Origin of the sequence: Bacillus sp. FSL R5-0397 (genome assembly GCF_038593395.1) — a bacterium.
Lineage (GTDB): Bacteria > Bacillota > Bacilli > Bacillales > Bacillaceae > Bacillus > Bacillus altitudinis.
Window position 1 is genome coordinate 1,718,774 of the sequence record NZ_CP151992.1, and the last position, 55,683, is coordinate 1,774,456.

Annotated in this window: 66 protein-coding genes (1 of these 66 running past the window's edge); 39 read left to right on the forward strand and 27 right to left on the reverse strand. The window is 39.5% G+C overall.

Translation table 11 applies throughout. The annotated features are described in order from the left end of the window. The first annotated feature begins 20 nt into the window (after positions 1-20). The 4 genes from NSQ70_RS08660 (at position 21) to NSQ70_RS08675 (ending at position 3,943) form a co-directional block, all read left to right on the forward strand. On the forward strand, positions 21-737 hold the full coding sequence (locus NSQ70_RS08660) for a (Fe-S)-binding protein (protein WP_041092692.1): 717 nt from the start codon (positions 21-23) through the stop codon (positions 735-737). Positions 738-758: 21 nt separating this feature from the next. Then, a complete protein-coding gene (locus tag NSQ70_RS08665; RefSeq protein ID WP_342502557.1) occupies positions 759-2,183 on the forward strand; it encodes a LutB/LldF family L-lactate oxidation iron-sulfur protein in 1,425 nt (474 codons plus the stop codon). Further along, the gene (locus NSQ70_RS08670) at positions 2,180-2,902 is read left to right on the forward strand and encodes a lactate utilization protein C (RefSeq protein ID WP_268363534.1); all 723 of its coding nucleotides are present in this window, start codon (positions 2,180-2,182) and stop codon (positions 2,900-2,902) included. The genes NSQ70_RS08665 and NSQ70_RS08670 overlap by 4 nt, the downstream gene beginning before the upstream one ends. Positions 2,903-3,034: 132 nt before the next feature. After that, positions 3,035-3,943: a DMT family transporter gene (locus NSQ70_RS08675; protein WP_342502558.1), complete on the forward strand. Its 909-nt coding sequence runs from the start codon at positions 3,035-3,037 to the stop codon at positions 3,941-3,943. A gap of 11 nt (positions 3,944-3,954) precedes the next feature. On the opposite strand, the gene NSQ70_RS08680 is transcribed toward NSQ70_RS08675, so the two are convergent. Next, positions 3,955-4,146, reverse strand: coding sequence for a hypothetical protein (locus NSQ70_RS08680; RefSeq protein WP_035391946.1), 192 nt, complete (start codon positions 4,144-4,146; stop codon positions 3,955-3,957). A gap of 107 nt (positions 4,147-4,253) precedes the next feature. Between NSQ70_RS08680 and NSQ70_RS08685 the strand changes: the two genes are divergently transcribed. The 8 genes from NSQ70_RS08685 to NSQ70_RS08720 all read left to right on the forward strand — a co-directional run bounded on the left by NSQ70_RS08685 (position 4,254) and on the right by NSQ70_RS08720 (position 16,114). Next, complete coding sequence (locus tag NSQ70_RS08685) at positions 4,254-6,470, forward strand: RNA ligase (protein WP_342502559.1); 2,217 nt, start codon at positions 4,254-4,256, stop codon at positions 6,468-6,470. 64 nt (positions 6,471-6,534) lie between these two features. Then, positions 6,535-7,245 carry a DUF421 domain-containing protein gene (locus tag NSQ70_RS08690; protein WP_058337585.1) on the forward strand — a complete coding sequence of 237 codons (711 nt, stop codon included), beginning with the start codon at positions 6,535-6,537 and terminating at the stop codon, positions 7,243-7,245. A 228-nt stretch (positions 7,246-7,473) separates the two neighbouring features. Further along, the gene (locus NSQ70_RS08695; RefSeq protein ID WP_007499369.1) at positions 7,474-8,055 is read left to right on the forward strand and encodes a TetR/AcrR family transcriptional regulator; all 582 of its coding nucleotides are present in this window, start codon (positions 7,474-7,476) and stop codon (positions 8,053-8,055) included. Positions 8,056-8,076: 21 nt separating this feature from the next. Further along, positions 8,077-11,220 (forward strand): bifunctional cytochrome P450/NADPH--P450 reductase, encoded by a 3,144-nt coding sequence (locus tag NSQ70_RS08700; protein ID WP_342502560.1) that lies wholly within the window; start codon positions 8,077-8,079, stop codon positions 11,218-11,220. Positions 11,221-11,464: 244 nt separating this feature from the next. Further along, positions 11,465-12,373: a trypsin-like serine protease gene (locus NSQ70_RS08705; RefSeq protein WP_008343827.1), complete on the forward strand. Its 909-nt coding sequence runs from the start codon at positions 11,465-11,467 to the stop codon at positions 12,371-12,373. A gap of 146 nt (positions 12,374-12,519) precedes the next feature. After that, on the forward strand, positions 12,520-14,514 hold the full coding sequence (locus NSQ70_RS08710) for a glycosyltransferase family 39 protein (protein ID WP_335364304.1): 1,995 nt from the start codon (positions 12,520-12,522) through the stop codon (positions 14,512-14,514). Positions 14,515-14,741: 227 nt separating this feature from the next. Beyond that, positions 14,742-15,122 (forward strand): NucA/NucB deoxyribonuclease domain-containing protein, encoded by a 381-nt coding sequence (locus NSQ70_RS08715; protein ID WP_224564554.1) that lies wholly within the window; start codon positions 14,742-14,744, stop codon positions 15,120-15,122. Positions 15,123-15,265: 143 nt separating this feature from the next. After that, complete coding sequence (locus tag NSQ70_RS08720; RefSeq protein WP_017359585.1) at positions 15,266-16,114, forward strand: STAS domain-containing protein; 849 nt, start codon at positions 15,266-15,268, stop codon at positions 16,112-16,114. A gap of 32 nt (positions 16,115-16,146) precedes the next feature. Here NSQ70_RS08720 and NSQ70_RS08725 read toward each other — a convergent pair whose 3' ends face one another. Next, entirely contained in the window at positions 16,147-16,689 is a 543-nt protein-coding gene (locus NSQ70_RS08725; RefSeq protein WP_017359584.1) for an IseA DL-endopeptidase inhibitor family protein, read from the reverse strand. Positions 16,690-16,985: 296 nt separating this feature from the next. Here NSQ70_RS08725 and NSQ70_RS08730 point away from each other — a divergent pair, with 296 nt between their 5' ends. Further along, the gene (locus tag NSQ70_RS08730; protein ID WP_057079489.1) at positions 16,986-17,423 is read left to right on the forward strand and encodes a hypothetical protein; all 438 of its coding nucleotides are present in this window, start codon (positions 16,986-16,988) and stop codon (positions 17,421-17,423) included. Positions 17,424-17,470: 47 nt separating this feature from the next. Here NSQ70_RS08730 and lexA read toward each other — a convergent pair whose 3' ends face one another. Then, positions 17,471-18,091: a transcriptional repressor LexA gene (gene lexA, locus NSQ70_RS08735; protein ID WP_007499350.1), complete on the reverse strand. Its 621-nt coding sequence runs from the start codon at positions 18,089-18,091 to the stop codon at positions 17,471-17,473. 159 nt (positions 18,092-18,250) lie between these two features. On the opposite strand from lexA, the gene yneA reads away from it, so the two are divergent. The 6 genes from yneA to NSQ70_RS08765 all read left to right on the forward strand — a co-directional run bounded on the left by yneA (position 18,251) and on the right by NSQ70_RS08765 (position 22,667). After that, the gene (yneA, locus tag NSQ70_RS08740; protein WP_007499348.1) at positions 18,251-18,562 is read left to right on the forward strand and encodes a cell division suppressor protein YneA; all 312 of its coding nucleotides are present in this window, start codon (positions 18,251-18,253) and stop codon (positions 18,560-18,562) included. 17 nt (positions 18,563-18,579) lie between these two features. After that, on the forward strand, positions 18,580-19,227 hold the full coding sequence (locus NSQ70_RS08745) for a recombinase family protein (protein ID WP_144665494.1): 648 nt from the start codon (positions 18,580-18,582) through the stop codon (positions 19,225-19,227). Positions 19,228-19,296: 69 nt separating this feature from the next. Continuing rightward, positions 19,297-19,527, forward strand: coding sequence for a DUF896 domain-containing protein (locus NSQ70_RS08750; protein WP_039167715.1), 231 nt, complete (start codon positions 19,297-19,299; stop codon positions 19,525-19,527). A 188-nt stretch (positions 19,528-19,715) separates the two neighbouring features. Beyond that, positions 19,716-21,719, forward strand: coding sequence for a transketolase (tkt, locus tag NSQ70_RS08755; RefSeq protein ID WP_041092713.1), 2,004 nt, complete (start codon positions 19,716-19,718; stop codon positions 21,717-21,719). Between the two features lie 198 nt (positions 21,720-21,917). Continuing rightward, positions 21,918-22,364, forward strand: a complete 447-nt coding sequence (gene sirA, locus NSQ70_RS08760; RefSeq protein ID WP_007499339.1) for a sporulation inhibitor of replication protein SirA — start codon at positions 21,918-21,920, stop codon at positions 22,362-22,364. 84 nt (positions 22,365-22,448) lie between these two features. Beyond that, complete coding sequence (locus NSQ70_RS08765) at positions 22,449-22,667, forward strand: YneF family protein (RefSeq protein WP_003212379.1); 219 nt, start codon at positions 22,449-22,451, stop codon at positions 22,665-22,667. 269 nt (positions 22,668-22,936) lie between these two features. Here the strand turns inward: NSQ70_RS08765 and NSQ70_RS08770 are convergent, their stop codons facing one another. Continuing rightward, positions 22,937-23,104, reverse strand: a complete 168-nt coding sequence (locus NSQ70_RS08770; protein WP_008343814.1) for an aspartyl-phosphate phosphatase Spo0E family protein — start codon at positions 23,102-23,104, stop codon at positions 22,937-22,939. A 214-nt stretch (positions 23,105-23,318) separates the two neighbouring features. Between NSQ70_RS08770 and NSQ70_RS08775 the strand changes: the two genes are divergently transcribed. Continuing rightward, positions 23,319-24,026 carry a cytochrome c biogenesis protein CcdA gene (locus tag NSQ70_RS08775; protein ID WP_024719085.1) on the forward strand — a complete coding sequence of 236 codons (708 nt, stop codon included), beginning with the start codon at positions 23,319-23,321 and terminating at the stop codon, positions 24,024-24,026. A 94-nt stretch (positions 24,027-24,120) separates the two neighbouring features. Then, on the forward strand, positions 24,121-24,603 hold the full coding sequence (locus NSQ70_RS08780; RefSeq protein WP_039167726.1) for a cytochrome c biogenesis protein CcdC: 483 nt from the start codon (positions 24,121-24,123) through the stop codon (positions 24,601-24,603). Between the two features lie 21 nt (positions 24,604-24,624). Here the strand turns inward: NSQ70_RS08780 and NSQ70_RS08785 are convergent, their stop codons facing one another. From NSQ70_RS08785 to sspO, 4 genes are all read right to left on the reverse strand, one after another. Then, on the reverse strand, positions 24,625-25,053 hold the full coding sequence (locus NSQ70_RS08785) for a DUF2621 domain-containing protein (RefSeq protein ID WP_007499335.1): 429 nt from the start codon (positions 25,051-25,053) through the stop codon (positions 24,625-24,627). 261 nt (positions 25,054-25,314) lie between these two features. Further along, entirely contained in the window at positions 25,315-25,704 is a 390-nt protein-coding gene (locus NSQ70_RS08790) for an Hsp20/alpha crystallin family protein (protein WP_025207398.1), read from the reverse strand. 102 nt (positions 25,705-25,806) lie between these two features. Then, entirely contained in the window at positions 25,807-25,953 is a 147-nt protein-coding gene (locus NSQ70_RS08795; RefSeq protein ID WP_003211331.1) for a small acid-soluble spore protein P, read from the reverse strand. 17 nt (positions 25,954-25,970) lie between these two features. Next, positions 25,971-26,117, reverse strand: coding sequence for a small acid-soluble spore protein O (gene sspO, locus NSQ70_RS08800; RefSeq protein ID WP_017359581.1), 147 nt, complete (start codon positions 26,115-26,117; stop codon positions 25,971-25,973). Positions 26,118-26,337: 220 nt separating this feature from the next. Between sspO and acnA the strand changes: the two genes are divergently transcribed. The 7 genes from acnA (at position 26,338) to NSQ70_RS08835 (ending at position 31,129) form a co-directional block, all read left to right on the forward strand. Next, positions 26,338-29,067 carry an aconitate hydratase AcnA gene (acnA, locus tag NSQ70_RS08805; protein ID WP_024719082.1) on the forward strand — a complete coding sequence of 910 codons (2,730 nt, stop codon included), beginning with the start codon at positions 26,338-26,340 and terminating at the stop codon, positions 29,065-29,067. A gap of 66 nt (positions 29,068-29,133) precedes the next feature. Continuing rightward, complete coding sequence (locus tag NSQ70_RS08810; RefSeq protein ID WP_008343807.1) at positions 29,134-29,637, forward strand: TlpA disulfide reductase family protein; 504 nt, start codon at positions 29,134-29,136, stop codon at positions 29,635-29,637. 75 nt (positions 29,638-29,712) lie between these two features. Then, a complete protein-coding gene (locus tag NSQ70_RS08815) occupies positions 29,713-29,838 on the forward strand; it encodes an FbpB family small basic protein (protein WP_003211002.1) in 126 nt (41 codons plus the stop codon). A 51-nt stretch (positions 29,839-29,889) separates the two neighbouring features. Continuing rightward, the gene (locus tag NSQ70_RS08820) at positions 29,890-30,033 is read left to right on the forward strand and encodes an acid-soluble spore protein N (RefSeq protein WP_008357830.1); all 144 of its coding nucleotides are present in this window, start codon (positions 29,890-29,892) and stop codon (positions 30,031-30,033) included. Between the two features lie 15 nt (positions 30,034-30,048). Beyond that, positions 30,049-30,291: a small acid-soluble spore protein Tlp gene (gene tlp, locus NSQ70_RS08825; RefSeq protein WP_138278564.1), complete on the forward strand. Its 243-nt coding sequence runs from the start codon at positions 30,049-30,051 to the stop codon at positions 30,289-30,291. Positions 30,292-30,394: 103 nt separating this feature from the next. After that, a complete protein-coding gene (locus NSQ70_RS08830) occupies positions 30,395-30,817 on the forward strand; it encodes a thioesterase family protein (RefSeq protein WP_008343800.1) in 423 nt (140 codons plus the stop codon). A gap of 3 nt (positions 30,818-30,820) precedes the next feature. Further along, positions 30,821-31,129 (forward strand): hypothetical protein, encoded by a 309-nt coding sequence (locus tag NSQ70_RS08835; protein WP_144678734.1) that lies wholly within the window; start codon positions 30,821-30,823, stop codon positions 31,127-31,129. 41 nt (positions 31,130-31,170) lie between these two features. Here the strand turns inward: NSQ70_RS08835 and NSQ70_RS08840 are convergent, their stop codons facing one another. After that, a complete protein-coding gene (locus tag NSQ70_RS08840) occupies positions 31,171-31,458 on the reverse strand; it encodes a HesB/YadR/YfhF family protein (protein ID WP_008343795.1) in 288 nt (95 codons plus the stop codon). 95 nt (positions 31,459-31,553) lie between these two features. After that, positions 31,554-32,135 carry a glycerol-3-phosphate 1-O-acyltransferase PlsY gene (plsY, locus tag NSQ70_RS08845; RefSeq protein WP_008343794.1) on the reverse strand — a complete coding sequence of 194 codons (582 nt, stop codon included), beginning with the start codon at positions 32,133-32,135 and terminating at the stop codon, positions 31,554-31,556. A gap of 154 nt (positions 32,136-32,289) precedes the next feature. Here plsY and NSQ70_RS08850 point away from each other — a divergent pair, with 154 nt between their 5' ends. The 3 genes from NSQ70_RS08850 (at position 32,290) to parC (ending at position 37,530) form a co-directional block, all read left to right on the forward strand. Next, positions 32,290-32,703 carry a CoA-binding protein gene (locus NSQ70_RS08850; RefSeq protein WP_007499324.1) on the forward strand — a complete coding sequence of 138 codons (414 nt, stop codon included), beginning with the start codon at positions 32,290-32,292 and terminating at the stop codon, positions 32,701-32,703. 415 nt (positions 32,704-33,118) lie between these two features. Then, positions 33,119-35,086, forward strand: coding sequence for a DNA topoisomerase IV subunit B (gene parE / locus NSQ70_RS08855; RefSeq protein WP_007499323.1), 1,968 nt, complete (start codon positions 33,119-33,121; stop codon positions 35,084-35,086). A 2-nt stretch (positions 35,087-35,088) separates the two neighbouring features. Continuing rightward, positions 35,089-37,530, forward strand: a complete 2,442-nt coding sequence (gene parC, locus NSQ70_RS08860; protein ID WP_342502561.1) for a DNA topoisomerase IV subunit A — start codon at positions 35,089-35,091, stop codon at positions 37,528-37,530. Between the two features lie 53 nt (positions 37,531-37,583). Here parC and NSQ70_RS08865 read toward each other — a convergent pair whose 3' ends face one another. The 3 genes from NSQ70_RS08865 to NSQ70_RS08875 form a co-directional block, all read right to left on the reverse strand. Continuing rightward, a complete protein-coding gene (locus NSQ70_RS08865) occupies positions 37,584-37,709 on the reverse strand; it encodes a hypothetical protein (protein WP_008343787.1) in 126 nt (41 codons plus the stop codon). Positions 37,710-37,738: 29 nt separating this feature from the next. Next, positions 37,739-38,086 (reverse strand): hypothetical protein, encoded by a 348-nt coding sequence (locus NSQ70_RS08870; RefSeq protein WP_008343786.1) that lies wholly within the window; start codon positions 38,084-38,086, stop codon positions 37,739-37,741. A gap of 195 nt (positions 38,087-38,281) precedes the next feature. Beyond that, positions 38,282-39,454 (reverse strand): MFS transporter, encoded by a 1,173-nt coding sequence (locus tag NSQ70_RS08875; protein ID WP_342502562.1) that lies wholly within the window; start codon positions 39,452-39,454, stop codon positions 38,282-38,284. A 77-nt stretch (positions 39,455-39,531) separates the two neighbouring features. Here NSQ70_RS08875 and NSQ70_RS08880 point away from each other — a divergent pair, with 77 nt between their 5' ends. Together NSQ70_RS08880 and NSQ70_RS08885 are read left to right on the forward strand one after the other, a co-directional pair. Next, positions 39,532-40,695, forward strand: a complete 1,164-nt coding sequence (locus tag NSQ70_RS08880) for an isocitrate/isopropylmalate dehydrogenase family protein (RefSeq protein WP_342502563.1) — start codon at positions 39,532-39,534, stop codon at positions 40,693-40,695. 2 nt (positions 40,696-40,697) lie between these two features. After that, positions 40,698-41,252: a sugar O-acetyltransferase gene (locus tag NSQ70_RS08885; RefSeq protein ID WP_326378384.1), complete on the forward strand. Its 555-nt coding sequence runs from the start codon at positions 40,698-40,700 to the stop codon at positions 41,250-41,252. Between the two features lie 237 nt (positions 41,253-41,489). Here NSQ70_RS08885 and NSQ70_RS08890 read toward each other — a convergent pair whose 3' ends face one another. The 4 genes from NSQ70_RS08890 to NSQ70_RS08905 form a co-directional block, all read right to left on the reverse strand. Next, a complete protein-coding gene (locus NSQ70_RS08890; protein WP_342502564.1) occupies positions 41,490-41,783 on the reverse strand; it encodes a VOC family protein in 294 nt (97 codons plus the stop codon). Between the two features lie 150 nt (positions 41,784-41,933). Continuing rightward, positions 41,934-42,689 carry a DsbA family oxidoreductase gene (locus NSQ70_RS08895; RefSeq protein WP_342502565.1) on the reverse strand — a complete coding sequence of 252 codons (756 nt, stop codon included), beginning with the start codon at positions 42,687-42,689 and terminating at the stop codon, positions 41,934-41,936. A gap of 125 nt (positions 42,690-42,814) precedes the next feature. After that, positions 42,815-43,435, reverse strand: a complete 621-nt coding sequence (locus NSQ70_RS08900) for an NAD(P)H-dependent oxidoreductase (protein ID WP_326241983.1) — start codon at positions 43,433-43,435, stop codon at positions 42,815-42,817. 127 nt (positions 43,436-43,562) lie between these two features. Continuing rightward, positions 43,563-44,207: an NAD(P)H-binding protein gene (locus tag NSQ70_RS08905; protein WP_113747409.1), complete on the reverse strand. Its 645-nt coding sequence runs from the start codon at positions 44,205-44,207 to the stop codon at positions 43,563-43,565. A 226-nt stretch (positions 44,208-44,433) separates the two neighbouring features. Here NSQ70_RS08905 and NSQ70_RS08910 point away from each other — a divergent pair, with 226 nt between their 5' ends. Beyond that, positions 44,434-45,021 carry a TetR/AcrR family transcriptional regulator gene (locus NSQ70_RS08910; protein WP_243173138.1) on the forward strand — a complete coding sequence of 196 codons (588 nt, stop codon included), beginning with the start codon at positions 44,434-44,436 and terminating at the stop codon, positions 45,019-45,021. A gap of 383 nt (positions 45,022-45,404) precedes the next feature. On the opposite strand, the gene NSQ70_RS08915 is transcribed toward NSQ70_RS08910, so the two are convergent. Then, the gene (locus tag NSQ70_RS08915; RefSeq protein ID WP_249855751.1) at positions 45,405-45,986 is read right to left on the reverse strand and encodes an NAD(P)H-dependent oxidoreductase; all 582 of its coding nucleotides are present in this window, start codon (positions 45,984-45,986) and stop codon (positions 45,405-45,407) included. 123 nt (positions 45,987-46,109) lie between these two features. Here NSQ70_RS08915 and NSQ70_RS08920 point away from each other — a divergent pair, with 123 nt between their 5' ends. Beyond that, on the forward strand, positions 46,110-46,454 hold the full coding sequence (locus tag NSQ70_RS08920; protein ID WP_017359567.1) for a helix-turn-helix domain-containing protein: 345 nt from the start codon (positions 46,110-46,112) through the stop codon (positions 46,452-46,454). Positions 46,455-46,679: 225 nt separating this feature from the next. Here the strand turns inward: NSQ70_RS08920 and NSQ70_RS08925 are convergent, their stop codons facing one another. From NSQ70_RS08925 to NSQ70_RS08945, 5 genes are all read right to left on the reverse strand, one after another. Continuing rightward, entirely contained in the window at positions 46,680-47,783 is a 1,104-nt protein-coding gene (locus NSQ70_RS08925; RefSeq protein ID WP_249855750.1) for a threonine synthase, read from the reverse strand. Positions 47,784-47,855: 72 nt separating this feature from the next. Next, the gene (locus NSQ70_RS08930; protein WP_017367342.1) at positions 47,856-48,230 is read right to left on the reverse strand and encodes a RidA family protein; all 375 of its coding nucleotides are present in this window, start codon (positions 48,228-48,230) and stop codon (positions 47,856-47,858) included. A gap of 11 nt (positions 48,231-48,241) precedes the next feature. Beyond that, entirely contained in the window at positions 48,242-48,892 is a 651-nt protein-coding gene (locus tag NSQ70_RS08935; RefSeq protein WP_255835922.1) for a PAS domain-containing protein, read from the reverse strand. 162 nt (positions 48,893-49,054) lie between these two features. Next, entirely contained in the window at positions 49,055-49,714 is a 660-nt protein-coding gene (locus tag NSQ70_RS08940; protein WP_047946261.1) for a TetR/AcrR family transcriptional regulator, read from the reverse strand. A 63-nt stretch (positions 49,715-49,777) separates the two neighbouring features. Continuing rightward, positions 49,778-50,947 carry an NAD(P)/FAD-dependent oxidoreductase gene (locus tag NSQ70_RS08945; RefSeq protein WP_342502566.1) on the reverse strand — a complete coding sequence of 390 codons (1,170 nt, stop codon included), beginning with the start codon at positions 50,945-50,947 and terminating at the stop codon, positions 49,778-49,780. 256 nt (positions 50,948-51,203) lie between these two features. On the opposite strand from NSQ70_RS08945, the gene NSQ70_RS08950 reads away from it, so the two are divergent. The 3 genes from NSQ70_RS08950 to NSQ70_RS08960 all read left to right on the forward strand — a co-directional run bounded on the left by NSQ70_RS08950 (position 51,204) and on the right by NSQ70_RS08960 (position 52,529). After that, positions 51,204-51,392, forward strand: coding sequence for a hypothetical protein (locus NSQ70_RS08950; RefSeq protein ID WP_041507201.1), 189 nt, complete (start codon positions 51,204-51,206; stop codon positions 51,390-51,392). Between the two features lie 108 nt (positions 51,393-51,500). After that, positions 51,501-51,668: a YdhR family protein gene (locus NSQ70_RS08955; RefSeq protein ID WP_135009131.1), complete on the forward strand. Its 168-nt coding sequence runs from the start codon at positions 51,501-51,503 to the stop codon at positions 51,666-51,668. Between the two features lie 93 nt (positions 51,669-51,761). After that, positions 51,762-52,529 (forward strand): pentapeptide repeat-containing protein, encoded by a 768-nt coding sequence (locus tag NSQ70_RS08960; RefSeq protein ID WP_342502567.1) that lies wholly within the window; start codon positions 51,762-51,764, stop codon positions 52,527-52,529. A gap of 43 nt (positions 52,530-52,572) precedes the next feature. On the opposite strand, the gene NSQ70_RS08965 is transcribed toward NSQ70_RS08960, so the two are convergent. From NSQ70_RS08965 to NSQ70_RS08975, 3 genes are all read right to left on the reverse strand, one after another. Continuing rightward, positions 52,573-52,995: a cytidine deaminase gene (locus NSQ70_RS08965; RefSeq protein ID WP_342502568.1), complete on the reverse strand. Its 423-nt coding sequence runs from the start codon at positions 52,993-52,995 to the stop codon at positions 52,573-52,575. A 224-nt stretch (positions 52,996-53,219) separates the two neighbouring features. After that, complete coding sequence (locus NSQ70_RS08970) at positions 53,220-54,146, reverse strand: alpha/beta hydrolase (RefSeq protein ID WP_178896721.1); 927 nt, start codon at positions 54,144-54,146, stop codon at positions 53,220-53,222. Positions 54,147-54,172: 26 nt separating this feature from the next. After that, a complete protein-coding gene (locus tag NSQ70_RS08975; protein ID WP_048002667.1) occupies positions 54,173-54,574 on the reverse strand; it encodes a MerR family transcriptional regulator in 402 nt (133 codons plus the stop codon). A 384-nt stretch (positions 54,575-54,958) separates the two neighbouring features. On the opposite strand from NSQ70_RS08975, the gene NSQ70_RS08980 reads away from it, so the two are divergent. Beyond that, a complete protein-coding gene (locus NSQ70_RS08980; protein ID WP_007499277.1) occupies positions 54,959-55,267 on the forward strand; it encodes a DUF4870 domain-containing protein in 309 nt (102 codons plus the stop codon). Between the two features lie 54 nt (positions 55,268-55,321). On the opposite strand, the gene NSQ70_RS08985 is transcribed toward NSQ70_RS08980, so the two are convergent. Continuing rightward, positions 55,322-55,683 carry the end of a HAMP domain-containing sensor histidine kinase gene (locus NSQ70_RS08985; protein ID WP_251210688.1) on the reverse strand. The gene runs 1,042 nt beyond the window's last position, so the window shows 362 of its 1,404 coding nt (coding positions 1,043-1,404); its start codon lies off the right edge, out of view; its stop codon occupies positions 55,322-55,324.

Consider the following 55,683-nt stretch of genomic DNA (forward strand, 5'->3'; position numbering starts at 1 on the left):
AAAAGAAAGGAAGTTCGCCGATGAGAGTCAGTTTATTTGTCACCTGTATCATTGACACGATGCAGCCACATGTAGGAAAGGCGACTGTCGAGGTGTTAGAGCGGCTCGGTGTTGAAGTAGAATTCCCTGAAGCACAAGTGTGCTGCGGGCAGCCCGCCTTTAACAGCGGCTATACAAAAGAAACAATCAAAGCGGCCAAAAATATGATGAAAGCCTTTGAATCAGCTGAATATGTCGTCACACCATCAGGTTCTTGTAAGGCCATGTTTTTAGAATATCCGCACCTTTTTAAAGAAGACCGAGCGTGGTTCGCCCGTGCTCAGGCACTTGCTGCGAAAACATATGAATTAACGGAATTTATTGTTGATATATTACATGTAACAGATGTAGGAGCGAGTTTGAAAGGAAAAGCCACCTATCATACCTCCTGCCATATGACGAGACTGCTTAGAATTAAGGAAGCGCCTTTCACACTGTTGTCAAATGTCAAAGATTTGGTGATGGAACCATTGCCTCGCGCTGAAAATTGCTGCGGATTTGGAGGAACTTTTTCAATCAAAATGACACCCATTTCTGAGCAGATGGTTGATGAAAAAGTACAAAGCATAGAGGAGGCAGGCGCTGAATATATCATCGGTGCTGACTGTGGATGTCTGCTCAATATCGGAGGAAGGCTGAATCGTCTTCATAAGCCAGTTAAAGTGATGCATATCGCAGAAGTGTTGAATAGCCGCTGAAGCTAAGAGGGGGAACGGCACATGAGTATGAAAATTGGAGAGAAGGCTTTTAAAGAGCGGATCGGCGAAGGATTAGAAGACGCTGTGATGAGAGGAGCTGTTTCCTCAGCACAGGAGCGTCTGTATAAAAGGCGGATGACCGCAAGTGAAGAGCTTGGAAACTGGGAAAAGTGGCGGGAACTTGGAGAGGACATCAGGCAGCATACACTTGCCCATCTTGATGACTACTTATATCAATTAAGTGAGAGCGTGAGTAGACGTGGAGGTCTTGTGTTTTTTGCAAAAACAAAGGAAGAGGCATCGGCGTACATTCAAGATGTAGCACAAAAAAAAGCAGCAAAAAAAATCGTGAAATCAAAATCAATGGTCACAGAAGAAATTGAAATGAATGAAGCGCTAGAAGAGATTGGCTGCGAGGTAGTTGAAAGCGATCTTGGAGAATATATTCTTCAAGTTGATGACCATGAACCACCTTCACATATCGTGGCACCAGCCCTTCATATGACGAAAGAACAAATACGGGAAGTTTTTCACGAAAAGCTTGGATATGATATGTCAGAGACTCCTGAAGAAATGACCAAATTTGTAAGAGCTTTGTTACGAGAAAAATTTCTTGAAGCAGATATTGGTGTGACGGGCTGTAACTTTGCTGTGGCTGACACAGGATCGATTTGTCTTGTGACGAATGAAGGGAATGCGGATCTTGTCACGTCCATTCCAAAGACACATATCGCAGTCATGGGGATGGAGCGGCTTGTACCAACGATGGAGGAGCTCGATGTCCTTGTCGGTCTATTGTGCAGAAGCGCAGTCGGTCAAAAGTTAACAAGCTATATCTCTGTCGTGGGACCAAAAGGAGAAGGAGAGGTAGATGGACCAGAAGAGTTTCATTTGGTCATTGTGGATAACGGACGGTCAAATATATTAGGGACGGAATTTCAGCCAGTTTTGCAATGTATTCGGTGTGCAGCCTGTATCAATGTGTGCCCCGTTTACCGGCATGTTGGCGGTCATTCGTACGGTTCAATTTACCCGGGTCCGATTGGCGCTGTTCTTTCGCCGCTACTTGGAGGATATGACGACTACCAAGAGCTTCCTTTCGCCTCAAGTTTATGCGCAGCCTGTACAGATGCTTGTCCAGTGAAAATTCCACTTCACGAATTATTAATCAAACATCGACAAGTCATCGTTGAAAAAGAGGGGAGAGCGCCTAAAGCGGAAATGATGGCAATGAAAATGTTCGGAATGGGCGCATCTACTCCTAGAATGTATCGATTTGGCACAAAAGCAGCCCCTGTGCTCTTGAAACGTATGGCTTCAAACGGACAGATTTCAAAAGGTGCGGGTCCTTTAAAGAATTGGACAGAAATTCGTGACCTCCCAGCGCCAAGCAAAGAAAGGTTTCGGGATTGGTTTAAAAAGAAACAAAAGGAGGAGCGGCAATGAAAGGTACCATTTCTCATCGAGATCCATTTTTAGCACATATCCAGCAACAATTAGGCAAAAGCTCCTCCAAGCCTGCATCTAATCGGCGTCCGGTTTGGAAGCATCGAGTCAATTGGGAAACAAATGAAGGTCTGTCGAAAGAAGAATTGATAGAGCAATTGAAGGTGCAATGTCAGCAAATTCATACGAGAGTGGTAGAAACAACGCCAAAAGAAGCACCCTCAACGTTACGATTATTGATGAAAGAGTATGGAGAAGGTCCTGTGATGACTTCGAGCGATAGACGTTTTGCACAATATGAATGTCATCCTATGTTTCAAGCCTTGCGGAAAGAAGGAATCTCAGTCACTAGCTGGAATGCAGATACATCAAGAGAAGAAAATATAAGGCAGGCAGAACAAGCGAAATATGCAGTGGTATTCAGCGATTACACACTTGCAGAATCCGGAACCGTTGTTCTTTCCTCCCATCAAGGTCAAGGGAGAGCACTTCATTTTTTACCGATGATGTATATCGTATGTATTGAAAAAAGCACAATTGTCCCGCGGATGATTCATGCTGTTTCAGCTCTTCATCGCCTAGTAGAAGAAGGAGAGCAGACGAAAGGTGCCATTCATTTTATATCAGGTCCAAGTAATTCTGCCGATATTGAAATGAATTTAGTGGTTGGTGTTCATGGGCCGGTGCGGGCTGTTTATGTATTAATAGATGATGAATGAGGCTTTCGTGAAGAAAGCCTTTTTTATGTAAACATTCTTAAAATTCATCTTGCCTCTAGGCGAATAGTCATAGTAAGATGACGTCATACAAGATGAGAAGCTCATCTACTGCTGATGTAAAGGAAGCTGCTAATGGAAATGAAGACAAATGCTCCAAAGAAGTCGATTGCGGTGGCGCTTGTGATCTCAATCATTGCGATTTCGTTTTCGGCCATTATTGTGAAGTGGTCAAGTGCGCCTGCTGCTATTTTAAGTATGTATCGAATGATATTTGCGGCGGTTTTGATGCTTCCGTTTATTCTGCCGCGTCAAAAAGAGTTTGTCTCGTTAAAGCGGAGAGACTGGTTTTTCTTATGTATGTCAGGTTTCTTTTTAGGGCTCCATTTTGTTTTGTGGTTCGGCTCATTGAAGCTCACCACAGTGGCGAGCTCTACAATCATCATTGCACTTCAGCCGATGGTGTCATTATTAGGCGGATTTCTCATTTTTCGTGAACGAACAACGAAGTCAGCCATTTTCACAATGTGTGCGGCGATTGTTGGTGCGCTAATGATCGGATGGGGGGATGTCGGCCATAGCCAAGACGCCATTATAGGAGACATTTTATCCTTTTTCAGTGTAATCGCTGTTGTTTGTTATTTATTAATCGGTCAACAAGCTGTGAGAAAGATATCTCATTGGATTTATAGTTTTTGTGTATTTGGTTTTGCCGGCCTTTTTTTAATTTTATTTAACCTTATACAGCAAACGCCTTTTGTAGGCTATTCGGGTAAAGAATGGGGGATTTTCTTACTGCTCGCCATTATCCCTACCATGTCCCATGTCATTAACAACTGGCTGTTAACCTATGTGAATGCGACAACTATTTCAATGAGTATTCTAGGCGAACCTGTTGGGGCAACGATACTCGCTGTTTTACTGCTTGGAGAGAAAGTCACGCTGCTACAAATGTTCGGTGGTCTACTTGTCCTTTTAGGTGTCTTTTTCTTTTTGATGCAGCAGCGACAAGGAATCGTGATGAAAACAAAAAAATCCGGTTAACTCCCGGATTTTTACTCTTTTAAATGATTTTTTTCAATTACTTTATTTAATCTAGCCTCGACTTTCTTCAATTCCACTTGTTTTCTTCTTATCATTCGAATCGCGATGACAACGATGGTCACGATCAATGCAATGAATAGAAGAGAAAATACTTGGAATACGATATCCCCAATGTTGAATGCAGTATTCGCTTCATTAGGCATGTGTAACCCTCCTTATATCTATATATTACCATAATCAATAAAAGATTGAGATTTATCCATAATTTATCTATAATAGGTAAAATATCACTCATTAAAGGAGAACCATTATGAGAACTTTAGTCCTTTTACGAGGTCTCCCAGGTGCAGGTAAATCAACTTGGATCAAAGAACAAGGCTTAGAACCATATACATTATCAGCGGATCAAATCCGTCTGTTAACCCAGCCTCCGCAGTTATCAGTCAATGGGAAACCGGAAATTTCAAGCAAACATGATCATAAAGTCTGGTCTTTATTATTTGAACTCCTCACAGCCCGAATGGAACGAGGAGACTTTACTGTCATTGATGCAACACATGTCACAAGTAAGTCCATTTCGCAGTATAAATCATTAGCTACTTCATACCGCTATAGAGTGTATGTCGTCGATTTTACGCAAGTGCCTCTTGAAACAGCCCTGCTGCAAAATCGCGGTCGAGAGCCGCACAAAGTAGTGAAGGAATCTGTGTTATATCAAATGAATGAACGGTTAAAGACAGAGAAGGTGCCTTCATGGGTAACCGTTTTGACGCCTGAGGAATATCCAGTCATTATGACGTATCAGCCCAGGTCTTTTGATCAGTATGAAGCCATTCACGTCTTCGGTGATATTCACGGCTGTTACACAGCTCTAAATACTTATTTGCAAGGAGACTTGAAAGAAAACGAGCTTTATATCTTTGCAGGTGACTTGCTTGATAGAGGAATAGAAAACAAGGAAGTTTTAGAATGGATGCTGGCACATAGAGAATGCCGCAATGTGATCGTCATTGAAGGAAATCATGATCAGCATCTTTACAAATATGCACATGAAGAAAAAGTGAGAAGTAATATGTTTAACCGTCATACTGCGCCTGAAATTGCGGAAGCAGGTTTTGACCTAAAAGAGTTAAGGAAGTTTGTCAGAACTTTTCATCAGCTCACCTATTTTACGTATCATGGTCAGACATTTCTTGTCACCCATGGTGGGCTTGCCCATTTGCCAGAAGAGCTTCTGCATGTCTCAGCGCAGCAGCTTATTCACGGAGTAGGTGAATATTCAGATGACATTGACCACTTATTTGTCCAAAACACTTCTGGATTAGATATCATTCAAATTCATGGTCATCGCAATTTATATAGACTGCCTATCCAAGCGGCGGAAAGATCTTATAATCTCGAAGGTCAGGTTGAATTTGGCGGACAGCTGCGTGTGTTAAAAATCACAGCAGGCGGGATTGAGACACATGAAATTGACAATCCTGTCTACAGAGCTTCTGAAAACAAGCAACCGGTCTTTGTGCAGCCCAATGTGACGCTGGATGATTTTTTAGCCCATTTAGATCAGCATGAATATGTACAGGAATTAAAGCTGCCACACGATATTTCATCTTTTAATTTCACGAAAAAAGCATTTAGTGAAAGACAATGGGATGAAATAAATGTCAAAGCAAGAGGGTTGTTTATCAATATGACTTCAAAGCAGATTGTGTCTAGAAGTTATAATAAGTTCTTTAATATTGATGAACGTCCTGAAACAAGAATGCAGCATCTAGTGAATCATCTTCAATTTCCTGTGACGGTCTATGATAAAGCAAATGGATACTTAGGTACGGTTGGGTTTAACGACATAAAAGATGAACTGGTGTTTACGTCCAAATCGTATACGTCACATGTGAAGCAAAATCAGCATGCTGCTTGGGTCGAAGAGCTATTTTATGCGACCTTTGACGATGTGCAGGTCGATTACATCAAATCATATGTACGCGACAACCATGTATCCCTTGTATTTGAAGTCATTTTGTCAGAGAAAGACCCGCATATTATCACATATGATCATGATCAACTCATTTTACTTGATATCGTGAAGCGTCAGCTGAGCTATGAAAAAGAACCATTTGCTGAAGTGAAAAGGCTCAGTGAACAGCTTGGCATGCGGTGCAAACAGCAAGTGGCAGTGTTTCATGATTGGACCTCTTTCTATAAATGGTATCAATCTGTATCACATGATGACACAATCAAAGAAGAAGGCTATGTCATTGAGGATAACAGCGGCTTTATGACCAAGTTAAAGCTTCCTTATTATCAATTTTGGAAGCAAATGCGATCCATTAAACAGCGTGTTGCAGATAAGCGCTCCACCCAAAAATATATGCAGGCTTTGCAAACAGCAGAGCAAGCAAGATTTTATACATGGCTGCTCGAGCAAGATCCAGTAAACGTGAGAAACTGCTCAATCATTGAGCTGCGTTCACAATTTGAGCAAACGGAAGCGGGCCATTTGAATAATGACGGAATAAATGCATAGTCTAACAAAGAGTCTTTTCTAAAGAAAAGGCTTTTTTTCATGAAATCGAAAGGTGGAAGCTGAAATGCCAGATCATATTGAAGTCATTCTTCGAACCATATTTGCTTTTGCTATTTTATTCGGCGGTGCCCGTCTTCTTGGAAAGCAAACCATTGCGCAAATGAATATTTTTGATTTCATTGCAGCGATCAGTCTAGGTTCAATTGCGGCGAACCTGGCTTTTAATACTACGCTTCCGCTTCATCACACAACCATATCTTTTGTGTCACTTGTGATCATCATTTATGTCATTTCTTTGCTTGCTTTAAGAAGCCGGAAGATGAGAGGATTTATGGCCGGTAAACCAACGCTTGTGATTCAAAATGGCAAAATCCTTGAAGAGAATATGAAAGGAATGAGGTATACACTTGATTATTTAAATCAACAGCTCAGAGAAAAGAATGTGTTTGACATTAGTGAAGTTGAATTTGCAATGATTGAAACAGATGGGCATATGTCAGTGAAAAAATACCCTTCATTTGATTATGTCACGCGAAAAGATCTTAACCTGTGGGTGCAGGCAGAGCGTTACATGCCCATTGAAGTCATTATGGACGGAAAGCTCATTTTGAAAAACCTTCATGAAAACCAATTAACGGAGCAGTGGATCTATGAAGAACTTCAAAAAAGGCAACTGTCTTTAAAAGACATTGTTTATGCGGTTCGTTCAAGTAATGGCAGTTTATATATTGATACATATGACGATCACATCCATTCTCCAATTGACCAAGAATGAATATGTAGTACGGACGACACCCGCGCGTCACAGAACTGCCAATATTTATAAGTCGTTTGGATGTCATCTATCTAGGTATCATTTCTCAATTATTATTATTTTCAGAAAATGTAGTGACGGAGAAAAATAAGTATGTTTAAGTATAAATAGAAGAATTTAAAATATCAATATAATATACATCAAGCGGAATGAACATTCATTCCTATTAAAACGAAAGGAGAGGATGAAATGCCCGCAGCAACTACTGATAAACAGGAGCAGATTATGAAGGCTTCTCTGGACTTATTTATTGAACGGGGTTTTGACGGTACAACGATGCCGATGATTTCGAAAAGAGCCAATGTTGGAGCAGGAACCATTTATCGTTATTTTGATAGTAAAGAGGCTCTTGTAAACATTTTATACCAGCGAAGCCTGACTGCATTTATCGACAAGGTGAATACAAACAGTCCAGACCCTAAAGCAAGTATCAGGGCTTATTTCAAACATGTCTTTTATTGCTTAGTGCTCTTTACAAAAGAGAATCCAAGTGGTCTGTACTTCTTAGAAATTGACAAACGCTCACACTATTTAGATGAGACAAGTAAAGAGAAGATGCAGCAGCTATTAAATGAGCTATTTCATATTTTTGAAGAAGGCAAAAAGGATGGAATTCATCCAAATCTTTCAGGGAGAACGATTTTATCCATTGTATTTGGAGCGTTCGTTCAGCTTCATAAACAGATTTTAGCAGAGGAAATTGAGCCAACGATTGAATTTTTAGAAGATATCGAGCAATGCTTATGGCGTGCCATTAGCGTTGCATCATAAAGAAATAAAGGGAGTGGGCACATGCAACAAACATCAATCATTCCAAAACCAAAAACATACGGACCTTTAAAAAATATTCCTCATATCAAAAAAGGAGAGCTTTCTCAAACCTTTTGGCGGCTGGCAGATGAATTAGGGCCGATCTTTCAGTTTGAATTTTCAAAAGCAACAAGTATTTTTGTTTCCAGCCATGAACTTGCCAAAGAAGTATTTGATGAGAGGCGTTTTGATAAATTCATTGGAAGCAGTCTCAATAAAGTGAGAACATTTTCAGGGGATGGGTTATTCACAAGTTGGACAGAAGAGCCGAATTGGAGAAAGGCTCATCACATCTTGATGCCGGCGTTTAGCCAGCAGGCCATGAAGGGCTATCATGAGATGATGCTCGATATTGCCACACAGCTTGTACAAAAATGGCAAAGAACGGGCCGTGATGAAGAAATTGAAGTAGCAGAGGATATGACAAAGCTCACTTTAGATACGATCGGGCTATGCGGTTTTGATTTTCGATTTAACAGCTTTTACAAAGAAAATCAACATCCATTTATTGAAAGCATGCTAAATGGCTTAAATGAAGCGATGGATCAAGCAAGTAGATTGCCGGTCGCAGATAAATTAATGATCAAAAGAAGAAAAGAATTTGAACAAGATGTTGATTTTATGAAGCAATTAGTAGATGACATTATTCAAGAACGGAAAAAACAAGATAAAACGGGCAATGATTTACTTTCTCTCATGCTACATGCAAAGGATCCTGAAACAGGTGAACGCCTGTCAGATGAAAATATCCGTTATCAAATCATTACCTTCTTAATAGCAGGTCATGAAACAACAAGTGGATTGTTGTCATTTGCGATATATTTTTTACTAAAAAATCCAGACAAATTAAAAAAAGCCGTACAAGAAGCAGACGACGTGCTACAAGGCGGACTGCCGACATTTAAGCAGGTTCAAAAACTAAGTTATACGCGTATGGTCTTAAATGAAGCACTTCGCCTCTGGCCGACGGCGCCTACGTTCTCTCTTTATGCGAAAGAGGATACAGTCATTGGAGGGAAATATCCGATCAAAAAAAACCAAAGTGTCAGTGTGCTACTTCCTAAAATACATCGGGATCAAGCGGTTTGGGGGGAGGATGCAGAAGAATTCAAGCCTGAACGTTTTATGCATCCTGAAAAGATTCCACAGCATGCCTATAAACCGTTCGGAAATGGCCAACGTGCATGTATTGGGATGCAATTTGCCCTTCATGAAGCCACGATGGTTCTGGCGATGGTTCTGCACAACCTTGAACTGATTGACCATACGTCGTATGAACTGGATTTAAAAGAATCCCTGACGATTAAGCCGAATGATTTTAAAATCAAAGTGCGGCCAAGAAAGCAGCAATTCTTTATGGCGCCTCCGAAAGAAGAACCAACAAAAAGCACGGCATCTGCTGAAGTGAAAATAGCGAGTCATGGAACACCGCTATTGGTCTTGTACGGATCAAATCTGGGCACAGCAAAGCAGATGGCAAACGAATTTGCTGAAGACGGAAAAGCAAAAGGGTTTGACGTGACAACGGCACCGCTTGATGATTATACTCGAAAGTTACCAGAGTCAGGCGCAATTTTAATTGTAACGGCTTCATACAACGGTCATCCGCCTGATCATGCGAAACAGTTTGTGGATTGGGTGACGCAGGATGAGGAGCAGGATCTATCAAATGTGACATTTGCAGTCTTTGGGTGTGGGGATCGAAATTGGGCGAGCACGTATCAGCGTATTCCTCGTCTGATTGATGAAGCACTTGAAAGAAAAGGGGCGAAGCGTGTAACGGATATTGGTGAAGGCGATGCGGGCGGTGATATGGATGAAGATAAAGAAACATTCCAGAAGACAGTCTTCAATGAGCTTGCAAAAGAATTCAAATTAACCTTGCAGGAGAAACGCCAAGAAAAGCCAAACCTATCCATTGCATATACGAATGAGCTAGTGGAACGTCCTGTTGCTAAAACATACGGTGCCTTTTCAGCTGTTGTATTGAAAAATCAAGAATTACAATCTGAAAAAAGTACCCGCCAAACAAGGCATATCGAACTTCAATTACCTGAAGGCAAGCACTATAAAGAAGGAGATCATATCGGAATCGTGCCAAAAAATAGTGCAACACTCGTTCAGCGAGTGACCGATCGTTTTAAGCTGGATCCAGAGCAGCACATGATACTCTCTTCGGAAAAAGAAGCAAGTCATTTACCATTAAATCAGCCGATTCAAGTCGGAGAATTGTTGGCGTCACATGTAGAGCTACAAGAGCCTGTGACACGTACTCAGCTAAGAGATCTTGCAAAATATACGGTATGCCCACCTCATCGTATTGAACTTGAACAAATGGCGGGAGACATTTATCAAGAAGCTGTATTAAAGAAGCGTGTGACCATGCTGGATTTACTAGAACAATACGAAGCATGTGAACTGCCATTTGATCATTTTTTAGCCCTTTTACCAGGATTGAAGCCTCGTTATTACTCGATCTCCAGTTCGCCAAAGGTAGATGAAAAGAGGCTTAGTATCACAGTAGCTGTTGTGAAAGGAAAATCATGGAGCGGACGCGGTGAATACGCAGGCGTCGCATCAAACTATTTATGCGGACTGCAAGAAGGAGATGAGGTGGCCTGCTTCCTTCATGAAGCTCAAGCAGGATTCGAATTGCCGCCTTCTCCTGAAATACCAATGATCATGATTGGACCAGGAACAGGTATCGCCCCGTTTAGAGGGTTCATTCAGGCAAGGGAAGCATGGCAAAATGAAGGGAAGTCGTTAGGTGAAGCCCATCTTTATTTTGGCTGCCGCCACCCGCATGAAGATGATCTGTATTATGACGAACTGCAGCTTGCACAAGAAAAAGGAGTCGTCACCATCCACCGTGCTTACTCTCGCTACGAGGAGCAAAAAGTGTATGTCCAGCACTTCATTAAAAATGATGGAGCCAAGCTCATTGAATTGCTCGACAAAGGCGCCTACCTGTATATTTGCGGGGATGGAAAGGTCATGGCACCAGATGTCGAGGCAACACTTATTGAACTGTATCAGACTGAGAAACAGTGTGCGAAAGAAACAGCTGAACAATGGCTGACATCTCTAGCCAATGACAACAGATATGTAAAAGATGTATGGAGCTGATCATGTTGAAAAGAAGACAAAGGGCTAAAATAAATCACATTTTAGCCCTTCGTCAACAATCTTGAAACCGCCAAAATGGCGGTTTTTCTTTTTTCATAGAGAGATCGCTAGAATAAATATTTGGAAGATACGAAACACCTAATTTACAAATGAAATATTTTGTAAAAAATAAGAATATTCTCTCATTTACTCCAATATGAAACAATCGTATCATTTTTGATATAGGACATAAAGGAGGAATATGATGAAAAAGGTGAAAAAATTAATCCCTTCTCTACTCGTTTTTGGTGCTTTAAGTGTGCCTAGTTTTGCCCATGCAGCATCTGATTCAGTACTTACGTCTGATTATGACATGGTGACTTCTGACGGAAAGGTGATTTCTTCAGCTGACTTCCACAACGATATGAAAACCCCCTCATCCTTTGACAAAGTGGATGATCTCTCTTCTACTATTGGCGAAAAAGTAAAACCACTCACAAAATATTTAAAAGACTTTCAAACAAAAGTAGTCATTGGAGACGATGGTAGAACAAAAGTGACGAATACAAGAGTAGCACCCTATAATTCTATTGCTTATATTACATTTGGTGGATCTAGCTGCACTGGAACACTCATTGCTCCAAACAAAATATTGACAAACGGACACTGCGTCTACAATACAGCCACAAGAAGCTATAGTGCAAAAGGGTCTGTCTACCCAGGCATGAATGACAGCACGGCCGTGAACGGCTCAGCAAACATGACCGAATTCTATGTACCAAGCGGATATATCAACACGGGGGCGAGTCAATATGATTTTGCCGTCATTAAAACAGATACGAACATTGGAAATACGGTCGGCTACCGCTCTATTCGTCAAGTGACAAATCTAACAGGTACAACGATTAAAATTTCTGGATATCCAGGTGATAAAATGAGATCGACTGGCAAAGTGTCACAATGGGAAATGTCAGGTCCAGTCACGAGAGAAGATACGAATCTCGCATACTATACGATCGATACATTTAGCGGAAACTCTGGCTCTGCGATGCTAGATCAGAACCAACAAATCGTCGGGGTCCATAATGCGGGTTATTCAAATGGAACGATCAACGGTGGACCAAAAGCGACTGCTGCCTTTGTTGAATTTATCAACTATGCGAAGGCGCAATAAAAAATAGAACAATCAGCTTGTTTCCTTTACAGGGGACAGGCTTTTTTTATCGTCAAATGCAGAAAAGTTTCTTTTTTTGTTCATCACTATTTCATATTTACAAGCTATGCTGAATGAAATAAATGAAAAAGAAAGAAGAGATATGAGTGAAAAATAAAAAAATAGATATGATATTGTTGTTGATTTTACTGATTGCAGCTTTTCTCTACACTTATCAAATTTGGCAGAATGACAGTGCCAATCAATATTATTTAGCTGCAGTCAAAAGTATGTCCAAAAGCTTCCATCACTTTTTTTATGCCTCGTTTGATGCAGCTGGATTCGTATCAATTGATAAACCACCCGTCGTTTTATGGATTCAAACCATCAGTGCACTTATTTTTGGCTTTCATACATGGAGTGTGATATTGCCTCAGGCACTTGCTGGAGTGGGGTCTGTTCTTCTTCTTTATCTCATGATAAAACCGGCTTTCGGTCAAGGTGCTGCAAGGGTGTCAGCGGCCGTTATGGCTCTCACGCCAATTGCCGCAGCTGTGAGCAGAACAAACAATATCGACAGTATGCTTGTCTTCACATTACTTGCGGGTACGTATTTCTTGATGCGTGCTGTAAAAAGCGGAAAGATGCGCTGGCTTCTTATGGCCTTCGCTTTGGTAGCGGTAGGATTTAATATGAAGATGCTGCAAGCGTTTATGGTCGTTCCAGCATTTATTTTCTACTATTTCATTGCTGCTCGCGTACCGTTAAAAAAGAAAATTTTCTCTCTTTTATGCTCAATCGTCGTATTAGTCTGCTTATCTCTATCGTGGGCAGTTGCTGTAGATATGACAGCTGAAAGTGAGCGTCCTTATGTGGGAAGCAGCCAAACAAATTCAGTGTTAGAACTTGCCTTTGGGTATAACGGCACGGAACGGCTGCTTGGTCAGACGACAGGGAAATCCTTTGGTGACATGAACCAGCAAGCAGGTATGATGATGCCAGACAATTCTGGATTAGGAAATTCGTCAGAGGATCAGTCAAACAGAAATCAGCCGCCTCCATCCCAAAATCAAATGATGCCACCTCAACATGGTTCAGGTAGTGGTTCTCCGCCTGGAAGTGCTGTAGGTCAACAAAGTATGAATATGTATGGCACTGGGAATCCCGGTATATTTCGTTTATTTCAATCTGCATTGTCAGGTCAAATCAGCTGGATGCTGCCGTTTGCTTTGTTTGGGCTTTTAGGGATGATCATCAGCTGGTGGAAGGAGAGAAAAGCTCAATTAAATGAATGGAAACAAATGATGTTTTGGACAGCATGGTTGATTCCTGCTGCCGGATTCTTTAGTATTGCGGGTTTCTTTCACCATTACTATCTCATTATGCTTGCCCCGCCTATTGCAGCACTATGCGGCATAGGAGCTAAGAAGATGGGAGAGTTATTTAAGGCAAACAAAGGAGTATCTGCGTATTTGCTTCCAGCAGCAATCGCTGTTACAGCCATCTTCCAAGGGTATATTTTGAGTAACTATACGACTCAAATCAGCAGTATTTGGATGTATGCCATTGCGATTGCGGGAACAAGTATCGCTATCCTCTTGCTGATGTACAGAGAAAAACAATTGATCATGAAACGACTGCTCATCACTGCTTTGACAACGCTGTTACTGTTTCCAGGTTTTTGGTCCGCCACCCCAATCATATATGGTGGAAATGCTGTTCTTCCAGAGGCAGGTGTACAGCTGGCTAGTTCACGAGGTGGGAACATGTTTACATCTAGTGTCGATCAAGGCTTACTCACTTATTTAAAGGCTCATCAAACAGGTGAAACGTATTTATTTGCAACGCTTACGACTGTTACCGCAGCGCCATATATCATTGATGAAGATGAGAATGTCATGGCTTTAGGCGGTTTTAATGGGACAGATCCTATTTTGACTGTCAACAAATTAAAAGCACTTATTCAACAAGGAAAGGTGAAATACTTTTTATTACCAGACAATCAGTCATCAGCTAACAGCAAATTGGTTAGCTGGATTAAATCACATGGTACAGTCATCTCATCTGAAGAATATAAACGATCCACATCAGCTGAAGAGGGGATGCCATCCGAGATGTCTTCACAAAACGAAACATTATATAGAGTAGATGAAATATCTTAAGTAGAACAAGGCGAATGATGAAGAGATCATTCGTTTTTTCTTATGGATCAGTATCCAGGAAGATTCAGCTCATGTTTTTCACATGTCATCACTCAGCCACTCATACATTAAAAATGACTCATTCCCTTCAAGTCAACATCATTTCATCAAAAGTATGAGGAGGTCACGAGCTTTTGAAGATGAGAAAAGGCTGGATCGCTGCTGTCGTTCTTTGTTTTGTCATTTGGATGGGTGCGTTATTAGGTGGTTTTGGAGAGGATCGTTCCGCAAAAGGAGCAGATCGTTATGATCATGTGATTCAATTTCCTAAGGAACGGTATCCTGAAACAGGCAGTCATATTCAAGAAGCTATTCGAAAAGGGCACTCAGACGTGTGTACCATTGACCGAAATGGGGCAGATGCCCGCAGGCAAGAATCATTAAAAGGAATTCCCACAAAACCTGGTTTTGACCGGGATGAATGGCCGATGGCGGTGTGTCTTGAAGGAGGAAAGGGGGCAAGCGTTCAATATGTCAGTCCATCAGATAATAGAGGCGCTGGTTCATGGGTCGGGCATCAAATCAGCGAGTATCCTGACGGGAAACGAATTTTATTTATTGTTAAATAAACATAGACAAGAGGCTCCTTGAGAGGGGCTCTTTTTGTTCAACAGGAGCGTATTCGAGCTAGCAGGTACAAAAGATTCAGTGGTACAATCAATCCATCAGGTACAAAGACTGACAAGTAGAAAATGTGAAAGGACATATGCTTATGGAAAAGAACCGTGCATTATACGATTTTTTCATGCAACATGCAGAGAAACTGACTGAAACGTGGTATGAATCAATTGAGGATGATGATCCAGAATCCATTTATCGTTCAACAGATTCCAGCATCATAGCAGAGCTAAAACGGCAAAATCAAGATTATTATCAGCATTTTATCCGCGCACTTATTGAAGACAAGACGTATTTACATACGAAATTTAAAAAATGGTCTGAAGACTTAGCAAGTGATCCGAAGCACTTGAACACGCCATTAGATTACGTCGTGAGAGAATATATGTCCAATCAAAGAGTGGTTCTTCATTACTTAAAAGAGTTTATAAAACAGCATCAAGGTGATATTGACATTGATCGAATATTTTATTGGTATGATTTGATATCTGAGGCATTTAACATTTCAATTCATGTCTTTATTCAGCAATATGTGAAAAATACCACCAAAAAACTCGTTGCACAAAGAGACATGATTTATGAGCTGAGTTCCCCAGTCATTGTGTTAAAAAGTCATGTTGCCTTATTGCCTTTAGTTGGAGATATTGACACTGCGCGAGCAAAGATTATCTTAGAAAATACATTAAAACAGTGTTCGCAAAAAGGTGTTCAACATTTATGTATTGATTTATCAGGTGTCGTCATCATTGATACGATGGTAGCACATCAAATCTTTGATCTTGTCACGTCACTTCGGTTAATTGGGGTTGATACGACCATTTCAGGGATTAGACCAGAAATTGCTCAAACGGCTGTACAGCTTGGACTTCCTTTTAATGAATTTCAAACGGCTTCATCACTTGCTCACGCTTTAGATCGTATGACTGAATTTTCATCCATATAAAAACCAGGCCTAGTAAACGGCCTGGTTTTTATTTAGATCACAGCGTCAATTTTTGTTACTTTCCACTCGTTTTGTACTTTCTCGAAAGTGACAGTACGTTTTACTTTGCGTCCATCAAGTGTTGGAACTGTGAATTCGTATGTGCGGATTGTACTTTTCTTAGAGACGAGTTTAGGTGTTGCCTTATCCCAATTAAGCATATTGTCTCCGTCACCAACTGGCACAGCCATTTTTCCTTTATGAACGATGAACTGATAGTCTTTTAAACCGTGAGTAATGGCATCTTTTGTGAAAACTTGAGATAGATAGCTGTTTAGTTTTTTCTTTGTGTCAAATGTTTTAGACAGGTAGTTGTAAGTCATATCTTTATAAGTAAATGATTTTAATTTGTAATCTGAATGCTCTTTAATGTTGTAGCCTGACATCGCACTCCAAAAGTGTTCTCTTGCATCAAGGGCAATATGTAACGCTTCTTTATTTGTCAAAGCGGCTGATTTTTTGGAAGCGGCCAGTGTTGTTGTTTGTAATGAGATCATAAGCATAATAGCGGTTAATAAAACAAATAATTTTTTCAAGGCGATTGCCTCCTTTTCTCAATGAAAACTTCTTATGTTACAAATGTTACAATAGTTACAGAGATATTACAAGTATTAAATCTAAATGTTTTTTATTTCTTTTCTTTCTATCTATATAACGTTTGAGGGAGACAAAAAGTTTTCATTTTTTTATTTTTTTCTTCCTCATTAGTATTTAACCGTTCTAAAGAAGAATAAAACGTCTTTTGGAAAGATTTCTATTTGTCTCCTCAACACTCTTTTTTTATGTATGACATATACTGTCGTGATGAATGTCTAAGAAAGTGGTGTTTAGTATGTATAATCCATATGAAGGTACGTGGAATGGGTACTTGTACGATCGGCAGGTACAAAGCATGCCGGCGTTTCCTATTTCTCAAGTTGGAGGATTTCCCGGATTGCCATTCGGAGGGACTGGGCAAGGTGCAGGAGGACAATCGGTCCCGCCAGCCCCGCCGCAGCATATCATCTCGCAATATCAACAAGCAGTCTCTCAGCCTCAAAGTATGCAGCCGCTCATTGCGGGGCAGAGTGTAGGCGGAAGCCAGCAAACAGTTCAATTTGCAGCTGGATGTAATAGAAGGTGGACCATTGTGTTCCTTAGAAACGGTCAAGTATTTCTCATGTATGTTCTTTCCTCGCAGCCTTTTGGCCGTACAACGGGTTTCATATGGCCGAACTTTACATTTGGCTCGTTCCCAAGCTCTAGTATTCTTGCATATTCTTGTTCATAAAAGAAAAAGCCGGCTCTCATCAGCAATTGATGAAATACCGGCTTTTTTTAATGAATATTTCTAAATACGCCAATCACTTTACCTAGTATACTCACATTCTGTAAAATAATCGGTTCCATTGATGGATTCTCGGGCTGTAATCTAAAGTGTGTATCTTCCTTATAAAAACGTTTCACTGTTGCTTCATCTTCTTCTGTCATAGCCACCACAATATCTCCATTGTTGGCAGTGCTTTGCTGACGCACAATGACGTAGTCTTTGTCCAAAATACCTGCATCAATCATACTTTCTCCCATAATTTCAAGCATAAATACTTGTTCATCTGGCGCTGCAAAAGTTTCTGGAAGTGGGAAATATTCTTCTACATTCTCAACAGCCGTGATAGGCAAGCCTGCTGTGACTTTTCCGATGACTGGAACATTCATTACAGCGCTCTTTGGAATATTCATTTCCTCTTCATCTAGTACTTCGATCGCTCTAGGTTTCGTTGGATCTCTTCTAATTAAACCTTTCGTTTCTAGTCTAGCTAAATGTCCATGGACAGTTGAACTTGATGCTAGACCGACAGCTTCGCCAATTTCACGAACGGATGGGGGATAACCCTTGCTTTTTACTTCTTCTTTTATGAATTTCAGGATATCGAGTTGTCTTTTTGATAGCTTCGTCATCTTTTGCACCTCAAAACGTCAATTTTAAAGAAATTATAGCATGTTTTTCCTAACAGTACAAACATAGGTTCGAAAAAAACGTTTGACAGAAACGTTTGTTCGTATTTATAATGAGTGTCAGAAAGAACGAACACACATTCTATTAGGAGAGATGACATTATGAGGTTAAAGGAATCTATTATTTTTATTGGGCTATTCTCATTCATCGTTGGCATATTTCTCTCACTTATTGCAGTCACTAGCCATAATGATCCAAATCAATATGTTAAAATAGAGGTTCAATCAGGTGATACTCTTTGGGGATTAGCTGATCAAGTAAACGACAGTAAATCAATCGATAAAAATGCTTTTATTGACTGGGTAACTGAACACAATGATCTCGCTTCAACTGACATCCAGCCGGGAGATATCCTTGTGATTCCAGTTAAAAAAGAGCATCCAGTCGTATATCAACTTGCAACAGTACAGTAGAAAGGTCGATTGAAGACATGAATGCAATCATTTATGCGAGAGTAAGTACTGCCAAAGAAGAGCAAGAAACCTCGCTTAAAAGACAAGAAGAAGAACTGCTTGCTTTAGCTGCAGCGCACAAGATGAATGTAGTCAAAGTGATTAAAGAAAAAGCGAGTGGATACGATCTTGATCGTGACGGTGTTTTTGACATGCTGGCTGCGCTGAAAGAGGAAGAAATCGATGCTGTTCTCATTCAAGATGAGACACGCCTTGGAAGAGGGCAGGCGAAAATCGCTCTTCTTCATTGTCTGTTTAAAGAAAAAGTCAAGGTGTACAGCGTATTTCATAGAGGAGAGCTTGAGCTTTCAGAAGCAGACGAGATGGTCATTGAAATTGTAGGCGTTGTAGAAGAGTATCAGCGTAAAATTCATAATTTGAAAATTAAGCGTGGGATGAAAAAAGCTGTTGAGCGAGGGTATCAACCCGAACTAAATTTAAAACACCAAGAACAGGCGCCTGGCCGCGAACGTATTGAAGTACCGATTTCTGAAATTGTTCGATTAAGAAAAAACAACATGACATTCGCTGAAATTGCAGCGACATTGCAGGCACTTGGTTTTGACATTTCAAAAGCAACCGTCCATAGAAGGTACCAAGAATATGAAAAAGGGCTTGCAACTTAAAGCGTGATTTGTTGTAAAAATGACTGATATTTAGTAGTATGTAGAGAAAATGTTTTAAAGGAGTTTGTCATGATTTCTAAAGAACAGCTTGCAAGAATCAATGAGCTTTCAAAAAAGTCGAAAGAGACCGGTTTGTCGGACGCTGAGAAAACAGAACAGAAGCAATTAAGAGAGGAATATTTAAAGGCTTTTCGTTCTTCTATGAAAAATACACTCAAAACCGTGAAAATCGTCGATCCAGAAGGAAACGATGTCACACCAGAAAAATTAAAAAGAGAAAGAGACCAGAATCTTCATTAAAGGTCATCATTTCTTTATTTTTGAAAAGATGGGAGAAATATTCTCATCTTTTTTCATATTTGCATAAGTTTTTAGGTGATCGATAAACTAAATGTGACAAAATCCTTCTTTTTCGGCGTGAAATAGTTGTGAAAAAAGGACAGTAGATTTATGATAATGGTGTACACAAGATACGGAAGGGGATTTATATGGAAACGATTGAATTGAAATCTATTGCAACAATACGTACTCTCTCCATAGACGCAATTGAAAAAGCGAATTCCGGTCACCCTGGAATGCCGATGGGCGCTGCACCAATGGCATACGCTTTATGGACGAATCACTTAAACGTAAGTCCGCAAAATCCAAATTGGTTTAACAGAGACCGTTTTGTGTTATCTGCGGGACATGGCTCTATGCTTTTATATAGCATGCTTCATTTAAGCGGATACAATCTGAGCATCGAAGATTTAAAACAATTCCGCCAATGGGGAAGCAAAACACCTGGACATCCTGAGTTTGGACATACAGAAGGCGTAGATGCGACAACAGGTCCTTTAGGACAAGGGATTGCGATGGCTGTTGGAATGGCACTTGCAGAAAGACATCTTGCAGAAACGTATAACAAAGATAACTTTAATGTTGTGGATCACTATACATACAGCATTTGCGGAGATGGAGACTTAATGGAGGGCATTTCCTCTGAAGCTGCTTCACTTGCTGGTCATTTAGGCTTAGGCCGTTTAATTGTTCTTTATGATTCAAATGACATTTCTTTAGATGGCGACCTCGATCGTTCTTTCTCTGAAAATGTGAAGAATCGTTTTGAAGCGATGAATTGGGAAGTTCTTTATGTAAAAGACGGCAATAACATTGACGAAGTGACGGCTGCCATTGAAAAAGCCAAACAAAGTACAGACAAACCTACACTTATTGAAGTGAAGACGACAATCGGTTTCGGATCTCCAAACCGTGCGGGAACGTCTGGGGTGCATGGTGCACCGCTTGGCAGTGAGGAAGCGAAGCTAACGAAGGAAGCTTATTCTTGGACGTTTGAAGAAGATTTCCATGTACCTTCTGAAGTGTACGATCATTTCAAAACAGCTGTAAAAGACGCTGGACAGAAAAAAGAAGCAGCGTGGAATGAACTGTTTGAGCAATATGAAAAAGAATATCCAGAACTAGCAGCTCAGCTGAAGCTTGCGATTGAAGGAAAACTTCCTGAGAATTGGGATCAAGAGGTTCCTGTTTATGAAGCAGGTTCAAGCCTTGCCTCTCGTGCTTCTTCTGGAGAAGTATTAAATGGCATTGCAAAACAAGTACCATTCTTTATTGGCGGGTCTGCTGACCTTGCTGGATCAAATAAAACAACAATCAAAGATACAACTGACTTTGGCAGAGAGAATTACGCTGGCAGAAACATTTGGTTTGGTGTGAGAGAATTCGCAATGGGTGCAGCATTAAACGGTATGGCACTTCACGGCGGACTTCGAGTATTCGGGGGAACATTCTTTGTTTTCTCTGACTACTTAAGACCTGCCATCCGTCTTGCTGCATTGATGGGACTTCCTGTCACTTATGTATTTACGCATGACAGCATTGCGGTTGGGGAAGATGGACCAACGCATGAGCCAGTTGAACAGCTCGCTTCATTACGTGCGATGCCTAACCTTTCTGTGATTCGTCCAGCTGATGGAAACGAAACAGCTGCAGCATGGAAAATTGCTGTATCTTCAACGAATAAACCGACAGCGCTTGTTCTTACTCGTCAAAACCTTCCAACGATTGATCAAGCACCAGAGAAGGCGTATGAAGGCGTAGAAAAAGGTGGATATGTCGTCGTTGAAGCAGCTGATGCACAGCCAGAAGCTCTTCTACTTGCTTCAGGATCTGAAGTAGGTTTAGCCATTGAAGCGCAAAAAGCACTTGAAAAAGAAGGCATTCGCGTTTCTGTCGTGAGCTTACCTGCATGGGATCGCTTTGATGAGCAGTCAGACGAATACAAAGAGTCCGTTCTTCCTAAAGCAGTGAGAGCACGTGTTGCAATCGAAATGGGTGCTTCACTTGGCTGGGAACGTTACACTGGCCTTGATGGCGATGTGATTGCGATTGATAAATTTGGCGCTTCTGCACCAGGCGAAACCATTATTGAAAAATACGGTTTCACTGTCAGCAACGTGGTGAGCCGCGTAAAAGCAAAGCTGAATAAATAATCAGTCTCCAAGCATCATGCTTTTTTGCAGTCGGTTTGCAGAGCTTTTCACTATGCTCTGCAAACTTTTTTCTTTTTTCTTGTTTTTTTGACAAAACTAGTTTCTTCTTGCTTCATATATAGACAATTCTTTCTTTCACATTTTTGTATAATACAAGCAATAAGCGAGATTGACGAAATGTGAAAGGAAGGGATAGACATGGAACGCCATTATTATATTTATTGGATTGAGGATGAGTTTGCTCATCATTATTTTGGTAGAGAATCTATTTTGTTTCATTTGTTTGAATCGTTACACTGGACGAACCGCAGTGATGACGAATTAGTCATGCTTGTTAAGCAAGTGGATTATGTAACGAAACGAATCCCTGCTTTTCATATGCACCAGCGTTTAATGAACAATTTAACCAATATTCACTATACACAAATAGGCTCAATATACAGTGCATCGCTACCAGATGGAAAAGGCACAGCCGCATTCATTATAAAAGACCGTTACATTCAAATGTCTGCCACAGGCAGTTATGAGGCAGAAGCGGTGTTTTTTGAAGTACTCAGAAAAATTAGTCCTTGTTTCCTGGCTATGGACTTTGGATCAAAGAAGCACGGGTGGCTCAATCCGGTAAAAGTGAGGAATTTTGTTTAAAAAAATAAAATTGAACGTGAAATGTTGTATAATAGCCTTTTGTTTAGTACACTTTATACGAGACAACATGAAGGAGGAAGAATTATGGATTTATGGGTTGTCATCCTTGTAGGCGTTGTTGCACTGCTTGCAGGAGTTGCACTCGGATTCTTTATTGCTCGTAAGTATATGATGAGCTACTTAAAAAAGAATCCACCAATTAATGAACAAATGCTTCGAATGATGATGATGCAAATGGGCATGAAACCGTCCCAAAAGAAAATCAATCAAATGATGAAAGCCATGAACAACCAAGCGAAATAATACGTACGTTATTATGATCATAGATGGAACATGGTCCCTAAAGATTGGACAAGCGATGTCCTTTCTTTATTGAAGTCACCTTCATCAGACGCATAAAACCACTGTACTTGCATGAATAAAGCAGGGAAAGTGGTTTTTATTTTGCCGTGAACCGTCCGTTAAAGACAAAACAAAAAACCCCTTGTGAGCAGAGGTTTTTGTTTCTTTTATTGTCACACATATCAACTTTTCTAAAATCGTGCGGCATTTGTTTCTATCTTGAGATATCATTAGTTGGCTGAGTTTGAGTGTAAGTGTCGTTGATATTGTAAGAGGAGATGATCTAGCTGCTGGCTATGTTCGATGGTCACTGTTGATGTCATCCCATTATGCAAGACAACTTTCATCAACTCTTCTCTTTTTTCTTCAATTTGAGTTAATAATGATGTTTTTACCAAAGTCATGTTCCTTTCATGCAAATCTTGATAAAAAGAATCGGTTCTATTATATCCATTTTAAGGTTTATTTTCAAATTTAAAGGGTTTGGTATCTTGATGTCAAATTAAATTATATAAGGTTTTAAGAGATTAGACCATCTTTATTGAGATGATGTAAAAAAAATGAAATGAATTTGTCATCTCTTATTGTATATTGTAAGAAGGGGGTGTTCTTTTGTCAGATTTGAATTACTTTTTAGCGTTTGGAGCAGGGTTTCTTTCTTTTATCTCACCGTGCTGTCTGCCACTTTATCCAGCCTTTTTATCCTATATTACGGGCGTTAGTATAGATGAAGTGAAATCTGAGAAGGTGATGCTGAGAAGGAGAAGTCTTCTTCATACATTATTCTTTTTAATTGGATTCTCTCTCATTTTTATTGCCATTGGATTTGGGACATCGTTTGTTGGGAAGTTTTTCATTGAATATCAAGATGCGATTCGTCAAATTGGTGCCATTCTCATTATTTTCTTTGGCTTTATGATTCTTGGTGTATTTCAGCCTTCTTTTTTAATGGGAGAAAAGAGGTTGCAGTTTAAAAATCGTCCAGCCGGTTTTTTTGGATCGATTCTCATCGGAATGGGTTTTGCTGCTGGTTGGACACCATGTACCGGCCCGATTTTATCAGCTGTCATCACACTTGCCAGCAACAAGCCAGAGTCCGCTGTGACCTACATGATTGCGTATGTATTAGGTTTTGCTATCCCATTTTTTGTTCTTTCCTTTTTCATCACAAAAATGGCTTGGATCAGAAAGCGTCAGCAGCTCATTATGAGAATTGGCGGAGTTATTATGATCGTGGTAGGGATTTTGCTGTTCTTTGATCTTATGACTTGGATTATCATTATGGTCTCGTCCCTGCTTGGTGGATTTAGAGGTTTTTGAAATCGTTTTCTACAGTCGCGGCGAATGGTTTTTTTTCGTCAATTGGAGTATATTATACATAGGCTGACCTTAAAGAATAAAGGAATGATTTGATATGATGATCATAATTTCTTCTATAGTGGCGGTATGTATGGCGGTAGCCGTCATGTTTATTCGCATTAAATCATCTGCAAAACCTGCAACCGCGAAAAAAATTATATTACCTCCTATCTTTATGAGCACTGGTGCACTGATGTTTTTTGTGCCAATGTTTCAAGTAACTGGAGCTGAATTTTTAGAGGCGATTACTGTAGGGATGTTTTTCTCTATCTTTTTAATTAAAACATCGAAATTTGAAATTAGAGGCAATGAAATCTATTTGAAGCGTTCAAAAGCATTTGTGTTTATTCTCATTGGGCTTCTTGTCCTTCGTATCGGAATGAAGACGATTTTAAGCTCTTCCATTGATTATGGTGCGCTTAGCGGGATGTTTTGGATTCTAGCCTTTGGCATGATTGTCCCTTGGCGTGTTGCGATGTATTTGTCGTTTAGAAAGATGTCTAAACAATTAGATGTGCAGCAGGCCCAAATAAATTAAACCTCCTTTTTAAAAAGGAGGTTATTTTAATAAAGATTCATATGGTGAATGGTCGATCTTTTTTTCTTGAAGGCGCTTTAGTAGAAATTTATGATCCCGCTTCGGTGTAGCGATAATATAGCCGCGAATGATTAAGTCTAAATTAATGCTGGCCGCTTGTTCTTTAAGTGCCAGCTCGCCAATTTTACCGGCGATTTTTTCTTTGGCGACATCTCTAAACAGCTCTGGAACCGGTAATACTAGCTCATTTAATAGCTGTTTGTCTTCATCGCGCCATAGGTGCAGGCTCTTTTGAATATATTCATCCTGCCAATCAAGCTCTGATTTCCCGTCTTCTTTCGGCAATCGTTTTAAAAACTTGCGAAACATAAAAAAGCCACCGATTGCTAGTAATCCAATCATCACTGTACCCCAAAATAAAATGAACCACAAAAACCAGCCGCTTAACATGTTCTCACTCCCTATATCCCTTCTCTCTCTATTCTATTTTACATGAAGGGAAGGTAGAAGAAAATAACAAAAATGTATGTGTTTTTTCTCTATAAACGCCTTTTTTGATCAAGAGGCGCCCATTTACTAGAATGACCCAAACCATTTAGTAGAAAAGGAATACATTATTGTATAGCGACTCTACTATTTGGCCATGGTGGTTCGCACAAGGTATTGACTTGAAACGAACGGAAGAGAGCCCGCCTGTATACAGGCGGGCTCTTAATGTTTGAAGTGTGGCATTTGAAAGGAAAATGCTCCGTCTTGACGATGGGCATCCTTTTTGATTTTGATTGATATGATTCTGTTTTCGTAATCTGTATCAATGTCTTTGTCATTCAAATAAAAAGGGAGCATGACACTTTTTTCAATCGGCTGTTCTCTTTCATCAATCAAATAAGCGAGGATGAGCTCACATCCGGAAAAGGTCAGTTTTAAATCAGTGATCGATAGGGTGGAGAGGTCGATCTCAATAATATAATCACGGCTCGTTTCATAAAGATCTATTGGGAGCTGTTCGTCATACCATGCAAAAGGATCGTCCATTAATACATTCAGCCAATCATCTATTTCAAGAAAATCAGAGGAATTCACTTGCTTTTCATTCTCCATAAACACTCCTCCATCACATCTCATAATAAATCATATGATAAAAGCTGAAATGTGTGAAAGACCTAAAACATCCCGTTTGGTCACGGGCTTAAGAGAGAATGTTTACATGTCATGATGTGAATTGTGCTTTTGTCTTGTATGGTTGCGATTTTTCACTTTTTTACTGCCTGATAGTGGCTCAGGCTGCCCGCCTTGATGCTCTTTAGGAGAGTTTTGACGTATGTCTTTCCCTGTGTTTTTGTTCGTCATCATTTCTCACTCCTTTCTTATTGGTTTTTTTTACGCTTTTTATTGTTTTGCTTTTGTTCTTCTGTTAAAACGAGCTGATCATTTTCTATATAACCTGCACCATTTCCTTGGCTTTTGGCTGCGTTCATGCCGTCAATGACATGATTTGCTTTTCTTTTTGTCATGTTCTATCACCTCAGCATTAGTATGAACCCGTGCTGCTCAGTTTATGAAGAGTAATCATTTCCTCATGATAAGCTAAACTTATTGAATTTAATAAAAGCATTGTTATTTACTTATGTATGAATTTGTTTTAAGATGAAATTGTGAGAAAATTGTGGTGAAATACGACGATTTTTCTGAGAATTGAAATTGATCTTGATCATCAAAAGGGGGATTTTGGACATGTCGAAACAGCAGCAAGTCGCTAAACAAGACGCTTTTCAATCTAGAAAAACGTTTTCGACAAATGGGAAAACGTATCACTATTATTCGTTAGAAGCACTAGAGAAACAAGGAATCGGAAATGTTTCGAAGCTGCCTTATTCCATTAAGGTACTTTTAGAATCAGTGCTTCGCCAAGTAGACGGTAGAGTGATCAAGAAGGAACACGTTGAAAACTTGGCAAAATGGGGAACTGCCGAGGTAAAAGAAATTGATGTTCCATTTAAACCTTCTCGTGTTATTTTACAAGACTTCACGGGTGTGCCAGCTGTCGTTGACCTTGCTTCTTTAAGAAAAGCAATGGCAGATGTGGGCGGAGACCCAGATAAAATCAACCCTGAAATTCCAGTTGACCTGGTCATTGACCACTCTGTACAAGTCGATAAAGCTGGAACTGAAGATGCATTAAACATTAACATGGATTTAGAATTCGAACGTAACGCAGAGCGTTATAACTTCCTTAGCTGGGCAAAGAAAGCGTTTAACAATTATCAAGCTGTTCCGCCTGCAACAGGGATCGTTCACCAAGTGAACTTAGAGTATCTTGCAAGTGTTGTTCATGCAATCGAAGAAGATGGCGAGATCATCACTTACCCAGATACATTAGTTGGTACTGACTCACATACAACAATGATTAACGGTATCGGTGTACTTGGATGGGGCGTTGGCGGTATCGAAGCAGAAGCTGGTATGCTTGGTCAGCCTTCTTACTTCCCAGTGCCAGAAGTCATTGGGGCTAAATTAGTTGGAGAGCTTCCAAACGGAACAACTGCAACTGACCTTGCCTTAAAAGTGACACAAGTTCTTCGTGAAAAAGGCGTAGTGAACAAGTTCGTCGAGTTCTTCGGACCTGGTGTTGCACAATTGCCGTTAGCAGATCGTGCAACAATTGCAAACATGGCGCCTGAATACGGTGCTACTTGCGGATTCTTCCCAGTAGATGAGGAAGCTCTTGCTTACCTTCGCCTTACTGGACGTGATGAAGAGCAAATTAATATCGTTGAAGAATATTCTCGCGCAAATGGCTTATTCTATACGCCAGATGCAGAAGAGCCAATTTTTACAGATGTTGTGGAAATTGATCTTTCTCAAATTGAGTCAAACTTATCTGGTCCTAAACGTCCACAAGATTTGATTCCACTTTCTCAAATGAAAGAGACGTTCCATAAACACATCGAAAGCCCAGCTGGTAACCAAGGGTTTGGCTTAGAAAAATCAGAGCTAGATAAACAAATCGAATTTGATCTAGCAAATGGTGAAAAAGCTGTGATGAAGACAGGTGCGATTGCGATTGCAGCGATTACGAGCTGTACGAATACATCGAACCCATACGTCTTAATCGGAGCAGGTCTTGTTGCGAAGAAAGCAAGTGAGCTTGGCATGAAGGTGCCAAACTACGTGAAAACGTCACTAGCACCGGGTTCTAAAGTTGTAACAGGGTACCTTGTAAATTCGGGACTTCTTCCATATTTAAGAGACCTCGGATTTAACATCGTTGGGTATGGCTGTACAACTTGTATCGGAAACTCAGGACCGCTTGCACAAGAAATTGAGGATGCTGTCTCTGAAAATGATCTGCTGATCACTTCTGTTTTATCAGGTAACCGTAACTTTGAAGGACGTATCCATCCGCTTGTGAAAGGAAACTACCTTGCATCTCCACCATTAGTTGTGGCGTATGCACTTGCTGGTACGGTCAATATTGATTTAACAAAAGACCCTATCGGTGTGGATAAAAATGGTGAGAACGTTTATTTCAATGACATTTGGCCATCAATGGACGAAATCAACAGTGTTGTGAAAAGCACAGTTACACCTGAACTCTTCCGTTCAGAGTATGAAACTGTATTTGACAGCAATGACCGTTGGAATGAAATTAAAACGACGGACGATGCATTGTATAAATGGGATGAAGATTCCACATACATTGCAAACCCGCCATTCTTCGAAAACTTATCAGTTGAACCTGGTAAAGTTGAACCGCTTAAAGGATTGCGCGTCGTGGCGAAGTTCGGTGATTCTGTCACAACAGACCATATTTCTCCTGCTGGAGCGATTGGTAAAGACACACCTGCAGGTAAATACTTGCAAGAAAGAGGCGTATCGCCTAGAGACTTTAACTCATACGGATCTCGCCGTGGTAACCACCATGTTATGATGAGAGGTACTTTTGCAAACATCCGTATTAAAAACCAAATCGCACCAGGAACAGAAGGCGGGTATACAACGTACTGGCCAACTGGTGAAGTGACATCCATTTATGATGCATGCATGCGTTATAAAGAAGATGGAACTGGTCTTGCGATCTTAGCAGGTAAAGATTACGGAATGGGCTCTTCTCGTGACTGGGCTGCAAAAGGAACAAATCTTCTTGGAATTAAATTCGTTCTAGCGGAAAGCTTTGAGCGTATCCACAGAAGTAACCTTGTCTTCATGGGTGTACTTCCTTTACAGTTTAAAGACGGTGAAAGTGCAGAAACTTATGGACTAACAGGAACAGAAACATTCGAAGTAGATGTTGATGAAACAGTTCGTCCGCGTGATCTTGTCACTGTAAAAGCAATTGATACAGATGGCAACGAGAAAACATTTGAAGTAATTGTTCGCTTTGACAGTGAAGTCGAAATTGACTACTACCGTCATGGTGGTATCCTTCAAATGGTATTGCGTGAAAAATTGGCAAGCAACTAATAAAGCAAAGAAGAGAAGGCGCTTAGACAGCTTTCTCTTCTTTTTTAACATAGTGGAGGATCAATCATGTGGAAAAAAGGAATGGCAAGCGCTGTTTTACTTGTGTTGATTGGTTTACTTGCATGGAATGTATTCGGACCAAAAGAACCTGCCATCGGTCTTGAAACAGGGGACAAAGCCCCTGATTTTGAGCTCAAAACCCTTGATGGCAAAACGGCATCGTTATCTGATTATCGAGGGAAAAAAGTACTCCTCAATTTTTGGGCGACATGGTGTAAACCTTGCCGAACAGAAATGCCAGATCTAGATGCAATTAGAAGTGAAAATGACCAAGTTGAGGTACTAGCGGTGAATTTGACGAACACTGAAAAGAGTGTGGATCACGTCGCCTCATTTATTGATGAACTTAAGGTCAGTTTTCCTGTTTTATTAGATCAAAAAGGTATTCAAGCGAGATATCAGGTACTTTCCTATCCGACGACATACATACTAGATGAAAAAGGGCGTATCCTGTCTGTAAAGCATCAAATGCTCACAAAAAAAGAAATTGAAAAAGAGCTGGATCTATAATGATTCAGCTCTTTTTGCTTATTTTCTAAATGTTTTGGCGAAAATGGTATGAACAGAGTGGAGGTGGTGATAGACATGAGAAGAAGAAAGCGCCGTACATTTGAAGAACTTGTGCTTGAAAATAAAAAAGAATTATTAAGCAATGAGGAATTTTTAAACCAGCTTGAAGAAAAGTTGGAAGAGCGATTTAGACAGAAATAAGTTATGATTTGTCCTTTTTCGTTCATCCTAAAGAAGAGGGAGGGATGAATGATGGGTAGAGAGCATGATAAACAAGCGCAGTTTACACCAGACCATTTAGGGACAAAACCTGTAGCATACAAACGAAATAAAGGCAAAAAGATGCATAATAAATCGAATGAACAGCCTGATGTGATACAGACGAAGGGCGAATAATAGGAGGGAAGCATGATGAATGACAAGTCATATCAATCCAATCCAGATGATCGTTCTGACAATGTTGAGAAGCTGCAGGATATGATCGAAAACACACTTGAAAATATTGATGAATCTGAAGCAGCAATGGGTCTTTCAACAGAGGAAGAAAAGAAGATGATCAAGCAAAAAAATGAAAACCGTAGAACAAGTATTGACGCAATGCGTTCTGAAATAAAGGACGAGGAAGCAGCAAGAAAGAGCGGTTACACTGAATAAACCAGGGATTCCTGGTTTATTTTATTGCCTCTTTTTAGAAGAACCATTTGGAATGTGGTAAAATGTCAGAGACGTTAGGTTTTGATAGGAGAGCGATGAAAACGTGTATGTATCTAAAAAAGAAATAGAAGTCCGTTATGCAGAAACAGATCAAATGGGCATTGTGTATCATGCCAACTATTTAATTTGGATGGAAGTCGGCAGAACAGCGTTAATTAAAGAATTAGGCTTTTCCTATGCCCAGTTAGAGGCAGACGGTGTCCTTGCACCTGTTGTTGATCTTCAGGTTCAATATAAGAAACCACTACTGTACGGTGAAACGGCTACAGTTCACACATGGATTGAAGAATATAACGGCGTGAAAACAGTGTATGGCTATGAAATACAAAAACCTGATGGACAAACGGCTATTACAGGGACCACCTCACATATTTGTGTGGACAAAGAAACCTTTAGACCGATTCAATTTAGAAAAGCTTTCCCTGCATGGCACAGCGTATACGAACAGTCCAAGAAGCAGGTTTGATTCATGGCCTTTGGAATTAAAAGAAGAGATTTGAATGCTTGGAAATCAGCTGTTCGGCAAGGGAAGGTGGCCTTTTTGACACACTATTGGCTTGATGACCGTTTTCCGCATGCGAATACTGTCACAAAGGCAGCCTGTCAGGATATGGAGCAATTAATCGCTTGGGGACAAAAGCATGGATTAAAGAAAGAATGGATCCATGTTCGCGAAGGTTTTCCTCATTTTGATCTCATCGGTGATTCGCAAAAACGGATTTTGCAAAAAGAGCGGTCATTAGGAAACATTCAGGAGTATGGACTTTATATTGAGTGATAAACAAAAAAGATACCCGAGGGATGAGGTATCTTTTTTGTTTATTCATAATGAAATTCTGGTTCTTTCACGGACTCGTTATAATCAATATGCAGATCATGGTTGTCAAAATACCAAATATCACTTTCTTCCACGAAGAAAGTAATGCCTTCTACTTCAGCGGTTGCGCCGGCATTTTGAGGTTCATCTTTTGCGACGCCGAGAGAAAAGCCTTTTTGTACATTACTGCACCCGCCATATCTGACAAAAAAGCGAACATGATCACCTTTTTCTAAATCCAGTTCATTCTTGTACCAATTGAGTGCATCATCTTTTATCGTTAATTTCAATGTGATCGCCCCTTTTTGAAGTCATGCTGTTTTAAATGCAGGATGCAAAAACAGCTTTTCTTTACTTTTACCACATATTTAAATTGATGAAACGGCTAAAGCCATTTGATTTTCGGTTCAGTTTTGTTGAGAATTCGTTTGAGGTTGGCGATGTGTCTGAAGATCACAAAGCCAGCAAGAACAGCAACAACAATAATTAAAAATAGATCTTGGGTGAATATGCTGTAAATGAATGTGTAGATCCCAGTCAGCATAGATGATAATGAAACATATTTACTAATGTATAAAAATAAGAAAAAAGCAGCGATCATCGTGATAAATAAGAACGGGGCATAAAATAACAGCACGCCGCCTGATGTAGCGACCGCTTTTCCCCCTTTAAATTTTGCAAAGACAGGAAAGCTGTGACCGATAACAGCAGCAACTCCTGCTAATAAGGGATGAATGTCCAGTTGCATGAAAAACGGTAAAGCCGAAGCAAGAGTCCCCTTTAAAATATCAGCTGTGATAACGATGGACCCTGCTTTCACACCTAGTGTACGGAATGCATTCGTCGCACCTAGGTTCCCGCTGCCATGTTCACGGATATCGATTCCCTTTGCAGCTTTCCCGACAATGAGACCTGATGGAATACTGCCGAGAAGATAAGCCAAAATAAACATCAAAGCAATTAACATCTGCATAACTCCTTTATATTCTCCCTCTTGTCTTACATTTTAACATGATCTTATGAAAAACATGGCGATCTTTTTTTGAAAAAAACGATGGCCGATGAATTCAGCTTTGTTTTTAACAAGAAATTCGCTAAAATAGAAGAAAAGGAGTGTCTGGATGAATCATCCTTCAAAACAAGAAATTGGGCGTATATTAAAAAGCAGTAAGCGAATTGCAGTTGTAGGTTTGTCAGATCAGCCGCACCGAACGTCCTATATGGTTTCAAAAGCCATGCAAGATGCCGGTTATGACATCATTCCTGTCAATCCAACGATTGATGAAGCACTTGGGGTAAAAGCGGTCGCCTCTTTAAAAGACATAAAAGAGCCTGTTGATATCGTCAATGTCTTTAGACGTTCTGAGTTTTTGCCTGAGGTGGCGAAAGAATTTCTTGAAATAGACGCACCTGTTTTTTGGGCGCAGCAAGGCGTATATCATGAAGAGGCAAAAAGGCTGATTGAGGAAAATGGCAAGGTCGCCATCATGGACTTATGTATCAAAGTGGCTCATGCGATGACAAAAACTCATTAAATCGTCAAAAATCCTTGGTTTTTCAAGGATTTTTGCTTTTTTGTTGCAGAAATATATTTGCGATTCTAGAAGAAAGCGATAAAATAAGGCGACAGGGACCTATCGGTGACCTTGCATATCGAGAAAAAGAGCGATAAGATAAATATAGAACATTTGTTCTGTTTTGCTAAAACCATCATATGATTGCATTTGGCTTATGAAACAGTCTTGTTTATAATGGACTTCTAGTTCTGATTGCAGAATGTAGAACATTCTCATAACCGTGCAAAAGAGCATGTATCGCTGAATCACACATGCATGGTGATGATGCAGCTTATTAAAGTGGACAGTAATGAGCAGCATGATCATCATTAAAATCTAGAGAGATCATTGATGATTAGCCGGTTATGTTTGTTAGTGAAAGGGGATTAAGCATTTGGTTAAAAAGCAGCAAGTAGATTATAACGATGATTCTATTCAGGTGCTAGAGGGGCTTGAAGCGGTCCGTAAACGCCCAGGGATGTATATTGGATCGACGGATTCACGAGGTCTTCATCACCTTGTCTATGAGATTGTAGACAACTCTGTCGATGAAGTGCTCGCTGGCCATGGAGATCATATCATTGTCAAAATACATAAAGATAACAGCATTTCCGTCCAAGATAAAGGACGCGGAATGCCTACTGGTATGCATAAGCTTGGAAAACCGACACCAGAAATCATTTTAACGGTCCTGCACGCAGGCGGAAAATTTGGTCAAGGTGGTTATAAAACAAGTGGTGGACTTCACGGGGTTGGGGCGTCCGTTGTGAACGCACTTTCAGAGTGGCTCACCGTGACGATAGAACGCGATGGATTTATTTATCACCAGCGCTTTGAACATGGCGGCAAGCCAGTCACATCACTTGAAAAAATCGGGAAAACGAAAAAGACCGGTACACTGATTCATTTTAAGCCAGATCCAACGATGTTCAGTGTCACTACCTATAATTTTGATACATTATCAGAGCGTTTAAGAGAATCAGCCTTTTTATTAAAAGGGCTAAAAATAGAGCTGATTGATGAGCGCCATGATGTGCAGGAAACCTTTTATTATGAGACAGGTATTGAAGCGTTCGTTGCTTATTTAAACGAGGAAAAGGATGTACTTAGTGAAGTCGTTTCGTTTGAAGGCGAACATCAGTCCATTGAAGTCGATTTTGCCTTTCAATTTAACGACGGATATTCAGAAAATATTTTGTCGTTCGTCAATAACGTAAGAACCAAAGATGGTGGTACGCATGAGTCTGGTGCAAAAACGGCCATGACGAGAGCCTTTAATGAATATGCACGCAAAGTGACCCTTTTAAAAGAAAAAGACAAAAATTTAGAAGGTACGGATATTCGTGAAGGTCTGTCAGCTGTTATTTCTGTCAGAATTCCTGAAGAACTTCTTCAATTTGAAGGACAAACAAAAGGAAAGCTTGGAACGAGTGAGGCAAGGTCAGCTGTTGATGCCGTGATTTCTGAAAAATTGGCTTATTTTCTTGAAGAAAACCGCGAAACGGCGACACTGCTTGTGAAAAAAGCGATTAAAGCGCAGCAGGCAAGAGAAGCGGCTAGAAAAGCAAGAGAAGAAGCAAGGAGCGGCAAGAAACGGAAAAAATCTGAAGCAACACTCAGCGGAAAATTAACACCTGCTCAATCTAGAAACCCGGCAAGAAACGAACTGTATCTAGTAGAGGGCGACTCAGCGGGTGGATCAGCCAAGCAAGGACGTGATCGAAAATTCCAAGCGGTGCTGCCGCTTCGAGGAAAGGTCATTAATACAGAGAAAGCAAAGCTTGCGGATATTTTCAAAAACGAAGAAATCAACACCATAATCCATGCTATTGGCGGCGGGGTTGGTGTCGATTTTAATGTAGAAGACATCAATTATGACAAAATTGTCATTATGACAGATGCTGATACAGATGGAGCGCATATTCAGGTTCTATTGCTTACATTCTTCTACCGCTATATGAAGCCGCTCATTGAGCATGGCAAAGTGTTCATTGCCCTTCCGCCTTTATATAAAGTCAGCAAAGGCTCAGGGAAGAAAGAAGTCATTGAATATGCTTGGTCTGATGAAGAAATGGATGACGTACTAAAGAAAGTTGGAAAAGGATATACGATTCAGCGCTATAAAGGTTTAGGTGAAATGAATGCCGACCAGCTATGGGAAACGACAATGAATCCAGAGTCGAGAACGCTTGTCAGGGTGAAGATCGATGATGCTGCACGGGTGGAGCGCCGCGTCACGACACTGATGGGTGACAAAGTAGAACCACGCCGTAAATGGATTGAAAAGAATGTCGCCTTTGGACTTGATGAGGAAAGCAACATTCTTGAAAATGAAAACTTGTCGCTAGCTGAGGAGGTTTAAACATGGCACAACAAGAACGATTTCATGATTTACCGTTAGAAGAAGTGATTGGGGACCGTTTTGGTCGCTATAGTAAATATATTATCCAAGATCGTGCACTTCCAGATGCACGTGATGGATTAAAGCCTGTACAACGAAGAATTTTATATGCGATGTATGCAGAAGGAAATACACAAGATAAAAACTTCCGTAAAGCTGCCAAAACAGTCGGTAACGTAATTGGTAACTACCATCCGCATGGTGATTCTTCAGTTTATGAAGCAATGGTGAGAATGAGCCAGGAATGGAAAGTGCGAAATGTACTGATTGAGATGCATGGAAATAACGGGAGTATCGACGGAGATCCTCCTGCTGCCATGCGTTATACGGAAGCAAGGCTTTCTGCAATTGCATCAGAGCTTTTAAAAGACCTCGACAAGGAGACAGTCGAATTTGTCACGAACTTTGATGATACAAGCAAAGAGCCTGTTGTCTTACCAGCGATGTTTCCCAACCTTCTTGTGAACGGGTCAACAGGGATTTCAGCCGGTTATGCGACTGATATTCCGCCGCACCACCTAGGAGAAGTGATTGATGGCGTGATTAAGCGAATTGAACAGCCGCATTGTACGGTTGAAGATTTAATGACAGTCATCAAAGGGCCTGATTTCCCAACAGGCGGGATCATTCAAGGTGTGGATGGTATTAAGAAGGCATATGAAACAGGAAAAGGAAAGATTATGATTCGCGGAAAAGCGGAGATTGAAACCATCCGCGGTGGACGCCAGCAAATCGTGATCACAGAAATTCCTTATGAAGTGAATAAGGCCAATCTTGTCAAAAAGATGGACGAGTTCCGCATTGAAAGAAAAGTAGAAGGAATCTCTGAAGTTCGGGATGAGACGGATCGTACCGGCCTTCGGATTGTTGTAGAGCTGAAAAAAGAAGCGGATGCGAATGGTGTCTTGAATTTCTTATATAAAAATTCTGATCTGCAAATCCCATATAACTTTAATATGGTCGCGATACATAACAGAAGACCGACTTTAATGACGCTTACAACTGTACTAGACGCTTACATTGCTCATCAAAAAGAAGTGATGACGAACCGCTCAGCATACGAGCTTCGAAAAGCAAAAGAACGTCATCATATTGTAGATGGGTTAATTAAAGCTCTTTCCATTTTAGATGAAGTCATTGCGACGATTCGCTCGTCTAATGATAAACGTGATGCGAAAAACAATTTGATGGAAAAATATGATTTTACAGAAGCACAATCAGAAGCGATTGTTTCTCTCCAGTTATATCGTTTAACAAATACAGATATCACTCAACTAAGAGACGAAGCAAGAGAGCTTGACGTGCGAATTGCAGAGCTTGAAGACATTTTAGCGAATGAGAAGAAGCTGTTTAAAGTCATTACGAACAACTTGAAGAAGTTGAAAAAGACGTATGCTGATGAAAGACGATCCGTCATTGAGGAAAAAATTGAAGAAATTAAGATTAACCTTGAAGTGATGATCGCATCAGAGGACGTGTACGTCACAGTCACAAAGGATGGATACATCAAACGGACGAGCCAGCGCTCCTATGCTGCATCAAACGGTAAGGACTTCGGTATGAAGGATACAGACCGACTGATTCACCAGTTTGAAATGAATACAACAGATGTTCTTCTGCTATTTACGAATAGAGGGAGCTACATTTACTGTCCAGTTCATCAGTTGCCAGATATACGCTGGAAAGACATGGGGCAGCACATTACGAATATTATTTCGATTGATCGCGATGAAACCATTCAAAAAGCGATCCCAATTAAAGAATTCGATGAATCATCGTATCTCCTGTTCTTTACAAAAGGCGGTATGGTGAAGAAAACAGAGCTTCTCCAATATAAAGCGCAGCGTTATTCAAAACCGCTTGTCGCCTTGAATTTAAAAGGTGATGATGAACTTGTAGATGTTCATGTCACAACAGGTCAGCAAGAATTGTTTATTGCAACGAAAAATGGCTATGGATTATGGTTTGATGAAGAAGAAGTGAGTGTGGTCGGTCCGAGAGCGGCTGGTGTGAAAGGCATCAATTTGAAGGACGGAGACGAGGTGGTCTCTGGACAAATCATTGATCCGAAGAACAATGTGCTTGTTCTTACGACACAAAGAGGTGCTGTGAAGCGGATGAACCTCTCTGAATTTGATAAGACATCAAGAGCAAAACGTGGAGTGATCATGCTAAGAGAATTAAAGAAAAACCCTCACAGAATTGTTGCTGTGATTGCTGCTTCTCTGCACGATACACTTGAGATTGATACGGAAAAGGGTGCCACGATCCCGCTCGATATTTCAACACTAAGGGCAAATGATCGTTATAGCAATGGATCGTTTATTTTAGATGAGGAAGAGCAGGGAGAAGTAACTCAAGTTCTTTTATCACCTGCTGCATCTGACCAAGATGACAATAAATAAGCAAAACGAAAACCCCCTGCGTAAGGCAGGGGGTTTTTTATGATGAGGTCAATTTAACTCTCGTGATTGCCAAACATGCTTGTGATGGCATGCACTACTTCAATTCCTTGGTAAACGAAAAGAGAAAGTGAAGTGACAGAGAATAGACCTAGAATGAATACTCTTAAGAAAAATAACATCGTGTAAAACCTCCCAATTTTTGTTTGATTTAAATGGTTGGGTTAACACGAGCTACTCGGAAATTCGAAGACTGGTAGAACACTGCAAGTAAATGCTTCTTTTTCCGGTCAAATCGATCAGTATAAGTGATGCGTGCAAATCCAGCTGCCATACTGCCAATGACTAGCAGTGCTGTAAATGCCGCAAATACTGCGTTCACATGTTTTTGTTTCTTTTCATCGCCTGCTGTCTGAACGATTTTCATTTCATGTGATTCTTGATCAGCAACCACCTTTGCATGATGGTATACCTGAACGGAATGAGGCATTGAGAACAAATGAAAACTTGCAAGTGCTATGAATAAAACTGCTAATTTTAACAGCATATTTTTTTTCATTTTTCTCACCCCTTCCTGTTTATTTTCATGATCTTACCACGTTTTCAGTTATTTGAAAAGTCTTATTTTTTTACTTTCCCTCTTTAAAAAAGCGATAAACATCAAGACATCTATAGGACTGTTTCACTTCGTGAAAGGTTTCAATTTTATTTATTAAATTTAAAAAAAGTACCGAGATCAAAGATCTGGCACTTTTCAAAAAGAATGTATTGATGTCGGTTTTGCAACAGCTTTTGTAAAGATTCCTGCAATACAAATGGCAAACAGAACAAAAATAAACGCATGAAGTAGTCCGACTTGATTGGCGAGCAGTCCTAAAACAGGGGGCCCTGATAGAGAAGCTGTATACCCAGATAAAGTGACGATACTGACACGTTTGACAGCATAGCGGCTATCATCACCAGCTGCTGAAATGGTCAGCGGGAAGCCTAAGGACGCGCCAAGTCCCCATAAAAAGATAGATATCATACACACGACGAGTGAAATCTTTAAAATCACCAAGAATAGTCCGGCGGCAGCAGATAAGATCGCGACTCTTAGCAAAAGCACCCTGCCAAAGCGATCAATGAACCGTCCGCTCAGTAGTCTGCCACTAATCATCCCGCACAAAAATAATGCATAGATGACCGTACTCATTGAATGAGAAACCTGATAGCCATCAACCATTGCTAGTGGAATCCAATCATTTGCAGAACCCTCTACAAATGCGAGACATAAGGCAATCATCGCTAATGAGATCGTCCGTTTGTTCAGCCATGATGTTTGAGAAGCCTCAACTGATTCTGTCTGCGTCTTATCCGGATCTTTTCCTGTCCCGTGCGGAATAAACCGTGTACAAATCAGGATGCTGAGAAAGAAAAGGAGTGCAATGGTGAGAAGGTGAATGAGGACAGACACACCTAAATAAATAAAGAGAATTCCGGCACCTGCACCAATTAACGTTCCAATACTGAAAGAAGCATGCAAAATCGGCAGGATCGTTCTATTGATCTGATACTCAATCTCCGTTCCTTCTAAGTTCATGGCTACATTGCACATGCCTGAGCCTGAACCAAAAAGAAAAAGACCAGCAGTGACAATCAGCGTAGAAGAGAGGGCGGCGCCGATTGCAAGGGTTGAGAAACCAATAAACATCAAAAAAGCGCTGACCACAATCGCCAGTCGGCCGCCTTTTTTGCGAACGAATACATTGGAAAGAATCAGCCCGACAATGGAACCTACAGATAAGCCGAGTAAAATGAGTCCCATTGTGCCTGTATCTGTTTGCAATAAATCTCTCACTTCTGGTGTTCTTGAAAACCAAGTGGAGATGGAGATCCCAGACATCGTAAAAATAACAATAATCGCTTTATACCACTTTAATTTCATCTAATCCCTCATATCTATGTAGTCATACAGAACAAATCTACTCGATTATAAAGGAGACTTCTTGATTCGTAAATAACATGAGGGAGGATCATCATGAAGAAAATATTCCAACTTCATCATTCTTTGATAGAATAAAGACAAAAGGGGCGATACATATGTCATATCGAATAGGTATTTTAAAGGGAGACGGGATTGGACCGGAAATTGTTGATTCTAGTATGCGTATTTTAAAGACAGCGTTGTCACAGTTCAATGAACCATTTGTGGAATTTGTAGAGTGTCCTATCGGTGCTGAAGCCATTCATTCTCATCAAGATCCAGTGCCAGCTTCTACTATAGCCGCCTTGAAAAAATGCCATGGCTGGATATTAGGACCTCATGATTCAGCTTCATATCCTGATCAATTGAAAGAAAGAAGAAATCCAAGTGGAGAACTGCGTCATACATTTGATTTATTTGCAAATATTCGTCCATCGCAATCGCTGCCAGGTGTGAAAAGCGTTGCCAGTGGCGTCGACCTTGTCATTTTTCGAGAAAATACAGAAGGCTTTTATCCAGACCGGAATATGTATCAGGGGACAGGAGAGTGGATGATTACACCAGATGTCGCCATATCTACAGGTGTGTTTACAAAAAAAGCAATTACCCGTATTGCCCACGCAGCTTTTCAACGTGCAGTGGAGAGGAGGGGGAAAGTCACCATTGTTCATAAAGCGAACGTGATCAAATTAGGATCTGGCTTGTTTTTACGAACATGTCAAGAGGTAGCGAAAGCATATCCACAAGTGGAGGTTGAGGATATTCATATTGATGCGATGGCTGCTCATTTAGTGAGACGTGCAGGTGATTTTGATGTGATTGTGACAGAAAATATGTTTGGCGACATTTTATCTGATCTTGCAGGGGAACTAGTCGGCAGTTTAGGAATGGCACCCTCATTAAATTGCAACGAAAATCAAGCGATGGCACAGGCGGCACATGGTTCAGCACCTGATATAGCTGGTCAAAATACCGCCAATCCAATGGGCATGATTCTTTCTACAGTGATGCTTTGTAACTGGCTGCATGTGAAATATCAAGATGAAAGGTTAAAACAGACAGCCAGTCTGATCGAACATACTCTTGATGAGACCTTAAAAAAGAACTTGAAAACGAAGGATTTAGGAGGAAATGAGACGACAACACAATTCACCGAGGCATTCATTCAAACGATGAATGAAGTTTCAATAAAAGGGAGATGAACATGAAAACAGAAAAAGAAAAGATGATCAAGGGAGAATACTATCACCCAAATGATCACACATTGATGGCAGATCGAGCAAAAGCGCGACAATTGACATTTGCCTATCAGCAAACAAATGAGCCATCACAGAGAAAGGCCATTTTAAAGGAGCTTTTAGGCGCTTGCGGAGATGATGTGGTATTTGAAGGCAGAATACAATGTGATTATGGATACAATATCGAGGTTGGTGAGCATTTTTTTGCAAATTTTGATGCTGTGTTATTAGATGTTTGCAAGATTACAATTGGAGATCATTGTTTGTTAGGTCCGAATGTACATATATACACAGCTGGACATCCGTTAAATCCAGAAGAACGTCAAACAGGTATTGAATTCGGCAAACCAGTCACAATTGGACATCATGTGTGGATTGGCGGCGGCGCCATTATCAATCCAGGTGTGACAATCGGAGATCATGCTGTCATTGCATCAGGATCTGTTGTGACAAAAGATGTTCCGGCAAATGTGATTGTTGGCGGGAATCCTGCAAAAATCTTAAAACATTTAGAGGAATGAAAATCTGACGAATCAACCGTTGGATTTTCATTTTTTGTTTTATCTCAATAAGATAAGTATACTTAATAATGAGACAAAGAAAATTCAATTGTTATTTAACTTCCTAGAATATATATTATGTAAACTAGATATTAATTAATGCAAAAAAGAGAACCTTTGACTTGATCCTCTTTATTATTAGATTTTATATTCAATTGACTCAAAAGCAGCATTATTTTCCAGTCTCAGCAAACTGTTTCAAAAATAGGTCATAAAGGTTTTTGGGGTAATTCCATTATTTGAATCTCCATCCCCCATGAAGTTGTATTCAATCTTTCTACCGCCATATTGCAAAAATGCCGCCCCTTCTACAATTGACTGTTCGTGAACCCCAAAGTATCTTTTTAAACTATCGTCCTCAAACTGCATCCGTCCTGGCCGGAACAAGACTTCAAAACCCAAAATATGAGTGAAGAATTCAACTGCTACTTCGATATCGGGTACTACAAATCCTGAATGCTCGATTGTGCCTTGGAAAATTGTATTTTTCATATCGCTAAACCCCTTTGATTTTTTGGAAGTAAATGATTCATAATAAAGTGGTATTTAAAGCAGCTATATCACACGAGCACCAATTAGGTTCAATACAAGTCAAGTGCACTACTGCAAGATTTAGAACAACAATACCTGTGCCTTGAAATACTATAATATTCTTTTGTGATTTCTGAATCTTTTTTGAATATCCATTAATTTACATGTTCCATCTGAACAATCATCATCGAGCGACGACTCTAATTTATGCTCTTCAACCTTACGATTCGCGTACTCTTCTTTCCATACCTGTTGTAATGTTTCTAAAAACACTTCGCTAGGTTGTGCTCCTGAGATGACATATTTATCATTCACAACGTAAAAGGGAACGCCCTGAATCCCAATTTTAGATCCCTCGGCTCTATCAGCTGCGATATTCTCGCTATATTGATCATTTGATAAAACATCCAAAGCTTCGTTGCCATCAAGACCTATTTCACTTGTAAGTTGAGCAAGTGTTGCGTGATCACCGATATCTAGTGAATCTGTGAAATGAGCTTTCAAAATACGCTCCATAAACTCCCGAATCTTCCCTTTCTCTTTTGCATAATAAGAAAGACGAAGTGCATCATATGAATTCGTAGGAATCATTGTATCAAATTGATAATCTAAACCAACCTCTTTTGCTTTCTGTTTCAATTGATTGTTCAGTACTTTTGCTTTTTCATATGGGACACCATGCTTAGAGGATAATACTTGATGGATATCCATTCCTGTATTTTTTTTCGCATATGGATCTAATTGAAAATGTCGAAATACGACTTCTACCTCTTCTTTATGTTCAAACTGTTCTAACCCTATTTCAAATTGACGTTTGCCAATATAACAAAACGGGCAAACAAAATCAGACCAAATTTCTACTTTCATCATATGTTCCCCCTTTATGATTTTGATGAATGTATTTTGTCTATTCTTCTTTATTACGCTTTTGAACGTGCGAGGTGGGATGATGTTAATTAAAATCTTTTTAACTAATCCCACCAATGCTTTTTTTAAAACGTTCGTGCTACCGCTTTTGCTTTTTCAATTGTTGAAGTAACAATTTCTTCTTCTCTAGTTGGATCATAGTCAATACCTTCAACAAAAATCGTTGGTTCCACTTCAATTCCAACAAACTTTAGCGCACCTCTTACGTAAGAATCGGAATGTTCCATTCCAATTGCCTGCGAATAAAATCCTCCCATACCATGAATATGGATTGCTTTTTTCCCTTTCATCAATCCTTCTGGACCTTCTGAAGTATATTTAAACGTTTTTCCAGCACTCATGATTGTATCAAAATAGGCTTTTAATAAAGGTTGAATTCCTAAATTCCACATTGAAGACTGAATGATGTATTTATCTGCTTCCATAAATTGCTTTGTGAATGCATTCACTGCTTCTATTTTTTGTGCTTCAACATCTGTTAGCACTTCCCCACTTCTTAACTTCTTTTGTCCAGTTAAAAAATCAGCATCGATTAATGGCACATTTGCATAATAGACATCTACTTCTATTATTTCATCTGTTGGATTTACTTCCTTATATTCATTGATAAATGCTCTAGCAACTTGCGTACTTCTTGATTGTTCCTCACTTTGAGGTGTTCCTTTAACAAATAATACTTTTGACATGATCATTTCCCCTTTATGATTTTGATTTTGAATACTTATAAAAAGAATTCACACGCAATATTTTGGTATGACTCTAAATGATTCCTATAATTTCTGCTGAATCAACAACCTCATACAAAAAGCTCATTTAATGATTATAAACAATGGGCATTTTTCCGATTAATTGGGGTTGCCTAGCAGCGTCATACATGAGTTTAGCGACATTTTCCCTAGATACGGACATTTTAGCTGGCTGATCGCCGAATGAATAACCGTAAGATTGCCCGTTGTATTTGATATTAGGATTAATGATTCGAACGACTGTCCAATCCAGGTTCGATTGTTTAATCAGTTCTCCTATCTTCTTCATTTCGGCATAACCATTTGGCATGAGAAGTTTAGGCAATATTCTTGGCAATATCGTCGATAAGCTTTTCTTATCGTCTTCAGATTGCAAGGCTGGCGTCGCGAGTGTAATCAACCTTTTTTTGGTGAACTTCTTCATCGCTTTGACAATTCGGTTATGTCCGTCGGCGATCGGTGTACCTTTTTGTTTTCGAGATAAATCAATGCCGGGACCTAAGGTGCTTATCACGACATCAGCTTCTGAAACTGCCGTTTCAATAGCTGAAGTGTTCGTTAGTTCACCCGTTACAATGCGTAAATTCGAATGCTTTTGCTTGATTTTCTCAGGGTTTCTAACATATACCGTAACGAAATCTCCGTTTTCTAATGCAAACTGTGTTAAAAGTTGACCGATTGCACCAGTTGCACCAAAAATAGTGATGTTCATGGTCGTCTATCTCCTTTTGTTATTCAAAATGATCACAATGATTTCCTTGATCAAAAATCTTTCGTAATAACATGTGTTATTTAAGCAACGCGCGTTGTATAATTGATGATAAGATGAAAAAGAATAATAAACAATAACCAAAATAGCCAATATGTAGTTTACGCAACACTTCTATATGTATTGTCGTTTTTAGACAAGATGATGAACCCTAAAAGGAGAAGAAAAAATGATTATGCCAAAAAAAGATCCGAGAATCCTTCGTACAAGACAGTTGATTGTAGACTCTTTTCTTTCGTTAGCTAGTGAAAAAGATTTCAACCATATAACGGTACGTGATATCACAGAAAAGGCTACTATTAACCGCGCTACATTTTATGCGCACTTTGACGATAAATTTGATTTGTTACATTCTACAATCACCAATACATTTACAGACAAATTGAAAAAAAGACTCAATGATCACGATGGATTCAATGAAAAAGTCATTGCAAATATTTTTCTAGCCATGTGTGATCACCATAAAGAGATAAGCGACCTATGTCCCAAAGGTTATCATTCTTTAGGAACTATTATCGAAAGTAAAATTAAAGAGGAGTTACAGAAACTAATAGCTGATCTTATGCTAAAAGGAACTAACAACATCATCGAATTAGAGGATAAACAAATGGTAACAACCCTATCTACTATGCTAAGTTGGGGGATATACGGAGCTGCATACACATGGAATAAGGATGGAAGACTTATTTCATCAGAAGAGCTAGTGACTAAGACACTGCCTATCTTTAGAAATGGTATGAGTCAGTATTATTTTTAATGAAAATGATGTTAACAATCTGCTTGAGCCGGCAGTGCTATAAAAAATATTAAAAAAACACAGAAATGGTATGGATTTAAATAATGGGGTATTTGGAGGAGTGCAAGAGGTCAATTAGGCAGGCTCGATTTGTTGTTGCTTAAATGACTGGTGATAAAGAGTCTGCTGAAACGTGTAGCACTAAAGTTATAAAGCTTTACTTTAAATAGTGGGATTCTTATACGGCTATTGTTTATCAGATCATACAATGGATCTACATTTACCTTCTTGTACAAGTCTATCCTTTGTCTAAATCTCACCTCTTTCAAATTTCAAAACTTCTACGACCTTCTCAATAAATTAAATCGGTCGTAGAAGATGGGCCTTATTTGTTGTACTGTAAATCAAATAATCTGGGATATTTCTTTTAAAAATTGCTTTCTCTTTTCATCTGTTGTTAAGTTCACTCTAGAAAAATGAATCCATTTCGTGGATTCATTTTTCAATCCCAAATCAGCTAGCGTTCTGTCAATGAAAACGCTTTGAATAGCATTTCCAGCTTCAGATTCTATATACTCTTTATCTGTAGTTGATGTTGAGATAACGGTTGTTTTTTTTATATTTGTCAATAAACCTTTCAAAGTACCAGTGTTTTGATCTTCAATGAATGCGAAACCGCTTAACATCACTTTATCAATAAATCCTTTTAACATAGCAGGTAAGTCCCACCACCAGACTGGGAATATAAATACCAATTCTGTTGACTGTTTTAATTTTTCTTGATAATCCTTCACTAATGAATAAGGCGTTTCTCCTTTATGAAAATGCTTTAATTCTTCAGCTGTAAAAACAGGATTAAATCCATCTTTATATAAATCGATTACTTGAAACGGTTCTCTCTTTGTTTCTAATTTTTCTGTTATGGAAGTCAAAATGGCATGATTATAGCTTCCATCCCAAGGATGTGCATAGACAATCGTTTTCATTATTCATTCACCCTTTTTCTGAGTTTTGCATCATTTTTTGATGTACATTCATTTTATTGTATGCTATAACATACTACAAGTACGGTAATCAAAGTGCGATACTAACCCAAAGGAGAGTATAAAATGAATGAGGAGTCCTTCCAGACGAAAGCTGAGCTAAAAGATACTGGTTTTGGGTATACTTTGTCATTAATTGGTGGGAAATATAAAATGCCAGTTCTGTATGCTTTATATTCAAACGATGGTCCTGTTCGCTATAATCAGCTGAAACGTAAGCTCGGAACGATTTCTTTTAAAACATTAACCAATACACTAAAAGAGCTTGAAGCGGATCACTTAATTCATCGTAAAGAATATCCCCAAGTGCCTCCAAAAGTAGAATATAGTTTATCTGAAAAGGGGTTATCACTGATGCCTGTATTAGATGAGATATGTTATTGGGGAGAGGAACAAATGAAAAATAATTAGGTAGAGTGGAAAGAAAGCTACTACGGTTTAAACATGCTTTTTAAAGTAGCTTTCTTCTCATCTTATATCAATCTGATTGCCTCATTTTGTTGATGTGCTAACTCCATTCTTCTGCCAGATAGAGAGCGTTCTTCTTATCTATATCATCATCAGGCCAATTGTGAATCAGTTGACGTAATCTAACTGCAACGGTCTTACAAACATCTTTCTACCAGAGTCCTAAGGTTATTTTGATTTAATCCCTGCCCCACAAAGAGGTATGATAATGGTTTCTTCTGATTCCTTTTGATATTTCATGTAGCCAGCAAAATTGATGGCAGATGTCACTTCGACATAAAATCCTTTCTCACTCAGTTTAGAGCGTGCATGTATAATTTCTTCTTCTTCAATATCAATAAACGTACCATTCGTCTTGTATACAGCTTCTAAAATTTGTTTGGAGCGAGCCGGGGCAGCAATAGCGATCCCTTCTGCTACGGTCCCTTTATTTGTGACAGGTGATGCTGATTCTTCTTCATTTTGATAGGCTTTCACAAGGGGTGCGCAGTTCTTTGCTTGTACGGCAATAATTTTCGGTATTTTATGAATGAGACCATTTTCGAATAACTCTCTAAAGCCATAATATGCACCGAGCAGCAGAGTGCCGTTTCCAACCGGAATGATTAAAGCATCCGGTGCTCCTTTTAGTTGCTCATAGATTTCATAGGCGTATGTTTTTGTACCTTCGAAAAAATAAGGGTTATAGACATGGCTTGCATAAAAAACGTTTTCTTCGTCTACTGCCTTTTGGGCCGCAGCTGCAATGTCCTCTCGTGTACCATGAATTTCTTTAATCGTTGCTCCGTGGGCTTTTATTTGAGCGACTTTTTTAGGTGATGTTTGATCACTTAGATAGATGTCACAGGCAATACCACAACGCGCCGCATACGCAGCAATTGCCGTTCCTGCATTCCCGCTGCTATCAGCAATGACTTTTGTTACCCCTAATTCCTTAGCTTTTGTCATTAACACAGCTGCTCCACGGTCTTTAAATGATAGTGTCGGCATCATATACTCAACTTTTACATAAGTGTTTGGCTCATTAGAATCGAGAACGATTAAAGGAGATTGGCCCTCGCCCATTGTCACAGTTTCCCACGTCTTAGAATCTTTTGGAAATGGCATGGTTTCAACATAACGCCATAATGAATTTGGATAGTGATCCCAAGCTGTGACGTCTATTTTCGGGGTATCTTTCACTAGATTTAATACTCCACCACAATCACATTTCCATAGAGTTGGTGTCATCTCATATTTTTCCCCGCAATGGTTACAAATTAATTGATTCATTCTTCATCTGCCCCTTTGAATATTTTTTTATATAAAATATAATTTTTTATATAGGGTGGTCAAAAAAATATTCTAAATATATGCAATGGCATCCATTTCAATTTTGAAACCAAAATGTAATTCATTCGTTGGTACAATCGTACGAGCTGGTTTATGTTCACCGAAAAATTCGGTATAAACCGCATCTACTTTGTCCCATAATTCAATATCTGAAATGTATAATGTCATGCGCAAAATCTTTTCTTTTTGACTTCCAGCAGCCTCTACAATCATCTCTACATTCTTAAGCGCTTGTAATGTCTCTTTTTCAATGGGGCCGAACTCTTTTTCTGTCGTTTCAGGATTGATGGCAAATTGTCCCGACACATAGACCGTGTTTTGATGAATGGTTGCGAATGCATAGTGTCCGTTTGATTTTAGATTTCCTACCTCGAGTATGCTTTCCATGTTGACACTCCTTACCTCGATTTATTTTTGATTTCATCCAAATAGCTATAGACGGTTACTTTGGAAATACCTAACATAGATGCGACCTTCTCAACAGATCCTTTCATTAAAAAAATGCCCTTTTCATCCATAAATTTGATTAGTTCAATTTTTTCATGACGTTTCATGACTGGGTGAACACTGTTTTGAATGATTTGTTGAATCAATTGATCTACTATTTCTTCCACATTTCCAAGTTCATCATTTGATGTTGTTTCTTTCTCTTGAGCTTCCACCTGTGTAGTAAGAAAAGTATCCATAAATTGCTGCATTTGATTCAGTGCTTCAACATCAAAATTGATACAGAAAGCACCGATCACTTTTTGCTTTGAATCACGTATTAATGAAGTCGAAGAACGAATCGTACGCTTATCTTCTGTTACAAATGTATAACCAGCCAGATAATCTTCTTTAAAATCTTCTGATTGTAATACAGTCTTGACTAGATGATCAAATGATTGGCCGATTTCTCTTCCTGTCACATGGTTATTTACTGTAAACATGACAGATGCTTGAGGATTTGTTAAATCATGAATCACCACTTCACAATTTGGTCCAAACATTTTTGCAGTAGATTTTGCTAAAGGAATATAACTCTCTAATAACTTTTTAATATGTTCCATGCCTAAGCACCTCATTTTTTTATTCCACTAGATTATATAATTTTTTATATATAAAAACAATATATAGATTTATTTATATATTATAATGCTCACAAGATCACAAATATGAAAATCACCATATAAAAAAAGCAGCCATTGACTGCTTTTTGCTTATGCTCCTTTCTAATTGTCTTCCTGCTGGATTCCATACAAAATGACGTCAATTCCCCATCGGAATCGTTCCATTGATACGGTATCACCTGCAAACATTTCTTCTTTTACACGATGAATGAAAGGAAACTGCGTTTTGTCTGCTTGAAGAAATGCTTTTTTTGTGTCTGAAATCTGTGAAGAGCCTTGTTTCTTCCAAGAGACCTTTTCGTAAGCTACAGAAGATACGTATAACAGCAATAGGTCTACTCCCCATGCTGCGGATGTAGATTTGATCCCGCCTTCATGCAATGCAGCGAGAATACGTTCGGTCAATTGAAGAAAGTTCGTTCCTTGTGGAATGGTGGAAAGAGAAATTTCAGCGAGACCCGGTTTTTCGAATAGCAGTAGGAAATAAGTATGCAATATGTCGAATAACTGTTCTTTCCATGTGCCATCCTCTGAATCTGGATAAACCATTTGTCCGAGACCATAATCCAAAACGAAAGCACTGAGTTCTTGAACATTATTCACGTAGACATACAAGGATGCAGGTCCCGTATCCAATGCTTTAGCCACCTTACGCATACTCATGCCCTCTATTCCTTGCTCCTTAAGAAGCTCATAGGCCGTTTTCACAATAAGCTCACGGCTTAAGGGTTCTTTAGCCGGCCGAGACCGGCGACTTATCATACGACAATTTGAATTGTTCATACTCTCTTTATAACATGTCAAAGTAAAATAGTAAATTGAGCATCAATCATCATCCTTTTGAAAAGAATTCATCATATTTGCAAGCTTGATCGCAGCATCTTTTGAAAAACACAGTTTTAAACTATTCTCCGATTCATGCGCTTTTTCTGATGAATATTCGTACATCATGTCTTCGTATTCTTCAATCGCCTTTTCAATATGATGAGGATGTCGGACAATAGCAAGTGCTAGCTCCCTTGCATCAAACATCGCCATGTTCACACCCTCGCCTGCGAATGGCGACATGACGTGAGCTGCATCACCGATAAGCGTTACTCCTTTATGACGATTCCATTTAAAACCGGTAGGAAGCGTATAGATCCGCCTTGGAATGATGGCATCTTCTGCATAACGAATATAGTTTTTCAGCTGATCATCCCAATCACTAAATAACGCTAATAATTGTTCTTTTGCTTCTTTCGCTTGATGAAACGGTATACCACAAGTCTCGATCCAATTGCGTTCTACCATGAAGCTTGCGTACACTTTGATTCGGCCATCTCCGTTTAACTGCCCAATCAGTCCTTTGTGGTCTGCCAAAGCAAACATCTTACCTCGTTTATTAAATTCAGCTAAATCAGGGTGGTTCTCCTCTACGCTTAAGACATTCAGTTCTAGCATCGTGAGCCCAGAGTATTCAATCTCAATATCTGTTAACAGAGGACGCACACGAGAAAAAGCACCATCAGCCCCAATCAAAAGGTCAACTGTTTCGACAACTCTGTTTTCAAAATGAAGCTCGGTCATACCACTTTCTAATGAAACGCATCTTTCTAGTTTATATCCATATTTGATGGTTTCAGCATCAATTTGTTCTAATAGTAGTTCACATAACACACCACGATCAATTTCCGGGCGAGTACCTTTTTGATCTGATTCCGTTTCTTCATCTAAATAAATTCTTCCTGATTTATCAAGTAATCGGAAATCTTCCCCTTCATAGCGGGCATTCCTTTGAAATTTCTCATAAACTCCTGCTTCTTTTAAGGCTTTTTGACCTGTTTCTTCGTGAATATCCAGTGAGCCCCCTCGTTCAAGGCTCTTGTCATGCATCTCCCGTTCATAGATGGTTGTTTGTATACCGTAATTTTGCAAAATTAAGGCAAGTGTTAGTCCCCCAGGTCCTCCTCCAATGATAGCGATTTGCTTTTGATTCTTAGATAATGACGTCATCTTCTGCATCTCCTCATCCCTTTGTGGAAAGCGTTTTAAATTTCATTTCATTTATATTATAACGAACACTGTTCTTTACGAACAGTGTTCGTTTAAAATTGTTTGTTGTACGATTGTGTTTTCATGAAAAGAAACCAATCGCCCACCATCATATGATACACTCCATTTAGGACGGTTAAAGGTTGTCGAATCATAACAATGATACTTAGATCAGTAGGTCTCCATTGTTCTCACTCTAAGTGTAAGAGGTGTTTCTATGAATAAATTATTGGCCATGTTGATATTAGGATTAAGCTTTAGTGGTGCTGCGCTCATTCTTTCAGTCCCTTTGTTATTCAAACCGAAACCTGAACAATTTGAGTTGGTGTTTGCTGCTGGATCAGCGGGCGCTTTCGTAGTATTCGCTGTCTCATGCCTAGTTCTTCGAAAACGATTCAATCGCTAAAAAACCTAAACAAATACCCATTGTTTATGACGGTGGATTTTGTTTAGGTTTTTGTGATTTACCTTAGTGTTCAGTCAAAGAATGTATACAAGCTGACCCCGATAGGGAATCTACTTATTCAAAACAAAAGAAACCGCTGAAACATATCACGATATGCACGCTAAACGAATCACTAGCTTTGGCATAATAGACATCAATGCGAAAATCTTTAATAGGAATTCTGACATTCCTCATATCACAAAAGGTCCATTAAACGCATATCGTTTTGTGATATAATCTTGAGTCAAAGACAAGCGCTAAGAGAAAATGAACTGGCTGAATGGACATCATGATTGTGAAAAATTCTGAAAAAATGATAGGGTGATAGCGATGAGAAGAATTGAGTCTGATATATCAGGAGAAAACGAAACATTTTCTGATGTTGCCAGGTATGAAAACGAAACAATCAGCAGAACGACGATCATCAACTCAAATGTTTGTTCTCCTATTTTTTGGAGCTGTCACTTGGATCATCTTGTATTTGATACGTGTGATCTGACGAATGCGAGATTTTTTGCCGGTAGTACGATTGATCATTGTACTTTTAGTCATTCAGACTTGCGCTCTGTGGGCATTGGCAAAAACGAAGCCGTCTTCACCAATTGCGAATTTTCTTCCTGCGATATGAGGGGAATGACATTGGAGAATGCTACGTTTATCGATTGTACTTTCTCTAATTGTAGATTCAATGACCGTGTTTTACAGGCAGCGAACATCGCCAATTGTACCTTTGCTGGTAAGCTAATAGATATAACGTTTGAGGGAAATGGCAAACAAAAGCTGATCGCCAATTTTGAAAACTGCACCCTTGATGGTGTTCGTTTTATAGGCTGTGACCTAGCGGCATGTATTCCGCCAGCATCCAAACACCATTTATATGTTGAACATGTATCTGCACGTGTGAAAAAGGCCTTAGAGAAGATAGATGATGATCCTACTCTGTCTGACCATGATCGGAAAATACTAGTGCGGAGTCTGCGGAAGCTTGAACAAATGGAACAGTATATTTTTAACACGAAATATATGGAGAACATACATGGGGCCGCTTTTGTTGAACGCTTTTTCAGTCATCTTGGATGTAGCAAGGATCACATTTAACGTTTGCTACATCCCTTTTCCTATTTTATCTTTATGTGGTACATCAGTTTCGAGTATATTTGAGCGGAAGGAGTTCTTCGATTTTCACCTTGACCAGCTCCCCATCCATATCAAGGATGACAAAACATGTTGGCCCAAAGTCTGAAATGAGCTCTCGGCAGATGCCGCAAGGGCTGACTACCCTAATTCTTCTATCTTCTTCATCTGAATAAGGGTGTCTCACTGCAACAATTGTATCAAAATCTTTGTATCCATTCGATAAAGCGCTACCAATCGCAATGGCTTCTGCACAAACAGTTACCCGTCCGATATAGGCTTCTATATGGACAGCTGATATGATTTCTCCTGTTTTCATGCGGATCGCTGCCCCTACATGATGCTTGTCATCTTCATAAAGACTGATAATCTTCTTTTTTGCTTCGTCTATTAATTCGATATCTTCTTGTGATAGATCAAACGTTTTCATTGCGTTCCCCTTTCGCCTCACTGCTCGTATGTATTATACCAAACATGAGGTGATGAACTGAACTTCACTCTCCTTTACAAACCAGCCAAAAGACCGTTTAATCTGTAGTGAATTGCCATTTTGAATGTATTTCATATTCAATTGAAAAAGGCTGCTTTCAAGTAAGCAGCCTTTTCGCCTATTTACACCAGAACATGTATCCTTTCTAGGTGTGAACTGAATCCCTAACGATTGATCACTTGAATGATTTTCTTCAGAGCATCTGCCGCTTCTGGAATTGGCATGACAACAAACACATGTAGCATTTCAGGATAAACAAAGGTTTTGATGTCCATTCCTTGTTCTGATAGTTTTTCATCAAGTTTTATGGCATCTGGATATAACATATCATGTGTTCCGATAAAATGAGTGATCTTCCCGAGCCCTTTAAAGTCACCGTAAATGGGACTAATCAATGGGTCTGTGAGACTTTGATCAGCTGCCCACATTTTTGTGATGACTTCCATTCCTTCATGACCTAGAATCGGATCCTTTTTTGCGTATTCAAATATGAGAGGGTTGCTCATGCTCATATCCACACACGCAGATAGTAACACGATATCCTTCGGCTGCGGCAGATCCTCTTTCTTTAAAAGGTGCGCAAGACCAAGTGAGATGTTTCCGCCAGCTGAATCTCCCATGATCGTCAATTGATTGGCACTTCCGGCAGTTTTCAGAAGGTCTTTATATAGGTTAAGCATTTTCGGATACGTATCCTGATTGCTATAATGAGGTACTTTTGGGTAAATAGGAGCGACTACTTTCGCACCTAGTGATTGCGCCATTTTATCCATGAACCACCAATGGACATTCAAAGGCTGATTTGTCCATGCGCCACCATGTAGATAGAGAATGACTTTTTGATTTTGTGATGCTTGTTCATTCAATGTGAAAACTTGCATGCCTTCGAATGTCTGCTCTTGTACCTCACTGATTAACTTCACATCATCCCCAATGGCATAAGGCTGCGTATTTTCAATTCCTTTTTGCTCAAGAAATTTTTTTGTCTGTTCGATACTGGAAAAACTCTCTTTATTACTTTGCGAAGCGAATAATGTTTCAAATTGAATACTTTCTTTAGAACGTTCACCATGATACATTTCTACACTCATTTTTTTCTCTCCTTCACTCAATAGGTTTATTGATCATCCTGCATTGGAACACGAAATGATTCCAGGTAGACTTGTACTTTCTTTTCAGGGGTTTTTAATAAGTTAGATAAAAGGTCTTGAATGAGACGAAGGCTTTTAATTTTCTTTTCAATTTCTTCATGTTTAAGATGGACAATTTGTCTTAGGGTATCAAGGTCTATGTCTTGACTTAGCATGTCCATAATTTCAGCTATTTCCTTTAATGAATAACCGAGCGTTTTCGCATCTTTGATCAATTGAATTTTCACAACATAGTCGTCTGTATAGAATCTGTAACCGTTTGAACGTCGTCTTGGAGCAGGTAATATGTTGTGCTCTTCATAGTAACGAATTGCGGCAGGACTTACTCCTGTTTTTTTGGCAAGTTCTCCTCTAGTCATCAACTCCATCGTTACTCCTTTTTTATTATTTTGTTTTACTATATGTACATTATAAAGGTTGAACTACACTTCAAGGTCAAGGTGAAACATTTTTCGGCTAACTTTTATTATCAAATGATTGTAGCGAAGAGATCTCTAGCTTGAACATCCGGGTAGAACATCTTCAAATGGTTCGATTTTACTGATTGTAGATTCAGAGGGGGTGAAGTCAACTTTTTTTCTGAAAAAATAAATGGAAATATCGATCATCATTTTATGGTTTAACATATTTAAGGTTGCTGTAAGGTTCGGATTAATACGAGTTAAGGTTGAGGTTGTACAATGAGTTTGTAAGGAATTGAGGGATGAGTCAAATGGTCCCCTCTTCTAAATCAATCATAGAGGTGAAAAGCTTTGAGAGAAAATAAAATTTTGTCTTCATTATGTTACTTCAGTATCTTTTTTGCACCGTTTCTATTTCCGATTATCGTTTATTTCTTAGGAAAAGACGAAGTGAAATACCATGCGAAAAAATCACTATGGACACATATTATTCCTTATTTGATTTTCGGTCTTGGTATTGCCGGTTCAGGTTTACTTGGCATGAACGATATCAGTCATGCTGGTCCGTTCTTAATTGCAACGTATGCTGTGACATTCCTTGTGGCGATCTACTTCTTCATTTGGAACATTGTGAAAGGCATTAAAGTGTTTTCAGAATAATAGATGGAAAAACGGTTCTGTGATTGAGCAGAACCGTTTTTTTTGTATGTCCGTTTAAGCGGGTAATTGGATATCAATCGTTGTTCCTTCTCCTATCATACTTTGTATTGTAATATCTCCCCCGTGTTTTTGGATGATATCTTTTGCAATCGCCATTCCAAGACCTGAGCCTGCATGTGTCCCTCCTGTATTCGTCCCTCTATAGTAGCGGTCAAACACTTTTTCTAGTTCTGCCTCTTCAATTCCTTTGCCGTTGTCTTGAATGGTGATGTGGGTATGTTCTTTTTGTTCAAGCTGTACAATGATTTTCACATCAGCATCATTGTGAACAAGGGCATTTAAAATAAGATTGGTGACCGCTCTTCGTATGAGGATCGTATCAATATTCAGCATAAGCTTGTCTACATTCGTTTGTA

What these genes read in the sequence shown, in the direction of transcription:
- NSQ70_RS08660 (WP_041092692.1), top strand. Translation starts at nt 21, where the DNA reads ATGAGAGTCAGTTTATTTGTCACCTGTATCATTGACACGATGCAGCCA.
- NSQ70_RS08665 (WP_342502557.1), top strand. Translation starts at nt 759, where the DNA reads ATGAGTATGAAAATTGGAGAGAAGGCTTTTAAAGAGCGGATCGGCGAA.
- NSQ70_RS08670 (WP_268363534.1), top strand. Translation starts at nt 2,180, where the DNA reads ATGAAAGGTACCATTTCTCATCGAGATCCATTTTTAGCACATATCCAG.
- NSQ70_RS08675 (WP_342502558.1), top strand. Translation starts at nt 3,035, where the DNA reads ATGGAAATGAAGACAAATGCTCCAAAGAAGTCGATTGCGGTGGCGCTT.
- NSQ70_RS08680 (WP_035391946.1), bottom strand. Translation starts at nt 4,146, where the DNA reads ATGCCTAATGAAGCGAATACTGCATTCAACATTGGGGATATCGTATTC.
- NSQ70_RS08685 (WP_342502559.1), top strand. Translation starts at nt 4,254, where the DNA reads ATGAGAACTTTAGTCCTTTTACGAGGTCTCCCAGGTGCAGGTAAATCA.
- NSQ70_RS08690 (WP_058337585.1), top strand. Translation starts at nt 6,535, where the DNA reads ATGCCAGATCATATTGAAGTCATTCTTCGAACCATATTTGCTTTTGCT.
- NSQ70_RS08695 (WP_007499369.1), top strand. Translation starts at nt 7,474, where the DNA reads ATGCCCGCAGCAACTACTGATAAACAGGAGCAGATTATGAAGGCTTCT.
- NSQ70_RS08700 (WP_342502560.1), top strand. Translation starts at nt 8,077, where the DNA reads ATGCAACAAACATCAATCATTCCAAAACCAAAAACATACGGACCTTTA.
- NSQ70_RS08705 (WP_008343827.1), top strand. Translation starts at nt 11,465, where the DNA reads ATGAAAAAGGTGAAAAAATTAATCCCTTCTCTACTCGTTTTTGGTGCT.
- NSQ70_RS08715 (WP_224564554.1), top strand. Translation starts at nt 14,742, where the DNA reads ATGGGTGCGTTATTAGGTGGTTTTGGAGAGGATCGTTCCGCAAAAGGA.
- NSQ70_RS08720 (WP_017359585.1), top strand. Translation starts at nt 15,266, where the DNA reads ATGGAAAAGAACCGTGCATTATACGATTTTTTCATGCAACATGCAGAG.
- NSQ70_RS08730 (WP_057079489.1), top strand. Translation starts at nt 16,986, where the DNA reads ATGTATAATCCATATGAAGGTACGTGGAATGGGTACTTGTACGATCGG.
- lexA (WP_007499350.1), bottom strand. Translation starts at nt 18,091, where the DNA reads ATGACGAAGCTATCAAAAAGACAACTCGATATCCTGAAATTCATAAAA.
- yneA (WP_007499348.1), top strand. Translation starts at nt 18,251, where the DNA reads ATGAGGTTAAAGGAATCTATTATTTTTATTGGGCTATTCTCATTCATC.
- NSQ70_RS08745 (WP_144665494.1), top strand. Translation starts at nt 18,580, where the DNA reads ATGAATGCAATCATTTATGCGAGAGTAAGTACTGCCAAAGAAGAGCAA.
- NSQ70_RS08750 (WP_039167715.1), top strand. Translation starts at nt 19,297, where the DNA reads ATGATTTCTAAAGAACAGCTTGCAAGAATCAATGAGCTTTCAAAAAAG.
- tkt (WP_041092713.1), top strand. Translation starts at nt 19,716, where the DNA reads ATGGAAACGATTGAATTGAAATCTATTGCAACAATACGTACTCTCTCC.
- sirA (WP_007499339.1), top strand. Translation starts at nt 21,918, where the DNA reads ATGGAACGCCATTATTATATTTATTGGATTGAGGATGAGTTTGCTCAT.
- NSQ70_RS08765 (WP_003212379.1), top strand. Translation starts at nt 22,449, where the DNA reads ATGGATTTATGGGTTGTCATCCTTGTAGGCGTTGTTGCACTGCTTGCA.
- NSQ70_RS08780 (WP_039167726.1), top strand. Translation starts at nt 24,121, where the DNA reads ATGATGATCATAATTTCTTCTATAGTGGCGGTATGTATGGCGGTAGCC.
- NSQ70_RS08785 (WP_007499335.1), bottom strand. Translation starts at nt 25,053, where the DNA reads ATGTTAAGCGGCTGGTTTTTGTGGTTCATTTTATTTTGGGGTACAGTG.
- NSQ70_RS08790 (WP_025207398.1), bottom strand. Translation starts at nt 25,704, where the DNA reads ATGGAGAATGAAAAGCAAGTGAATTCCTCTGATTTTCTTGAAATAGAT.
- NSQ70_RS08795 (WP_003211331.1), bottom strand. Translation starts at nt 25,953, where the DNA reads ATGACGAACAAAAACACAGGGAAAGACATACGTCAAAACTCTCCTAAA.
- sspO (WP_017359581.1), bottom strand. Translation starts at nt 26,117, where the DNA reads ATGACAAAAAGAAAAGCAAATCATGTCATTGACGGCATGAACGCAGCC.
- acnA (WP_024719082.1), top strand. Translation starts at nt 26,338, where the DNA reads ATGTCGAAACAGCAGCAAGTCGCTAAACAAGACGCTTTTCAATCTAGA.
- NSQ70_RS08810 (WP_008343807.1), top strand. Translation starts at nt 29,134, where the DNA reads ATGTGGAAAAAAGGAATGGCAAGCGCTGTTTTACTTGTGTTGATTGGT.
- NSQ70_RS08815 (WP_003211002.1), top strand. Translation starts at nt 29,713, where the DNA reads ATGAGAAGAAGAAAGCGCCGTACATTTGAAGAACTTGTGCTTGAAAAT.
- NSQ70_RS08820 (WP_008357830.1), top strand. Translation starts at nt 29,890, where the DNA reads ATGGGTAGAGAGCATGATAAACAAGCGCAGTTTACACCAGACCATTTA.
- tlp (WP_138278564.1), top strand. Translation starts at nt 30,049, where the DNA reads ATGAATGACAAGTCATATCAATCCAATCCAGATGATCGTTCTGACAAT.
- NSQ70_RS08835 (WP_144678734.1), top strand. Translation starts at nt 30,821, where the DNA reads ATGGCCTTTGGAATTAAAAGAAGAGATTTGAATGCTTGGAAATCAGCT.
- plsY (WP_008343794.1), bottom strand. Translation starts at nt 32,135, where the DNA reads ATGTTAATTGCTTTGATGTTTATTTTGGCTTATCTTCTCGGCAGTATT.
- NSQ70_RS08850 (WP_007499324.1), top strand. Translation starts at nt 32,290, where the DNA reads ATGAATCATCCTTCAAAACAAGAAATTGGGCGTATATTAAAAAGCAGT.
- parC (WP_342502561.1), top strand. Translation starts at nt 35,089, where the DNA reads ATGGCACAACAAGAACGATTTCATGATTTACCGTTAGAAGAAGTGATT.
- NSQ70_RS08865 (WP_008343787.1), bottom strand. Translation starts at nt 37,709, where the DNA reads ATGTTATTTTTCTTAAGAGTATTCATTCTAGGTCTATTCTCTGTCACT.
- NSQ70_RS08870 (WP_008343786.1), bottom strand. Translation starts at nt 38,086, where the DNA reads ATGAAAAAAAATATGCTGTTAAAATTAGCAGTTTTATTCATAGCACTT.
- NSQ70_RS08875 (WP_342502562.1), bottom strand. Translation starts at nt 39,454, where the DNA reads ATGAAATTAAAGTGGTATAAAGCGATTATTGTTATTTTTACGATGTCT.
- NSQ70_RS08880 (WP_342502563.1), top strand. Translation starts at nt 39,532, where the DNA reads ATGAGGGAGGATCATCATGAAGAAAATATTCCAACTTCATCATTCTTT.
- NSQ70_RS08885 (WP_326378384.1), top strand. Translation starts at nt 40,698, where the DNA reads ATGAAAACAGAAAAAGAAAAGATGATCAAGGGAGAATACTATCACCCA.
- NSQ70_RS08890 (WP_342502564.1), bottom strand. Translation starts at nt 41,783, where the DNA reads ATGAAAAATACAATTTTCCAAGGCACAATCGAGCATTCAGGATTTGTA.
- NSQ70_RS08895 (WP_342502565.1), bottom strand. Translation starts at nt 42,689, where the DNA reads ATGAAAGTAGAAATTTGGTCTGATTTTGTTTGCCCGTTTTGTTATATT.
- NSQ70_RS08900 (WP_326241983.1), bottom strand. Translation starts at nt 43,435, where the DNA reads ATGTCAAAAGTATTATTTGTTAAAGGAACACCTCAAAGTGAGGAACAA.
- NSQ70_RS08905 (WP_113747409.1), bottom strand. Translation starts at nt 44,207, where the DNA reads ATGAACATCACTATTTTTGGTGCAACTGGTGCAATCGGTCAACTTTTA.
- NSQ70_RS08910 (WP_243173138.1), top strand. Translation starts at nt 44,434, where the DNA reads ATGATTATGCCAAAAAAAGATCCGAGAATCCTTCGTACAAGACAGTTG.
- NSQ70_RS08915 (WP_249855751.1), bottom strand. Translation starts at nt 45,986, where the DNA reads ATGAAAACGATTGTCTATGCACATCCTTGGGATGGAAGCTATAATCAT.
- NSQ70_RS08920 (WP_017359567.1), top strand. Translation starts at nt 46,110, where the DNA reads ATGAATGAGGAGTCCTTCCAGACGAAAGCTGAGCTAAAAGATACTGGT.
- NSQ70_RS08925 (WP_249855750.1), bottom strand. Translation starts at nt 47,783, where the DNA reads ATGAATCAATTAATTTGTAACCATTGCGGGGAAAAATATGAGATGACA.
- NSQ70_RS08930 (WP_017367342.1), bottom strand. Translation starts at nt 48,230, where the DNA reads ATGGAAAGCATACTCGAGGTAGGAAATCTAAAATCAAACGGACACTAT.
- NSQ70_RS08935 (WP_255835922.1), bottom strand. Translation starts at nt 48,892, where the DNA reads ATGGAACATATTAAAAAGTTATTAGAGAGTTATATTCCTTTAGCAAAA.
- NSQ70_RS08940 (WP_047946261.1), bottom strand. Translation starts at nt 49,714, where the DNA reads ATGATAAGTCGCCGGTCTCGGCCGGCTAAAGAACCCTTAAGCCGTGAG.
- NSQ70_RS08945 (WP_342502566.1), bottom strand. Translation starts at nt 50,947, where the DNA reads ATGACGTCATTATCTAAGAATCAAAAGCAAATCGCTATCATTGGAGGA.
- NSQ70_RS08950 (WP_041507201.1), top strand. Translation starts at nt 51,204, where the DNA reads ATGAATAAATTATTGGCCATGTTGATATTAGGATTAAGCTTTAGTGGT.
- NSQ70_RS08960 (WP_342502567.1), top strand. Translation starts at nt 51,762, where the DNA reads ATGAGAAGAATTGAGTCTGATATATCAGGAGAAAACGAAACATTTTCT.
- NSQ70_RS08965 (WP_342502568.1), bottom strand. Translation starts at nt 52,995, where the DNA reads ATGAAAACGTTTGATCTATCACAAGAAGATATCGAATTAATAGACGAA.
- NSQ70_RS08970 (WP_178896721.1), bottom strand. Translation starts at nt 54,146, where the DNA reads ATGAGTGTAGAAATGTATCATGGTGAACGTTCTAAAGAAAGTATTCAA.
- NSQ70_RS08975 (WP_048002667.1), bottom strand. Translation starts at nt 54,574, where the DNA reads ATGGAGTTGATGACTAGAGGAGAACTTGCCAAAAAAACAGGAGTAAGT.